At 69.6% G+C, this 57,671-nt stretch carries 48 protein-coding genes and 1 tRNA gene (1 of these 49 running past the window's edge); 23 read left to right on the top strand and 26 right to left on the bottom strand.

The features are described 5' to 3' along the window. Positions 1-186 precede the first annotated feature (186 nt). Positions 187-666 carry an Lrp/AsnC family transcriptional regulator gene (locus tag P1K89_RS28435; protein ID WP_284619922.1) on the bottom strand — a complete coding sequence of 160 codons (480 nt, stop codon included), beginning with the start codon at positions 664-666 and terminating at the stop codon, positions 187-189. A 187-nt stretch (positions 667-853) separates the two neighbouring features. Here P1K89_RS28435 and aptA point away from each other — a divergent pair, with 187 nt between their 5' ends. From aptA to P1K89_RS28500, 13 genes are all read left to right on the top strand, one after another. Continuing rightward, positions 854-2,173 (top strand): omega-aminotransferase AptA, encoded by a 1,320-nt coding sequence (gene aptA, locus P1K89_RS28440; RefSeq protein ID WP_284619923.1) that lies wholly within the window; start codon positions 854-856, stop codon positions 2,171-2,173. A 62-nt stretch (positions 2,174-2,235) separates the two neighbouring features. After that, positions 2,236-3,537, top strand: coding sequence for an NAD(P)/FAD-dependent oxidoreductase (locus P1K89_RS28445; RefSeq protein WP_284619924.1), 1,302 nt, complete (start codon positions 2,236-2,238; stop codon positions 3,535-3,537). Positions 3,538-3,558: 21 nt separating this feature from the next. Then, complete coding sequence (locus P1K89_RS28450) at positions 3,559-4,356, top strand: gamma-glutamyl-gamma-aminobutyrate hydrolase family protein (RefSeq protein ID WP_284619925.1); 798 nt, start codon at positions 3,559-3,561, stop codon at positions 4,354-4,356. An 88-nt stretch (positions 4,357-4,444) separates the two neighbouring features. Next, entirely contained in the window at positions 4,445-5,812 is a 1,368-nt protein-coding gene (locus P1K89_RS28455) for a glutamine synthetase family protein (protein ID WP_284619926.1), read from the top strand. Positions 5,813-5,831: 19 nt separating this feature from the next. Beyond that, complete coding sequence (locus P1K89_RS28460) at positions 5,832-7,244, top strand: aspartate aminotransferase family protein (RefSeq protein ID WP_284619927.1); 1,413 nt, start codon at positions 5,832-5,834, stop codon at positions 7,242-7,244. An 89-nt stretch (positions 7,245-7,333) separates the two neighbouring features. Next, positions 7,334-8,458, top strand: coding sequence for a polyamine ABC transporter substrate-binding protein (locus P1K89_RS28465; protein ID WP_284619928.1), 1,125 nt, complete (start codon positions 7,334-7,336; stop codon positions 8,456-8,458). Positions 8,459-8,540: 82 nt separating this feature from the next. After that, positions 8,541-9,680 carry an ABC transporter ATP-binding protein gene (locus P1K89_RS28470; RefSeq protein WP_439898044.1) on the top strand — a complete coding sequence of 380 codons (1,140 nt, stop codon included), beginning with the start codon at positions 8,541-8,543 and terminating at the stop codon, positions 9,678-9,680. After that, the gene (locus tag P1K89_RS28475) at positions 9,677-10,612 is read left to right on the top strand and encodes an ABC transporter permease (RefSeq protein WP_439898045.1); all 936 of its coding nucleotides are present in this window, start codon (positions 9,677-9,679) and stop codon (positions 10,610-10,612) included. The genes P1K89_RS28470 and P1K89_RS28475 overlap by 4 nt, the downstream gene beginning before the upstream one ends. After that, a complete protein-coding gene (locus tag P1K89_RS28480; protein WP_284619930.1) occupies positions 10,609-11,451 on the top strand; it encodes an ABC transporter permease subunit in 843 nt (280 codons plus the stop codon). Before P1K89_RS28475 ends, P1K89_RS28480 begins: the two co-directional genes overlap by 4 nt. Before the next feature lie 58 nt (positions 11,452-11,509). Further along, positions 11,510-12,925, top strand: coding sequence for a DUF3138 family protein (locus P1K89_RS28485; protein WP_284619931.1), 1,416 nt, complete (start codon positions 11,510-11,512; stop codon positions 12,923-12,925). A gap of 44 nt (positions 12,926-12,969) precedes the next feature. Then, positions 12,970-14,460: an aldehyde dehydrogenase gene (locus P1K89_RS28490; protein WP_284619932.1), complete on the top strand. Its 1,491-nt coding sequence runs from the start codon at positions 12,970-12,972 to the stop codon at positions 14,458-14,460. Positions 14,461-14,488: 28 nt separating this feature from the next. Further along, positions 14,489-15,841 carry a type III glutamate--ammonia ligase gene (glnT, locus tag P1K89_RS28495; RefSeq protein WP_284619933.1) on the top strand — a complete coding sequence of 451 codons (1,353 nt, stop codon included), beginning with the start codon at positions 14,489-14,491 and terminating at the stop codon, positions 15,839-15,841. A gap of 49 nt (positions 15,842-15,890) precedes the next feature. Further along, complete coding sequence (locus tag P1K89_RS28500; protein ID WP_439898051.1) at positions 15,891-16,763, top strand: DMT family transporter; 873 nt, start codon at positions 15,891-15,893, stop codon at positions 16,761-16,763. A 27-nt stretch (positions 16,764-16,790) separates the two neighbouring features. On the opposite strand, the gene mtnA is transcribed toward P1K89_RS28500, so the two are convergent. The 8 genes from mtnA to rfaE2 all read right to left on the bottom strand — a co-directional run bounded on the left by mtnA (position 16,791) and on the right by rfaE2 (position 24,438). Further along, positions 16,791-17,882 carry an S-methyl-5-thioribose-1-phosphate isomerase gene (gene mtnA / locus P1K89_RS28505; protein ID WP_284619935.1) on the bottom strand — a complete coding sequence of 364 codons (1,092 nt, stop codon included), beginning with the start codon at positions 17,880-17,882 and terminating at the stop codon, positions 16,791-16,793. Beyond that, a complete protein-coding gene (locus tag P1K89_RS28510) occupies positions 17,879-18,751 on the bottom strand; it encodes an S-methyl-5'-thioadenosine phosphorylase (protein ID WP_284619936.1) in 873 nt (290 codons plus the stop codon). Before P1K89_RS28510 ends, mtnA begins: the two co-directional genes overlap by 4 nt. A gap of 27 nt (positions 18,752-18,778) precedes the next feature. After that, positions 18,779-19,759, bottom strand: coding sequence for a tRNA dihydrouridine(20/20a) synthase DusA (gene dusA / locus P1K89_RS28515; protein ID WP_439898052.1), 981 nt, complete (start codon positions 19,757-19,759; stop codon positions 18,779-18,781). An 82-nt stretch (positions 19,760-19,841) separates the two neighbouring features. Next, positions 19,842-20,723 carry an alpha/beta fold hydrolase gene (locus P1K89_RS28520; RefSeq protein ID WP_284619938.1) on the bottom strand — a complete coding sequence of 294 codons (882 nt, stop codon included), beginning with the start codon at positions 20,721-20,723 and terminating at the stop codon, positions 19,842-19,844. Between the two features lie 22 nt (positions 20,724-20,745). Next, positions 20,746-21,576 (bottom strand): esterase/lipase family protein, encoded by an 831-nt coding sequence (locus tag P1K89_RS28525; RefSeq protein ID WP_284619939.1) that lies wholly within the window; start codon positions 21,574-21,576, stop codon positions 20,746-20,748. A gap of 51 nt (positions 21,577-21,627) precedes the next feature. Beyond that, complete coding sequence (locus P1K89_RS28530; protein ID WP_284619940.1) at positions 21,628-23,349, bottom strand: wax ester/triacylglycerol synthase family O-acyltransferase; 1,722 nt, start codon at positions 23,347-23,349, stop codon at positions 21,628-21,630. Between the two features lie 47 nt (positions 23,350-23,396). After that, entirely contained in the window at positions 23,397-23,969 is a 573-nt protein-coding gene (gene gmhB, locus P1K89_RS28535; RefSeq protein WP_284619941.1) for a D-glycero-beta-D-manno-heptose 1,7-bisphosphate 7-phosphatase, read from the bottom strand. After that, positions 23,962-24,438, bottom strand: a complete 477-nt coding sequence (gene rfaE2 / locus P1K89_RS28540; RefSeq protein ID WP_439898046.1) for a D-glycero-beta-D-manno-heptose 1-phosphate adenylyltransferase — start codon at positions 24,436-24,438, stop codon at positions 23,962-23,964. The genes gmhB and rfaE2 overlap by 8 nt, the downstream gene beginning before the upstream one ends. A 48-nt stretch (positions 24,439-24,486) precedes the next feature. Here rfaE2 and P1K89_RS28545 point away from each other — a divergent pair, with 48 nt between their 5' ends. Next, positions 24,487-25,053, top strand: a complete 567-nt coding sequence (locus P1K89_RS28545; protein WP_284619942.1) for a D-sedoheptulose 7-phosphate isomerase — start codon at positions 24,487-24,489, stop codon at positions 25,051-25,053. Between the two features lie 7 nt (positions 25,054-25,060). Here the strand turns inward: P1K89_RS28545 and rfaD are convergent, their stop codons facing one another. The 11 genes from rfaD to rimP form a co-directional block, all read right to left on the bottom strand. After that, entirely contained in the window at positions 25,061-26,059 is a 999-nt protein-coding gene (rfaD, locus tag P1K89_RS28550; RefSeq protein WP_284619943.1) for an ADP-glyceromanno-heptose 6-epimerase, read from the bottom strand. Further along, positions 26,056-26,988: a D-glycero-beta-D-manno-heptose-7-phosphate kinase gene (rfaE1, locus tag P1K89_RS28555; protein ID WP_284619944.1), complete on the bottom strand. Its 933-nt coding sequence runs from the start codon at positions 26,986-26,988 to the stop codon at positions 26,056-26,058. Before rfaE1 ends, rfaD begins: the two co-directional genes overlap by 4 nt. A 61-nt stretch (positions 26,989-27,049) precedes the next feature. Beyond that, entirely contained in the window at positions 27,050-27,445 is a 396-nt protein-coding gene (locus P1K89_RS28560; protein ID WP_284619945.1) for a VOC family protein, read from the bottom strand. Then, on the bottom strand, positions 27,442-28,536 hold the full coding sequence (locus P1K89_RS28565; protein ID WP_284619946.1) for a glycosyltransferase family 9 protein: 1,095 nt from the start codon (positions 28,534-28,536) through the stop codon (positions 27,442-27,444). Before P1K89_RS28565 ends, P1K89_RS28560 begins: the two co-directional genes overlap by 4 nt. A gap of 72 nt (positions 28,537-28,608) precedes the next feature. Next, positions 28,609-29,511 (bottom strand): DMT family transporter, encoded by a 903-nt coding sequence (locus P1K89_RS28570; protein WP_284619947.1) that lies wholly within the window; start codon positions 29,509-29,511, stop codon positions 28,609-28,611. A gap of 167 nt (positions 29,512-29,678) precedes the next feature. Further along, entirely contained in the window at positions 29,679-31,496 is a 1,818-nt protein-coding gene (gene typA / locus P1K89_RS28575; protein WP_284619948.1) for a translational GTPase TypA, read from the bottom strand. An 18-nt stretch (positions 31,497-31,514) separates the two neighbouring features. Further along, on the bottom strand, positions 31,515-32,471 hold the full coding sequence (gene truB / locus P1K89_RS28580; RefSeq protein WP_284619949.1) for a tRNA pseudouridine(55) synthase TruB: 957 nt from the start codon (positions 32,469-32,471) through the stop codon (positions 31,515-31,517). Between the two features lie 7 nt (positions 32,472-32,478). After that, positions 32,479-32,844: a 30S ribosome-binding factor RbfA gene (gene rbfA, locus P1K89_RS28585; protein ID WP_284619950.1), complete on the bottom strand. Its 366-nt coding sequence runs from the start codon at positions 32,842-32,844 to the stop codon at positions 32,479-32,481. Positions 32,845-32,935: 91 nt separating this feature from the next. After that, entirely contained in the window at positions 32,936-35,845 is a 2,910-nt protein-coding gene (infB, locus tag P1K89_RS28590; RefSeq protein ID WP_284619951.1) for a translation initiation factor IF-2, read from the bottom strand. A gap of 57 nt (positions 35,846-35,902) precedes the next feature. Next, entirely contained in the window at positions 35,903-37,393 is a 1,491-nt protein-coding gene (nusA, locus tag P1K89_RS28595) for a transcription termination factor NusA (RefSeq protein ID WP_284619952.1), read from the bottom strand. After that, positions 37,393-37,992 (bottom strand): ribosome maturation factor RimP, encoded by a 600-nt coding sequence (gene rimP, locus P1K89_RS28600; RefSeq protein ID WP_284619953.1) that lies wholly within the window; start codon positions 37,990-37,992, stop codon positions 37,393-37,395. Before rimP ends, nusA begins: the two co-directional genes overlap by 1 nt. Before the next feature lie 287 nt (positions 37,993-38,279). On the opposite strand from rimP, the gene fabI reads away from it, so the two are divergent. Further along, positions 38,280-39,065, top strand: a complete 786-nt coding sequence (gene fabI, locus P1K89_RS28605; RefSeq protein ID WP_284619954.1) for an enoyl-ACP reductase FabI — start codon at positions 38,280-38,282, stop codon at positions 39,063-39,065. Positions 39,066-39,132: 67 nt separating this feature from the next. Here fabI and P1K89_RS28610 read toward each other — a convergent pair whose 3' ends face one another. Next, positions 39,133-41,391 carry an arginine/lysine/ornithine decarboxylase gene (locus tag P1K89_RS28610; RefSeq protein WP_284619955.1) on the bottom strand — a complete coding sequence of 753 codons (2,259 nt, stop codon included), beginning with the start codon at positions 41,389-41,391 and terminating at the stop codon, positions 39,133-39,135. A gap of 144 nt (positions 41,392-41,535) precedes the next feature. Here P1K89_RS28610 and P1K89_RS28615 point away from each other — a divergent pair, with 144 nt between their 5' ends. The 5 genes from P1K89_RS28615 to P1K89_RS28635 all read left to right on the top strand — a co-directional run bounded on the left by P1K89_RS28615 (position 41,536) and on the right by P1K89_RS28635 (position 47,481). Next, a complete protein-coding gene (locus P1K89_RS28615) occupies positions 41,536-41,967 on the top strand; it encodes an NfeD family protein (RefSeq protein WP_284619956.1) in 432 nt (143 codons plus the stop codon). Positions 41,968-41,983: 16 nt separating this feature from the next. Further along, the gene (locus tag P1K89_RS28620) at positions 41,984-42,916 is read left to right on the top strand and encodes an SPFH domain-containing protein (protein WP_284619957.1); all 933 of its coding nucleotides are present in this window, start codon (positions 41,984-41,986) and stop codon (positions 42,914-42,916) included. Between the two features lie 31 nt (positions 42,917-42,947). Further along, positions 42,948-43,337 (top strand): DUF2237 family protein, encoded by a 390-nt coding sequence (locus tag P1K89_RS28625; protein ID WP_284619958.1) that lies wholly within the window; start codon positions 42,948-42,950, stop codon positions 43,335-43,337. A gap of 41 nt (positions 43,338-43,378) precedes the next feature. Next, positions 43,379-43,469 (top strand) — tRNA-Ser (locus tag P1K89_RS28630). 124 nt (positions 43,470-43,593) lie between these two features. After that, positions 43,594-47,481, top strand: a complete 3,888-nt coding sequence (locus P1K89_RS28635) for a S8 family serine peptidase (RefSeq protein ID WP_284619959.1) — start codon at positions 43,594-43,596, stop codon at positions 47,479-47,481. Positions 47,482-47,517: 36 nt separating this feature from the next. Here the strand turns inward: P1K89_RS28635 and glgA are convergent, their stop codons facing one another. Both glgA and glgC read right to left on the bottom strand, forming a co-directional pair. Next, positions 47,518-48,972: a glycogen synthase GlgA gene (glgA, locus tag P1K89_RS28640; RefSeq protein WP_284619960.1), complete on the bottom strand. Its 1,455-nt coding sequence runs from the start codon at positions 48,970-48,972 to the stop codon at positions 47,518-47,520. 16 nt (positions 48,973-48,988) lie between these two features. After that, the gene (glgC, locus tag P1K89_RS28645) at positions 48,989-50,260 is read right to left on the bottom strand and encodes a glucose-1-phosphate adenylyltransferase (protein ID WP_284619961.1); all 1,272 of its coding nucleotides are present in this window, start codon (positions 50,258-50,260) and stop codon (positions 48,989-48,991) included. A 122-nt stretch (positions 50,261-50,382) separates the two neighbouring features. Here glgC and P1K89_RS28650 point away from each other — a divergent pair, with 122 nt between their 5' ends. Beyond that, complete coding sequence (locus P1K89_RS28650) at positions 50,383-52,839, top strand: glycogen/starch/alpha-glucan phosphorylase (protein ID WP_284619962.1); 2,457 nt, start codon at positions 50,383-50,385, stop codon at positions 52,837-52,839. Between the two features lie 95 nt (positions 52,840-52,934). Here the strand turns inward: P1K89_RS28650 and P1K89_RS28655 are convergent, their stop codons facing one another. The 3 genes from P1K89_RS28655 to P1K89_RS28665 form a co-directional block, all read right to left on the bottom strand. Continuing rightward, positions 52,935-54,062: a branched-chain amino acid ABC transporter substrate-binding protein gene (locus P1K89_RS28655; RefSeq protein ID WP_284619963.1), complete on the bottom strand. Its 1,128-nt coding sequence runs from the start codon at positions 54,060-54,062 to the stop codon at positions 52,935-52,937. Positions 54,063-54,390: 328 nt separating this feature from the next. Next, entirely contained in the window at positions 54,391-54,837 is a 447-nt protein-coding gene (locus P1K89_RS28660; RefSeq protein WP_284619964.1) for a DNA polymerase III subunit chi, read from the bottom strand. Then, positions 54,834-56,297 (bottom strand): leucyl aminopeptidase, encoded by a 1,464-nt coding sequence (locus P1K89_RS28665; protein ID WP_284619965.1) that lies wholly within the window; start codon positions 56,295-56,297, stop codon positions 54,834-54,836. The genes P1K89_RS28660 and P1K89_RS28665 overlap by 4 nt, the downstream gene beginning before the upstream one ends. 100 nt (positions 56,298-56,397) lie before the next feature. Here P1K89_RS28665 and lptF point away from each other — a divergent pair, with 100 nt between their 5' ends. After that, the gene (lptF, locus tag P1K89_RS28670) at positions 56,398-57,495 is read left to right on the top strand and encodes an LPS export ABC transporter permease LptF (RefSeq protein WP_284619966.1); all 1,098 of its coding nucleotides are present in this window, start codon (positions 56,398-56,400) and stop codon (positions 57,493-57,495) included. Next, positions 57,492-57,671, top strand: partial view of an LPS export ABC transporter permease LptG gene (lptG, locus tag P1K89_RS28675; RefSeq protein WP_284619967.1) — the beginning only. Its footprint extends 930 nt past the window's final position; 180 of the gene's 1,110 nt are visible here — the first part of the coding sequence; the start codon lies at positions 57,492-57,494; the stop codon falls past the right edge of the window. Before lptF ends, lptG begins: the two co-directional genes overlap by 4 nt.

Genomic DNA, 57,671 nt, shown 5'->3' on the forward strand with positions numbered 1-57,671 from the left:
AGCGCAGCGAGCGAAGCTAAATGGACGGCGCGCCCCCGAGCCGCTCAAGCCCGGGAAGTCGGCCCCCCAGGGGCCGACCGCCGGACTCGCGCGATGCGGCCTGCCCGCCCGCGCCTTTGTCGCTCTGAACATCGCCAGTCCTTCGACCACCCACGCGAACGGCCGCAACGGGCCAGCAGCCGCCGATCACAACGGCAGCGCCGTCGTCTTCTTGACCGTGCGCAGCACCAGCATCGAGTTCGAGCGCTCGACCCCCGGCAGGCGCATCAGCACCTGCGTGTGGAAACGCTCCAGGTCCTCGGCGTCGCGGTAGCTGAAGCGGATCAGGTAGTCGTTGGAGCCGGCGACGTAGAAGCAGTCGAGGATCTCCGGCTCGTCGCGCACCGCCTGCTCGAAGGCCGCCAGCTTGGCGTCGTTCATCGTCTGCAGGTTGATGATCGTGAAGCAGGTGCCGTGCTGGCCGAGCGCCTTGGCATTCAGCAGCGCCACGTACTGCGCGATCACGCCTTCTTCTTCCAGCTGCTTGACGCGCCGCAGGCAGGCCGACGGCGACAGGTGGATGCGCTCGGCGAGCTCGACGTTGGACAGGCGGCCATCGGTCTGCAACTCGGTCAGGATCTGGCGGTCGATCGCATCCAGTTGCGGCTTCGGGCTCTCTTGTCGCATGAAATTCTTCTGAGGGCTGTAACGTTCGCATGATATTGCGTCCCCAAGGGTGGGCCCCCAGCGATTGCGCAAGCACATTGCGTGGCCGGAGGTCTAGAGTTGTCGGCTGTTGCCTGGGTTGCAGAACGACCCGGCAACCCGCCGAGACCCCCTCGCAGAAGCCACCCGCCTTCAGGAGCCCGCCGCCATGTCCACCTTGGATGCCCAGAGCCTCGATGCCTACTGGATGCCGTTCACCGCGAACCGCCAGTTCAAGAAGGCGCCGCGCCTGTTCACCAAGGCCTCGGGCATGCACTTCTGGACCGACGACGGCCGCCAGGTGCTCGACGGGATCGCCGGCCTGTGGTGCGTGAACGCCGGCCATGCGCGCCCGAAGATCGTGCAGGCGATCCAGCAGCAGGCCGCCGAGCTGGACTACGCACCGCCCTTCCAGATGGCCCACCCGAAGGCCTTCGAGCTGGCCGGCAAGGTCGCCAAGCTGACGCCCGCCGGCCTCGACAAGGTCTTCTTCACCAACTCCGGCAGTGAATCGGTCGACACCGCGCTGAAGATGGCGCTGGCCTACCACCGCGTGCGCGGCGACGGCGCCCGCACCCGGCTGATCGGCCGCGAGCGCGGCTACCACGGCGTCAACTTCGGCGGCATCTCGGTCGGCGGCATGGTCGGCAACCGCAAGATGTTCGGGATGATGCTCGGCGGCGTCGACCACATCCGCCACACGCACGATGCGGCCCGCAACAGCTTCAGCGTCGGCCAGCCGGAGCATGGCGCCGAGTTCGCGAACGATCTCGAGAACCTGGTCGCGCTGCACGACGCGTCGACCATCGCCGCAGTGATCGTCGAGCCGATCGCCGGCTCCACCGGCGTGCTCATTCCCCCGAAGGGCTACCTGCAGAAGCTGCGCGAGATCTGCGACAAGCACGGCATCCTGCTGATCTTCGACGAGGTCATCACCGGCTTCGGCCGCACCGGCAACCCGTTCGCGGCGCAGACCTTCGGCGTGACGCCGGACATCCTGGTGATGGCCAAGGGCCTGACCAACGGCTGCGCGCCGATGGGCGCGGTGGCCGTCAAGCGGCAGATCCACGACACCTTCATGACGGGTCCCGAGCACCTGATCGAGTTCTTCCACGGCTACACCTACTCGGCCCATCCGCTCGCCTGCGCCGCCGGCCTGGGCACGCTCGAGACCTACGAGGACGAAGGCCTGCTGACCCGCGCCCAGCAGCTGCAGGGCTACTTCGCCGAGCAGCTGCATTCGCTGAAGGGCCTGCCCAACGTCATCGACATCCGCAACTGCGGCCTCGTCGGCGGCATCGAGCTCTCGCCGCTGCCGGGCGAGCCGGCCAAGCGCGCGTTCAACATCTTCCTCGACTGTTACGAGAAGGGCGTGCTGATCCGCACCACCGGCGACACCATCGCGCTGTCGCCGCCGCTGATCATCGAACGCCAGCACATCGACCAGCTCATCGACACGATCCGCGGCGCGATCCAGCGCCACGCCTGAACGTCGACCTGCCCGACAACGCGAATTCCTGAGCCACCGAGGGCCTGCCTAGCGCATACCGTATGACCTTCCTGAGCGCTGATCGTGAACTGACGCGCCACTCGTACTACGCCGCCACGGCCGTACGGGCTGCGCGGTATGCGGCGCTCGAAGGTGATGCGCAATGCGACGTGGCCATCGTCGGCGGCGGCCTGGCCGGGCTGTCGGCGGCGATCGAGCTGGCCGGCCGCGGCTTCTCTGTGCGCGTGCTCGAAGCCCGCGAGGTCGGCTTCGGGGCCAGCGGCCGCAACGGCGGCCAGGCGATCCACGGCCTGGCGTGCGACATCGAGACCGTCGAAGGCCAGCTGGGCCGCGACGAAGCGAAGCGGGTCTTCGGCATGTCGATCGAGGCGCTGGACCTGATCCGCGAGCGCTGCACCCGCTTCGGCATCGACGCCGACTGGCGCGACGGTTACCTCGGCGTCGCCACTTCGCCGCGCAAGGCGCGCCAGCTCTTCGCCGGCGCGGAGTCGCTGGCGCGGCACTACGACTATCCGATGCGCACCATCGAGCGCGCCGAGCTGCCGCAGTGGATCGAGAGTCCGCGCTACCACGCAGCAGTGCACGATGCGCGCTCCGGGCACCTGCATCCGCTGAAGTACACGTTCGGCCTGGCCCGGGCCGCGGCGTCGCTCGGCGCGAGCCTGCACGAAGAAACGCCGGTCGAGGCGATCGAGCACGGCGCCGTCGCGCGCCTGCGCACGCCGCGCGGCACCGTGTCGGCGCGCCAGGTGCTGCTGGCCGGCAACGTCTACCTGCAAGGGCTTGTGCCGCAGCTCGAGTCGCGCATCATGCCGGTCGGCACCTACATCATCGCCAGCGAGCCGGTGGGCGAGGCGCTGGCCAAGCGGCTGCTGCCGTCGCAGTCGGCCGTCTGCGACACCGACTTCGTGCTCGACTACTACCGCTTCGCCGCCGACTCCAGCATGCTGTTCGGCGGCCGCGTCAGCTATTCGACGACGACGCCGATGAACCTGGCCGAGAGCATGCGCCAGCGCATGGTGCAGGCGCTGCCGGCACTGGCCGGCGTGAAGGTCACGCACGCCTGGGGCGGCTTCGTCGACATCTCGATGAACCGCGCCCCGGATTTCGGCCGCCTGCCGGGCTCGCCCAATGTCTACTACCTGCAGGGCTTCTCCGGCCACGGGCTGGCGCTGACCGGCCTGGCGGGCAAGCTGGTGGCCGAGGCCATCGGCGGCGACGCGGCGCGCTTCGACACCTTTGCCCGCATCCGCCATCGCCCCTTCCCCGGCGGCAAGCTGCTGCGCACGCCGGCGCTGATGCTGGGCATGGCCTGGTACCGCCTGCGCGACGCGCTGGCCTGACTCCTGCATGAGACCACCGACATGAACGCCCCGACCTCTCGACCCGCCGAGCGCAAGCCCGTCGTGCTGGTGCCGGCCTGCAACAAGCCGCTTGGCGAGCACGTGTTCCACGTCGCCGGCAAGAAGTACGTCGACGCGGTGCGCCTGGCCGGCGCGCAGCCGCTGATCGTGCCGACCGCGCAGCCCGAGGAACTCGACGCGCTGCTCGACCTCGCCGACGGCGTGCTGCTGACCGGCTCGGCGTCGAACGTGCATCCGAGCCACTTCGACGAGGCGGTGCACGACCCGTCGCTGCCGCTCGATGCGGACCGGGACGCGTGGACCTTGCCGCTGATCCCGAAGGTGCTGGCGCGCGGCATGCCGCTGTTCGCCATCTGCCGCGGCACGCAGGAGACCAATGTCGCGCTCGGCGGCTCGCTGCACCAGGCGGTGCACGAGGTCGATCCCTACGACGACCACCGCGCGCCGAGCGGCGAGCCCGTCGCCGTGCAGTACGGACCGGCGCACGACGTCGAGGTGGTGCCCGGCGGCGTGCTGGCCGACGTGCTCGACCGCAAGCGCTTCGCGGTGAACTCGGTGCATGGCCAGGCGGTGAACCGGCTCGCGCCGGGGCTGCGTGTCGAGGCGCGCGCGCCCGACGGCCTGGTCGAGGCCTTCTCGGTCGCCGAGGCCAAGGGCTTCAACCTCTGCGTGCAGTGGCACCCCGAGTGGCAGGCCGCGAGCAACCCGGTATCGATGCAGCTGCTGCAGGCCTTCGGCCAGGCCTGCCGCGCCTATCGCGACCGGCACCGCAGCGCCCATCGCAGCCCGATCCCCTAGCGTCGATCCGACGCGGAGCCCGCGGCCATCCGGACGGCTTCACGCCAACATCGGCCGCAAGACCCGAACCGACGACGAGAGTGTTCCCATGGTGAACCGAGACAACTTCAACTTCAGCGAGCTCGAACAGTGGCTCAACCAGCGCCGCGTGACCGAGATCGAATGCCTGGTGCCCGACCTCACCGGCGTGGCCCGCGGCAAGATCCTGCCGCGCGAGAAATTCACCGAAGACCGCGGCATGCGGCTGCCGGAAGCGGTGGTGGCGATGGGCGTGACCGGTGAATTCCCCGAGGAGGGGCCGTACTACGACGTCATCAGCCCGAACGACATGGACATGCACCTGCGCCCCGACCCGGCGACGGTGCGCATCGTGCCGTGGGCCGTCGACCCCACCGCGCAGGTGATCCACGACTGCTACGACAAGGACGGCCACCTCGTGCCCTTCGCGCCGCGCTCGGTGCTGCGGCGCGTCTGCGAGTTGTACGCGGCGCAGGGCTGGAAGCCGGTGGTCGCGCCCGAGCTCGAGTTCTACCTGGTCGCCCGCAACACCGACCCGGACATGCCGCTGAAACCGCCGGTGGGCCGCAGCGGCCGCGCCGAGACCTCGCGCCAGGCCTACTCGATCGACGCGGTCAACGAGTTCGACCCGCTGTTCGAGGACGTCTACGACTACTGCGAGAAGATGGGCCTGAACGTCGACACGCTGATCCACGAGGTCGGCGCGGGCCAGATGGAGATCAACTTCTTCCACGATCACCCGCTGGGGCTCGCGGACGAGGTGTTCCTCTTCAAGCGCACGGTGCGCGAGGCGGCGCTGCGCCACGACATGTTCGCGACCTTCATGGCCAAGCCGATCGCCGGCGAGCCGGGCAGCGCGATGCACGTGCACCAGAGCATCGTCAACACCGAGACCGGCCGCAACATCTTCAGCAACGCCGACGGCACGCCGAGCCAGGAGTTCTACTGGTTCATCGGCGGCCTGCAGAAGTACATCCCGGCGGCGATGGCGCTGTTCGCGCCCTACGTCAACAGCTACCGCCGGCTGGCGCGCTTCACCGCCGCGCCGATCAACATCCAGTGGGGCACCGACAACCGCACGGTGGGCATCCGCTCGCCGCTGGCCGCGCCCCAGGGCCGGCGCATCGAGAACCGCGTGATCGGCGCCGATGCCAACCCCTACGTCGCGCTGGCGGCCACGCTGGCCTGCGGCTACATCGGCATCCAGAAGCGCATCGAGCCGTCGCCCGAGTGCAAGGGCGATGCGTACCTGGGCGACTACCAGCTGCCGCGCAGCCTGGGCGAGGCGCTGGCGCTGCTGCGCGAGGAGAAGGATCTGCACGAGGTGCTGGGCTCGCAGTTCATCACCGTCTACACCGAGGTCAAGGAGATCGAGTACGCCGAGTTCATGAAGGTGATCTCCCCCTGGGAACGCGAACACCTGCTGCTGCACGTCTGAACACGAGGGAGCGAACCACATGACGATCACCAAGAACCGCAGCACCGCGGACTGGCAGGCCGCCGACGCGAAGCACTTCCTGCATCCCTTCACTGACTTCCAGTCGCTGGCGAAGAAGGGCTCGCGCATCATCACGAAGGCCGAGAACATCTACCTCACCGACAGCGACGGCCAGCGCATCCTCGATGCGATGTCCGGGCTGTGGTGCGTCAACGTCGGCTACGGCCAGCAGGCGCTGATCGACGCGGCGACGCGGCAGCTGAAGGAGCTGCCCTTCTACAACGCGTTCTTCCAGACCGCGACGCCGCCCGCAATCGAACTGGCCGAACTACTGGCCGAGGTCACGCCGCCGCAGTTCAGGCACGTCTTCTTCTCGGGCTCGGGCTCCGAGGGCAACGATACCGTCGTGCGCATGGTGCGCCGCTACTGGGACATCCTGGGCCAGCCGCAGCGCTCGGTCATCATCGGCCGGCGCAACGGCTACCACGGCTCGACGATGGCCGGCGCCTCGCTCGGCGGCATGAGCGCGATGCATGCGCAGGGCGGCCTGCCGATCCCCGGCATCGAGCACATCGAGCAGCCCTACTGGGCCGCGCTTGGCGGCGACATGAGCCGCGAGCAGTTCGGCCTCGCCGCCGCACGCTGGCTGGAGGAGAAGATCCTCGCGCTGGGTCCCGATCGGGTCGCCGCCTTCATCGGCGAGCCGGTGCAGGGCGCCGGCGGCGTGATCATCCCGCCGGCGAGCTACTGGCCCGAGGTGCAGCGCATCTGCGACAAGTACGGCGTGCTGGTGGTAAGCGACGAGGTCATCTGCGGCTTCGGCCGCACCGGCCGGTGGTTCGGCTGCGAGACCGTCGGCTCGAAGCCTGACCTGATGACCTTCGCCAAGGGCGTGACCAGCGGCTACATCCCGCTCGGCGGCGTGATGGTCGGCGACCGGGTCGCCGAGGTGCTGATCGAGCGTGGCGGCGAGTTCGAGCACGGCTACACCTACTCCGGCCACCCGGTGGCCTGCGCGGTGGCGCTGGCCAACATCCGGCTGATCCAGGAGCTGAAGCTGGTCGAGCGGGTGCACGACGACGTCGGCCCGTATCTTGCGAAGGCCTTCGAGAGCCTGAAGGACCACCCGTTGATCGGCGATGCCGAGACCTGCGGCCTGATGGGCGCCTTGCTGCTCGTCAAGGACAAGGGCGACGGCCGGCCGTTCAACCAGCCCGGCGGCATGCAGGCCTTCGACGAATCGGTGTCCATCGGCATGGTCTGCCGCGGCCACTGCTTCCGCGAGGGGCTGATCATGCGGGCCGTCGGCAACCGCATGATCATCGCGCCGCCGCTGGTGATCACCCGCGCGCAGATCGACGAGATGATGGCGCTGATCCGTCGCTGCCTCGACCTGACGCTGGCCGACGCGCGCCGCGAAGGCTGGATGTGATAACCCGGTGGGCCCGAGCGACCCACCGCCTTAGACTGCTAGATCGCCCGCTTCGATTGCCCACACGAACTACACCCGGAGGTTGATTCATGAAGTTGTCGTCACCGTTCCGTCGATCGATCACCGCCGCCCTGCTGGGCCTGGCCACCGCGCTGGGCACCACGGCGGTGCAGGCCCAGGAAGAGGAGAAGGTCCTCAACGTCTACAACTGGTCCGACTACATCGGCGAGGAGACGATCCGCAACTTCGAGAAGGAAACCGGGATCAAGGTCCGCTACGACAACTTCGACAACAACGAGATCGTCCACGCGAAGCTGGTGGCGGGCAAGAGCGGCTACGACATCGTCGTGCCCTCGTCGAACTGGGCCAAGCTGCAGATCGACGGCGGCCTGCTCGCGAAGATCGACAAGAGCAAGCTCCCGAACTACAAGAACCTCGACCCGGCGGTGCAGGCGCAGCTGGGCCGGCTGGACCCGGGCAACGAGCACATGGTCAACTGGCTGTGGGGCTTCACCACCGTCGGCATCAATGTCGAGAAGGTCAAGGCCGCGCTCGGCGCCACGCCGATGCCGGCCAATGCCTGGGACCTCGTCTTCAAGCCCGAGTACATCTCGAAGCTGAAGTCCTGCGGCGTGTCCTTCCTCGACTCCGCGTCCGAAGTGGTCCCGGCCGCGCTGCACTACCTGGGCAAGCCGCCCTTCAGCAAGACGCCCGGCGACTACCAGCTGGCCGCGCAGTTGCTGAAGTCGATCCGCCCGCACGTGACGCTGTTCAGCTCGTCGGGCTACATCAACGACATGGCCAACGGCTCGATCTGCGTCGCGCTCGGCTGGTCCGGCGACATCAACATCGCGCGCCAGCGCGCGATCGACGGCAAGACCGGCCAGACCATCCAGGCGCTGCTGCCGGCCAACGGCGGGCTGCTGTTCTTCGACGTGATGGTGATCCCGGTCGACGCCGCCCACCCGGGCAACGCGCACAAGTTCATCAACTACATCCTGCGCGGGGACGTGCACGCCAGCCTGACCAACAAGGTCTTCTACGCGAACCCCAACCTCGAATCGAAGAAGCACATCAAGCCCGAGGTCGCCAGCAACCCGACGGTGTTCCTGCCGGAGGCCGAGCTGAAGAAGATGATCCCCCCGGACGCGCTGAACAACGACCTGCGCCGGCTGATGACGCGCACCTACACCGGCTTCAAGACGGGGCTGTGAGCGCACTGCGCCGACGCGCCCTCAACAGTCGATAGCACCCGAAAGGGGCGGCCTTGCAGGCCGGCCCCGCGAGGAGGAGTCCATGCCCGCACATCCGAACGGGAGTGGGAACGGGAAGACCGCGGCCGCCGCGAACACCGACGCCGCGTACCTGCGCATCCAGGACGTGATGAAGGACTTCGGCGGCGTCAAGGCCGTCGACCACGTCAGCGTCGACATCGCGCGCGGCGAGATCTTCGCGCTGCTCGGCTCGTCCGGCTGCGGCAAGACGACGCTGCTGCGCATGCTGGCCGGCTTCGAGACGCCGAGCTCGGGCCGCATCGTGCTCGCCGGCCAGGACCTCGCCGGCCTGCCGCCCTACGAGCGCCCGATCAACATGATGTTCCAGTCCTACGCGCTGTTCCCGCACCTGACGGTATGGGACAACATCGCGTTCGGGCTGAGACGCGACCGCCTGCCGAAGGCGCAGATCGACGAGCGTGTCGACGCGATGCTGAAGCTGGTGCAGCTGGGCAAGTTCGCGAAGCGCAAGCCGCATCAGCTGTCCGGCGGCCAGCAGCAGCGCGTGGCGCTGGCGCGCAGCCTCGCGAAGCGGCCGCAGCTGCTGCTGCTGGACGAGCCGCTGGGCGCGCTCGACAAGAAGCTGCGCGAGGAGACGCAGATCGAGCTGGTCAACATCATCGAGCAGGTCGGCGTGACCTGCGTCATGGTCACGCACGACCAGGAAGAGGCGATGACCATGGCCTCGCGCATCGCGGTGATGAGCGAAGGCCGCTTCCTGCAGGTCGGTGCGCCGGCGGACATCTACGAGACGCCGTCGAACCGCTTCGTCGCCGACTTCATCGGCAACGTCAACCTGATGCCCGGCACCGTCGAGGTCGACGAGCCTGACCACGTAGTCATCGGCGCGGCCGACTGCAAGCACTACGTCGGCCACGGCATCACCGGCACGATCGGCATGCCGGTCACCGTCGCGCTGCGGCCGGAGAAGATCCACGTCTCGCGCCACAAGCCGGCCGACGAGTTCAACAGCGTGCTGGGCACGATCAAGGAGCTGTCCTACTTCGGCGCCTTCACGGTCTACCACCTGGAGCTGCCGAGCGGCCAGCGCCTGAAGGTCTCGCAGGCCAACGTCGCGCGCCACAAGGACGAGGAACTGACCTGGGGCGACAGCGTGTGGGCGCACTGGTCGCGCATGGCGCACGTGGTGCTGACGCAATGAGCGCGGCGATGAAGCCACGGCTCGGACGCTGGCTGCGCGGCCGCCACGCCGTCATCGGCGTGCCGTACGCGTGGCTGCTGCTGTTCTTCCTGTTCCCCTTCCTGATCCTCGTGAAGATCAGCGTCTCCGAAATGGAGACCGTTACCTTCAAGGACCTCGTCACCTACAAGGAGGGTCTGCTGCAGCTGACGCTGAAGCTGTCGAACTACGTCTTCATTACCGAGGACGCGCTCTACATCAAGACCTACATCGCGAGCCTGAAGTACGCGGCCGCGGCGACGGTGCTGTGCCTCGTCATCGGCTATCCGTTCGCCTACTTCATGGCCCGCGCGAAGCCCACGGTGCAGCCGGCGCTGGTGATGCTGGTGATGCTGCCGTTCTGGACCTCGTTCCTGCTGCGCGTCTACGCGTGGAAGGGCCTGCTGTCCGAGCACGGCTGGGTGTTCGAGGCCATCGTCGGCACCGGGCTGGACCAGCTGCTGTTCCGCGCCGGCATGATTCCCGCGCCCGGCAAGCTGATGTACACGCCCTTCTCGCTGGTGCTCGGCATGGCCTACACCTACATGCCGTTCATGGTGCTGCCGCTGTACGGCAACCTCGCGAAGCTGGACCTCCGGCTGCTGGAGGCGGCCTCCGACCTCGGCGCGACGCCGTGGACCGCCTTCTGGAAGATCACCGTGCCGCTGTCCAAGGCCGGCATCATCGCCGGCTCGATGCTGGTGTTCATCCCCTGCATCGGCGAGCTGGTGATCCCCGAGCTGCTCGGCGGCCCGGAGACGCTGATGATCGGCCGCGTGCTGTGGGACGAGTTCTTCTCGAACAACGACTGGCCGATGGCCGCGAGCGTCGCGGTGGTGATGATCCTGCTGATCATCGTGCCGCTGGCGGTCTTCAACAAGTACCAGGCCGAGGCGCAGGAGGCGCGGCGATGAAGCTGTCGTCCCTGAACCGTTCCTTCGCCAAGGCCTGGCTTGTCGGGGGCTACGCCTTCCTGTACCTGCCGATCGTCGCGCTGGTGCTGTACTCGTTCAACGACTCGCCGCTGCCGAACGTCTGGCGCGGCTTCACGCTGAAGTGGTACGCCGCGCTGGCGAACGACAACGAGATCCTGTCCGGTCTCTGGCTCAGCCTGCGCGTGGCCTTCTTCACCGCCTGCGGCTCGGTGGTGCTGGGCACGCTGGCCGCGGTCACGCTGGTGAAGTACCGGCGCTTCCGCGGCCGCACGGTGTTCTCCGGCATGGTCAATGCGCCGCTGGTGATGCCGGAGGTGGTGGTCGGGCTGTCGCTGCTGCTGATGCTGGTGTCGATGCAGCGCGCGATCGGCGTTCCCGAGCGCGGCATGCTGACGATCTGGCTCGGCCACCTGCTGCTCGGCATGGCCTACGCCACCGTCGTCGTGCAGGCGCGGCTGCAGGACCTGAACCCGCAGCTCGAGGAAGCCGCGATGGACCTCGGCGCGAAGCCGCTGCAGGTCTTCCTGCTGGTGACCCTTCCGATGATCGTGCAGTCGCTGGGCTCGGCGTGGCTGCTCACGTTCACGATCTCGCTCGACGACGTCGTGCTGTCGGCCTTCCTGTCCGGCCCGGGCTCGACGACGATGCCGCTGGTGATCTTCTCGCGCGCACGGCTGGGGCTGAACCCCAGCGTCAACGCGGTCGCCACCATCATCGTCGGCATCGTCGCGATCGGCGTGCTGGTCGCGAGCTACCTGATCGCCCGCGCCGAGCGACGGCGCCAGCAGGAACTGTCGGCCGCGGCCCGCGGCGGCTGAACGCCTGCGGACGAACAAGACACCGAACAACCTAACGAACAACCCGAGAGGAGTGCCCATGAAGAAGACGATCCCCCTGAGCGCCCTGACCGCACTCGCGCTCGCGCTTGCCGCGGCCTTTCCCGCGCAGGCGCAGAGCAACGCCGAGATCCTGAAGGAGCTGCAGGACCTGAAGGCCAAGGTGGCCGACCTGGAAGCGAAGCTGAAGGCCCAGGAAGCCAAGGCCGCCGCGCCGACGACACCCCAGTGGGGCATGACGCCCGAGCAGGCGCGCGAGCTGAACCGCGTCGCGGTGAAGACCGAAGCGGTCGAGGACGCCATCGAGGCCCAGGGCCTGAAGATGTTCAAGATCAACGGCTTCATGGACCCGACCTACGTCTACAACCAGCGCCAGCGGCGCGGCGGCTTCCAGTTCCTGAACGGGGTGGACAGCGACGGCTACAACTACGACAACTCCTACTTCGGCAGCGTCTTCCTCGACCTGCAGAAGGAGATGGAAGGCGGCACCAAGTGGCGGCTGACGCTGGTGCCCAAGCGCGGCACCGGCGACGTGATCGGCGAGAACTCGATCGTTCAGGAAGCCTCGGTGTCGATCCCGCTCGGCGACCTGCAGACGCGCGTCATCGCCGGCCAGGTGCCCGACTGGTCGGGCTACGAGTACCAGCAGGCCACGCTGAACAAGCTGATCTCGCACAACCTGCTCTACGACTTCACGCTGCCCACCACCTACACCGGCGTCGGCATGGAGTACATCCGCGGCAAGTGGTGGAGCCGCTGGATGATCGCCAACGTCAATACCAGCAAGCGCCAGTCCGGCGAGCGTGCGCCGGCCTTCGCCTACCGCGTCGACTACTCGCGCGGCGAGTTCCAGGGCTTCGGCTTCGCGGGCCTGCACGGCAAGGCCGCCAACTTCCGCGCGCAGGACGCGGCCAATCCGATCACCGGCGAGGCCTACGATGCGCGCGACACGCGCGTGAACCTGTTCGAGTTCGACGCCTACTTCATCCGCGGCGACTGGACCGTGCAGGGCCAGGCCAGCTTCGGCCAGCAGACGCGCGCGGCGATCACCGCCAACCCCGAGACGGGCGAACTGCGCGACAGCCAGTGGACCGGCGTCTCGGGCCTCGTCGCCTACAAGTTCATGCCGCGCTGGGAAGTCATCGGCCGCTTCGACCACATCCGCAACCGCAAGCATGGCGGCGGCCTGCTGGGCTACACCGCGGCCGACGACCGCAACGGCTTCGGGCCGGACGCCACGCTGGCCTGCGGCGACGCCTGGGTCGAAGGCTGCGACAAGGGCGCGAACCGCAGCGCGCTGTCGGTCGGCGTGTCGTGGCTGTACAACCTCAACACCACCTTCAAGGCCGAGGCCCGCTACGACCGCGCGAACCTGCCCGTCTTCCTCGACGTTCGGACCGGCGAATACCGCAAGAGCAATGCGGTGTTCGGCACCTCGGTGGTCGTGAGCTTCTGACGAGGCCACACTCGACCGGATCCGACAGTCCCCAGGAGACCCCCATGGCTGAAACCATCGACTGGCACGCCCGCGCGAAGGCGCTGCGCATCGACGGCCGCTGCGTGATCGACGGCGAGCGCCGCGCGGCGCTGTCCGGCGAGACCTTCGATTGCCTGTCGCCGATCGACGGCCGCTCGCTCGGCGCCGTCGCCCGCGGCCGCGAGGCCGACGTCGACGCCGCGGTGCGCGCCGCGCGCGCCGCCTTCGACGACGGCCGCTGGGCCGACAAGGCGCCGGCGCAGCGCAAACGCGTGCTGCAGAAGTTCGCCGACAAGATCCTCGCGGCCAAGGACGAGCTGGCGCTGCTCGAGACGCTGGACATGGGCAAGCCGATCCAGTACGCCCTCTCCGTCGACGTGCCGTCCACCGCCCGCTGCATCCAGTGGTACGCCGAGGCGGTCGACAAGGTCTACGACGAGATCGCGCCGACGCCCCGGAGCGGCCTGGCGCTGATCACGCGCGAGCCGATGGGCGTGATCGGCGCGATCGTGCCCTGGAACTACCCGATGATCATGGCCGCGTGGAAGCTCGGCCCCGCGCTGGCCGCCGGCAACTCGGTGGTGCTCAAGCCCAGCGAGAAGAGTCCCCTGACCGCGCTGCGGCTGGCCGAGCTGGCGGTCGAGGCCGGGCTGCCGCCGGGCGTCTTCAACGTCGTGCCGGGCTACGGCCAGGAAGCCGGCGAGGCGCTGGCCCTGCACATGCAGGTCGACGCGATCGGCTTCACCGGCTCCACGCGCACCGGCCGCCGCATGTACGAGTACGCCGGCCGCTCGAACCTGAAGCGTGTCTACAACGAGCTCGGCGGCAAGTCGGCCTTCGTCGTCTTCGACGATTTCGCCGACGTCGAGCGCGCGGCGAAGACCGTCGCCGGCAGCATGTTCTTCAACCAGGGCGAGAGCTGCAATGCGCCGTCGCGGGTGTTCGTGCACGAGCGCATCGCTGAAGCGTTCGTCGCCATCGTCGCCGCCGAAGCGCCGGCCTACGCGCCGGCCGATCCGCTCGATGCGAAGACGGTGATGGGCGCGCTGGTGGACGACACCCAGCTGAAGACGGTGATGGGCTACATCGACGCCGGCGCCAGCGAAGGCGCGCGGATTGCCGCGGGCGGCAAGCGCGCGCTTTCCGAAACCGGCGGCTACTACGTCGAGCCGACCGTGTTCGACGGCGTTGCCAATACGATGAAGATCGCGCGCGAGGAGATCTTCGGGCCGGTGATGAGCGTGATCCGCTTCAGCGACGAGGCCGAAGCGGTGAAGATGGCCAACGATTCCAGCTACGGCTTGCAGGCCAGCGTCTGGAGCGACAACATCAACCGGGCGCACCGCGTCGCTCGGCGCCTGCGCGCCGGCACGGTGCACGTCAACCAGTACGACGAGGACGACATCACCGTGCCCTTCGGCGGCTACAAGCAGAGCGGCAACGGGCGCGACAAGAGCCTGCATGCGTTCGACAAGTACACGGAGCTGAAGACCACCTGGATCCGCATCGATTGACCACGAACCGACCTGACGGGAGCGTTGCATGAAGGACCTGCGCGAGAGATTGCAAGCCAAGGGCGTGCACACGCTGCTGGCGCAGTTCACCGATATCTTCGGCGTCGCCAAGGGCAAGCTGGTGCCGCTGGCGCACCTGGACGACCTGCTGACGGACGGCGCCGGCTTCAGCGGCCCGTCGATCGCCGGCACCGGGCTGCCGCGCACCGGCCCGCGCGGCGAGTACTGGGCGCGCGGCTACGCCAGCACCGCGGTCGCGATGCCGTGGATGCCGGGCCATGCGCGCATCGTCTGCGACGGCTGGGTGGCCGGCGAGCCCTTCGATGCCTGCCCGCGCCAGGTGCTCAAGCGTGCCATCGAGCGCCTGGACGACCGCGGCTGGCACCTGCGCACCGGCATCGAGCCGGAGTTCTTCCTGCTCAAGCACGAGGACGGCCGGTGGCAACCCGCCGACGACCGCGACCACCTCGACAAGCCCAGCTACGACCTGAAGTCGCTGCCGCGCCAGCGCGATTTCCTGCAGGCACTGCACCAGTCGCTCACCGCCTGCCAGCTCGACATGCTGCAGATCGACCACGAGGACGCGCACGGCCAGTACGAGGTGAACTTCGGCTTCGACGACGCGCTGACCAGCGCCGACAACCTGATGCTCTTCAAGATCGCCGCGCACGCGATGGCCGAGGAGCGCGGCATGGTCTTCTCGATGATGCCCAAGCCTTTCGCGAACCAGCCGGGCAGCGGCATGCACTTCCATGTGTCGCTCTGGAAGGGCCTGGGCGTCGACGGCAGCAACCTGTTCATGCCGCACACGCCCGACGGTGCGGCCGACCCCGCGGCCGGGCTGTCGCCGCTGGGGCGGCACTTCGTCGCCGGCGTGCTGGCGCATGCGCCCGCCCTGGCCGCGCTGGCGGCACCGACGGTCAACAGCTACAAGCGCCTGGTCGTCGGCGAGTCGCTGTCCGGCACCAGCTGGGCGCCGGCGCACATCGCGCATGGCGCGAACAACCGCACGGCGCTGGTGCGCACGCTGTCCGGCCGCTTCGAATGGCGGCTGCCCGATGCGTCGGCGAACCCGTACCTGGCCAGCACCGGGCTGATCGCCGCCGGCCTCGACGGCATCGACCGCAAGCTCGAGCTGCCGCCGGCCCAGGATGACGACCTGTTCGAGCTCGGCCTCGCCGAGATTCGGCGGCGGGGCATCGCCACGCTGCCGCAGAGCCTGGATGAAGCGCTCGATGCGCTGCAAGCCGACGAGGTGCTGACCACCGCGCTGGGCGAGACGCTGACGACGCAGTTCCTGGCACTCAAGCGCGCGGAATCGCTGGCCTACCAGCGCCACGTCAGCGACTGGGAACTGCAGCGCTACGCGGCGGCGTTCTGATCATTTGAGCCGCGCGCCGCTGCTGGCCTATGCGAGCCTGGCGGCCAGCATGGCGCTGGTCGGCAGCTACGTCGGCTTGTCGCGGGTGCTGGTCGCCGTCTTCCCGGTGTTCCTGCTGGCCTGGCTGCGCTTCGGCATCGCGGCGATCGCGATGCCGCACTGGCTGCAGCGCGGCCCGGCCGAGCCGGCGCTGTCGCCGCACGACCGGCGCCTGCTCTTCCTGGAAAGTTTCCTCGGCAACTTCCTGTTCTCGATCTGCATGCTCTACGGCGTGCTGCTGACCTCGGCGGTCGCTGCCGGCGTCGTGATGGCCGGCCTGCCGGCGGCGGTTGCGCTGCTGTCGCGGGTGTTCCTCGGCGAACGCCTGACGCCGCGGCTCGTTGCCGCGATCGGCTGTGCGGCGGCCGGCATCGCCTTGCTGGCGCTCGCCCGGACGCCTGGCGGCGGCGACCATGCGGCTGCGGCGCCGACCGCCCTGCCCGCCTGGCTCGGTCCGCCGCTGCTGGTGGCCGCACTGCTGTGCGAAGCGAGCTACGTGGTGATCGGCAAGCGCCTCACCGGCCAGGTGTCGGCGCGCCGAATCAGCGCGCTGATCAACCTGTGGGGCTTCGCGCTGGTGACGCCGCTGGGCCTGTGGCAGGCGCTGGACTTCGATTTCCGCGCCGTCCCCACCGGCACCTGGTCGCTGCTGGTGTTCTATGCGCTGGCCGCCAGCGTGGTCAGCGTGTGGCTGTGGATGAAAGGCCTGGCGCAGGTGCCGGCGCAACGCGCCGGCGTGTTCGCGGTGCTGCTGCCGGTGGCCGCGGCGCTGGTCGGCGTGGTCTGGCTCGGTGAACCGTTCGGCAGCGCGCACCTGGCCGCGTTCGGGCTGGCGCTGGCCGGATTGCTGCTGGCGGTGTGGCCGACGGGTCGTCGAGCCTGAAACACACGCTCGCTTCGCGCGCTAGGGCTAGGCAGCGCCGCTGATCGATCGCAGCGCGCCGGCTTCGGCCCGGCATCGGCCGCGTTCGGTGATCAGCCCGCTCACCAGCCGCGCCGGCGTCACGTCGAACGCCGGGTTGGCCGCCGGACAGCCCGCGGGCGCCAACTGCACCTCGACCAGCTCGCCCTTCCCGTCCAGGCCGGCCACGTGCGTCAGCTCGCGCGCGTCGCGTTCTTCGATCGGGATGCCGGCCACGCCGTCGGCGAGCGCGGCGTCGAAGGTCGACAGCGGCATCGCGACATGGAAGGGCACTCCGTTGTCGTGCGCCGCCAGCGCCTTCAGGTAGGTGCCGATCTTGTTGCACACGTCGCCGTTGGCCGCGACACGGTCGGCGCCGACGATCACCAGATCGACCTGGCCGCGCTGCATCAGGTGCCCGCCGGCGTTGTCGGCCACCAGCGTGAACGGCACGCCCTGCTGGCCGAGCTCCCAGGCCGTCAGGCTGGCCCCCTGGTTGCGCGGCCGCGTCTCGTCGACCCACACATGCACCGCCAGGCCGGCGGCCTGCGCCTTGTAGACCGGCGCCAGCGCCGTTCCCCAGTCGACCGTCGCCAGCCAGCCGGCGTTGCAGTGCGTCAGCACCTGCAGCGGTGCGCCTGCCGGCTTCTTCGCGGCGATCTCGCGCAGCAGCGCCAAGCCATGTTCGCCGATCGCCTCGTTGGCCGCGACGTCCTCGTCGGCGATCGCGCCGGCTTCGGCCCAGGCGGCATCGCAGCGCGCCTCCACCGGGACGGTTGCCAGGCGATCGATCATCCGCTGCGTCGCCCAGGCCAGGTTCACCGCGGTCGGCCGGGCACCGTCGAGGAAGGCCTTGGCCGCCTGCAGCGCGGCGTCCGTGGCCTCGTGGCGGCACTGCAGCGCCAGGCCATAGGCGGCTGTCGCGCCGATCAGCGGCGCGCCGCGCACGGCCATCGCGCGGATCGCCTGGTGCACCTCGGCGATGTCGGTCAGCCGCAGTTCCTGCCAGTGGTGCGGCAGGCTGCGCTGGTCGATGACGTAGACCGCATCGGCCTCGGCGGCCGGCCAGATCGTGCGGCGGGCTTGGCCGGCGACGATCATCCGAGCAGCCTCCCGGCGATGAACTTCAAGCGCTCGACCACCGCCGGATCGCGTGCGGCCGGCGCGGTGATCAGCGCATGGTCCAGCGAACGCCGGCACGCGCAGGCCGCGGCGCCGGCATCGTGGCACGCCGCTTCGGCGACGCGCGCGACGAGCGAGCGCCCCTTGTCGGCGTTCGACAGCAGCACGCGGATGATGGCGTCGACGGTCACCGCGTCATGCTGCGGGTGCCAGCAATCGAAGTCGGTGACCATGGCCACCGAGGCGTAACAGAGTTCGGCCTCGCGGGCGAGCGCCGCCTCGGGCCAGTTGGTCATGCCGATCACGTCTGCATTCCACGAACGGTACAGGCGCGACTCGGCCAGCGTGCTGAACTGCGGCCCTTCCATCGCCAGGTAGGTGCCGCCGCGAGTGGCGGCGATGTCCAGTGTTCCCAACGCCTGTTGCAGATGGTCGCCAAGCCGGCCGCACACCGGATGCGCCATCGACACGTGCGCGACGAGGCCGCTGCCGAAGAAGCTCTTCGCGCGGGCGGTCGTGCGGTCGATGAACTGGTCGACCAGAACGAAGTGGCCCGGCGGCAGGTCCGCGCGCAGGCTGCCCACCGCACTGAGCGACAGCACGTCGGTGACACCCAGGTGCTTCAGGGCGGCGATGTTGGCGCGGTAGTTGACCTCCGACGGCGGGATGCGGTGCCCGCGCCCATGGCGCGGCAGGAAGGCGAGCTTCGCCGGCCCCCGGGGGGTCGGCAAGGTGCCGGTGAAGAGCTGGTCCGATGGCGCACCCCAGGGCGTATCGACGCTCACCCATGCGGTGTCCTGCAGGCCGGCGAGTTCGTAGATGCCGCTGCCGCCGATGATGCCGAGCATGCACGCTCCTTTCGAGTCGAAGATCGTTCAGGCCGGCTGGACTTCGCGGCGTTCACCGAGCCGTGCCGCCCGAGCCAGGCGCAGCACCTCGGCCACCGGCCGCTCCTTCAGGCGATGGTCGCTCAGCACCTGGCGCCAGCGGCGCGCGCCGGGACGGCCGTTCCACAGGCCGAGCACGTGGCGCATCACGTGCGGCCACGGCACGCCACGTTCGGCACGCTGACGTTCCATGTACGCGGCCATGCGGTCTTCGAGATCCTCGCGCCAGGCGTCGTCGGCCTCGGGCGCCACGCCCGGCGCGCCGAGGAAGTGCACGTCCCAGCCGGCCATCAGCGCCGGGTTGTGGTACGCCTCGCGGCCCAGCATCACGCCGTCGATCAGCCGCAGCTCGCGCGCGACCACCGCGTTGTCATCGACGCCGCCGTTGAGCACGATCGTGAACTGCGGGAACTCGCGCTTCAGGCGGTGCACGATCTCGTAGCGCAGCGGCGGGATCTCGCGGTTCTCCTTGGGCGACAGCCCCTGCAGCCAGGCGTTGCGCGCATGCACGATGAACACCGTGCAACCGCCCTCGGCGACCGTGCCGACGAAGTCGCGCACGAACTCGTAGGACTCCTCGCGGTCGATGCCGATGCGGTGCTTCACCGTCACCGGCAGGCCCGGCACCGCGTCGCGCATCGCCTTCACGCAATCGCGCACCAGCTCGCCTTCTGCCATCAGGCAGGCCCCGAAGGCGCCGCGCTGCACCCGTTCGCTCGGGCAGCCGCAGTTCAGGTTCACCTCGTCGTAGCCCCAGCGCTCGGCCAGCTTCGCGCTGGCCGCCAGGTCCGCCGGCTCGCTGCCGCCGAGCTGCAGCGCCAGCGGATGCTCCTCGGCATTGAAGTCCAGGTGCCGCGGCACGTCGCCATGCAGCAGCGCGCCGGTGGTGACCATCTCGGTGTACAGGCGCGTGCGCTGCGTGATCAGGCGGTGGAAGAAGCGGCAATGCCGGTCCGTCCAGTCCATCATCGGCGCGACGGACAGGCGCCAGGGGCTGACATCGGCTTGCGGTTCGGGGCTCGGGTTCACCCCCGAATTATCCCAGCCCGCCTCACGCCCTCGCCGCGTTCATCGCCATGCCCGCCGCCAGCCGCGGCAGCAGCGGTGCCGGCAGGTCGTGGCCCATGCCGGGGATCAGGTCGCGGCTGGCGCCGGCGATCTTGCGCAGCAGATCGTGCGCCGCGCCGACGGGGATCAGCGGGTCGGCCTCGCCGTGGATCACGTGCGTCGGCGCCTGGATCTGCTTCAGCATCGCCGAGCGGTCGCCGTCGGCGGCGATGGCCACCATCTGGCGCACCACGCCGGCCGGGTGGTACGAACGCCGCACGCTGCGTTCCAGGCGCTGGCGCAGCGCGACCGGGTCGGGCCGGTAGCCGGGGCTGCCGATGACCTGGAACAGGCGCTCGTAGTGCGCGACCGTTGCCGCCAGGCCGCTGCCGTCGGGACGCGACATCATCGCCTGGCGCACCGCCCAGCTCGGCTGCGGCAGGCCACGCGCGCCGGAACTGGTCATCAGCAGCGTCAAGCTGGACACGCGCTGCGGGTGCCTGGCCGCCAGGTGCTGCGCGATCATGCCGCCCATCGAGGCGCCGCAGACATGCGCCCGCGCGATGCCCAGCGCATCGAGCACGCCGAGCGCGTCCTCGGCCATCGCCTGCACGGTGTAGGGCGCGTGCACCTTCAGGTGCAGCGTGTGGCGCAGCGCGGCGCCCATGAGGTTCGGCACGCCCAGGTGATCGAGGTGCGAGCTGAGCCCGATGTCGCGGTTGTCGAAGCGGATCACGCGGAAGCCGCGGCCGACCAGGTCGGTCACCAGCTCGTCGGGCCAGGCGATCAGCTGCATGCCCAGGCCCATGATCAGCAGCAGCGCTTCTCCGTTCGGCGGACCCTGGTCGTCGACCTCGAACTCCAGGCCGTTGGCGAATACACGCATCGCGGGACGCTCCCTTTACACGCTAGAAGCGGCTGGCCGCCTGCATCGGCGACTGGTGCGTGGTCTTGTAGAACCAGCGGCGTGCGCCGCGCAGGTCGAAACGCTCCCAGCGCGCGGGGTCCTGCGCCAGCCGGTCGGCGATGGCGTACAGCGCCAGCGGGTTCATGCCCATGCCGATGTGGCTGGCGTGCACCTCGATGTTCTCGGTGTGCGGCTCGTCGGGATTGATGCTGCACTGCCAGGCGACGACGCCGTCGGTCTTGCTGTAGATCGACGTGGTCGGCACCGACGGCGGCACCCGCAGCTGCGAGATCAGCTCGTCGTTGTGCTCGACGCTCTGGCCGCTGACCATCTCGTAGAAGCGCCAGGCGTTGGTGGCGCGCGGGTGACCGGCGAAGGGCGAGCCCAGCGTGATGACGCAGCGTGCGCGCTCAGGGAACTCCTTGGCCAGCTCGCGCGCATAGACGCCGCCCAGGCTCCAGCCGAGCAGGCTGACGCGGCACTGGTGGCGTTCGGCCACATGGCGCAGCTGTTCGCGCAGGGCCTCGAGCACGCCGTTGCGCGGGCCGAAGTTGAAGCCCTGCTTCCACGGGTACGGCACGTAGCCGCGGTCCTCGAGAAAGGTGCGCAGCGGCGCGGTGGTGATGTCGGTGGCGCCGAGCCCGGGGAAGACCAGCACCGGGTGGCCGTCGCCGCGCGGCAGCTGGCGCAGCCAGGGTGCGGCGGCGATCATCGCGGCCCATTCCCAGGGCGCGCGGGCTTCGAGCATCAGCAGCAGCGCACCGGGCGGCTGCAGCAGGTCCACGCCGGGCGGCGGCGGGCCGGCGGGCTTGCGTCGGCGATTCAGGGCCATGCGGATCGTCTAGTTCTCGCCGGGTTCCCAACCACCCGGATTCGTACGATCTTATCGGGGCCGCCTGGCCTTCGATGGAGCGCTTGCCCTAGGTGGCCGTGTCACACGAGCGACAGTGTCCAGCGCCGCGCGGGTGGCCGTTTTCGTCGCCGTGCGGGCGGCCGTCTGCATCGCCTGGCCGACCACGGTGCCGACAACCCCACGCGCCGCGCCCGGCAGCGCCTTCGACACCGTGTTCACCGCGTCGCTGACGACCCCGGCGAGACGCTTTCGCGCCTGGCCCAGCACCGCGCGGCCGGTCTCGGTGACGCCGGGCGGCGGGGCCGGTGCCTTCGGCGCCAGCGCGCGCAGGTCGTCGAAGGCGACCTCCATCGCATTGCCCAGCTGGCGCACGTCGGGCATCGCCTGCGCGTCGGCCATCACGCCGAAGTCCATGCGGTCCTCGTAGCTGTGCACCGTGATGTTCAGCGCGATGCCGTGCACGACGATCGACGTCGGGAAGTTCGACAGCATGCGCGCGCCGGCCATGTACAGCGGCACCGGCGGCCCCGGCACGTTGCTGATCGTGACGTTGGCCACCTGCGGGATCTTCTCGGCCAGGCGCGCCTTGCCGTACAGCGCGGTGGCGGCCTCGATCAGCCACGGCGCGCCGATCGACGGGAAGTCGGTCGGCAGGATGCTCTTCAGGCTGCCCATCGTCGTCTTCATCGCCGCGGTCGCGGACTTCACGTGCGCCAGGCGCTTGCGCAGGTCCGAGATGTGCGTGCCCAGGCTGATCAGGCTCATCGAGGCCTGGTTGTCCGGGGTGGTGTCGCCCTTCTCGCGCAGCGAGATCGGCACCGCGGCGATCAGCGACTTGCGCGGCAGCGTGCCGCGTTGCTGGAAATAACGCCGCAAGGCAGTGGCACAGATCAGCAGCACCATGTCGTTGAGCGTCGCGTCGTTGGCGCGGCCGATGGCCTTCAGCTCGGCCAGCGGCACCGTCACCGCGGCGAAGGCCCGGCCGGCGGTGACCGACTGGTTCAGCACGGTGCGCGGCGCCAGCGTCACGTTGGCCACCTTGGCGCCCTTCTTGCGGCCGCCGAGCAGCTGACTCTGCTGCAGCACGACGCCGGCGGCGCTGGCCAGCGTGCCGACGGTGTCAGGCAGCGCCTTGACGATGCTGGCGACCTGCATCGCCTCGTTCGCCAGCACGCCGCGCAGCATCTTGGGCACGCCGAGGCGGAACACCTTCTCGCGCTTGCTGGGCTTGATGTCGAGGTCGCGACCGGTCGGCACCAGGTCGAGGATCACCTGCCCCAGCGCGACCGCGGCCTGGCCGTCGACCGCCGCATGGTGCAGCTGCGAGTAGAGGCCGACGCGCTTGCGGCCGTCGGCCGACGGGCCCAGCCCTTCGAGCACCCAGAACTTCCACAGCGGCCGCTTGCGGTCGAGCAGCCGCGGATGCAGCTCGCCGACCGCCGCCTCCAGCGCCGCGCGGCCGTCGCCCTGCTTCGCGCTCTTGGGCAGCTTGTATTCGACGATGTGCTCGTTCAGGTCCGGCTCGGCGTCGACCCAGACCGGGTTCGCCAGGTTCAGCGGCGCCCACCACAGCCGCCGCCGCAGCGCCGGCGCCAGCGGCAGCCGCTCGGCCATGTGGCGGCGCAGCGCCGTGACGAACTTGCCCTTGAAGCCCGGTGGCAGCTCGAAGACGTTGAGCGCGCCGACATGCATCGGCATCTCGGGCGTTTCCAGGAACAGGAAGGAGGCGTCGAGGCCGGACAGGCGTTTCATGGCCTGATGCTAGAGGGGCGCCGACGCGGCCACGGCGCGGGGGAACCCTAGGCGTGTTGCAGGATCGCCGCGGCTGCACGGGCCAGGTCGTCGTGCACCCCGTCGGCGAGCGCGACGTCCCGGTCCGTCGGCGGGTGGCCGCTGCGCACCAGCAGGCAGCGCCCGACACCGGCCGCGCGCCCGGCTTCGAGGTCCGAGCCCTTGTCGCCGACCACCACCGATGCGGGCAGGTCGAGGTGCAGCGCGGCCGCCGCCCGCAGCAGCATGCCGGGTGCCGGCTTGCGGCAGTCGCAGAGCCGGCGGTACTCGGCGATCGCCGCGTCCGGCAGGTGCGGGCAGCGCAGCACCGCGTCGAGCACCACGCCATGGTCCTGCAGCGCGTCGCGCATGTGGGCGGTCAGCCGCTCGTAGTCCGCCTCGCCGTAGTAGCCGCGCGCGATGCCGCTCTGGTTGGTCACGACCACCAGCTTCCAGCCGGCCGCCTGCAACTGCCGCAGGGCCTGTGGCACGCCGGGCAGGAACTCGAAGTCCTCGACGCGGTAGAGGTAGTCGCGCTCGACGTTGATCACGCCGTCGCGGTCCAGGAAGACGGCGCGCGCGCCGGGCGACGAATCAGCCACGGCGGATGCGCTCGACCAGCCGCGTCGTCGAGTAGCCGTCGACGAACGGAAGCGCCAGCGATCGGCCGCCCCAGCGGCGCATCAGCGCGGTCTCGGGCAGCGCCTCGATGTGATAGTCGCCGCCCTTGACGTAGACGTCGGGGCGGATCGCCTCGAGCAGCTCGCAGGGCGTCGGCTCGTCGAACCAGGTGACGAAGTCGACGCAGCGCAGCGCGGCGATCACCGCCGCGCGGTCGTGTTCATCGTTCAGCGGCCGGTCCGGTCCCTTGCCGAGGCCACGCGCCGAGACGTCGCTGTTGACCGCGACGATCAGCGCGGCGCCCAGTTCCCGCGCGGCGGCCAGGTACTGCACGTGCCCGCGGTGCAGCACGTCGAACACGCCGTTGGTGAAGACCAGCGGACGCGGCCAGTCGGTGCGCGCACGCGCGCGGGCGCTGGGAATCAGTCGGAGGGAGTCGTCGGCCGGCACAATGCTGGCCCATCGCGGCGGATCAGTCCGTTGCCGCACGAGGGCGAATTGAGTCTAACCTTCAGCGATCACCTGGCGGCGCACCGTGCGTTGTTCGACCGGCTCGACACGCTCGGCCCGGCCCTGCAGCGCGCGGCGGCCATCTGTGCGGACAGCCTGTCGCGCGGCGGCAAGCTGCTGTTCTGCGGCAATGGCGGCTCGGCGGCCGACAGCCAGCACCTGGCCAGCGAGTTCGTCGGCCGCTTCGTCGCCGAGCGCCGCCCGCTGCCGGCGATCGCGCTGAGCACCGACAGCTCGGCGCTGACAGCGATCGGCAACGACTACGGCTTCGACCAGGTCTTCGAGCGCCCGCTGCGCGCCCACGGCCGGCCGGGCGACGTGGTGGTCGGCATCTCGACCTCCGGCCGCTCGCCGAACGTCCGGCGCGCGATGCAGGCGGCGCGCGAGCTCGGCCTGGCGACGGTCGGCTTCCTGGGCCATGACGGCGGCACGATCGCCGCGCTGTGCGACGTACCGCTGGTGGTGCCGGACGAGGTGACCGCGCGCATCCAGGAAGCGCACATCTTCCTCGGCCACGTGCTGTGCGCGGAGGTCGAGGCGCTGCTGAAGCTGTAGCGGTGGATCAGGCGGCCGGCTGCGCGGCGAGCCAGTCGGCATAACGCCGGACGCCCGTGGCCACGTCGGCGAAGACGTGATCGCAGCCGGCCGCACGCAGGGCCGTGAGGTCGGCCTGCGTGAAGCACTGGTACTTGCCGACCAGCGCGGCGGGGAAGTCGATGTACTCGACCAGCCCTTCGGCGACCAGCTGCGGCAACGGCAGCGCCGGTGCACCGGCGCGGACCCGCTCGGCATTCACCACCGCGGCCGCCACGTCGTTGAAGGGCTGCGCGCGGCCGCTGCCGACGTTGAAGATCCCGCTGGCTTGCGGGTGCGCGAGGAACCACAGGTTCACCACCACCACGTCGTCGACGAAGACGAAGTCGCGCGCGTGTTCGCCCGGCCCGTAGCCGCCATAGGCATCGAACAGCCTGACGCGACCGTCGGCGCGGAACTGGTGGGCATGGTGGAAGGCCACCGAGGCCATGCGGCCCTTGTGCTGTTCGTGCGGGCCGTAGACGTTGAAGTAGCGCAGGCCGACCACCTGGGCCGAGGCCTGCGCGAGCAGACGCCGCACCACCTGGTCGGCCAGCAGCTTGGAGTAGCCGTAGACGTTCAGCGGCCGCTCGCAGGCCGGGTCCTCGCGGAAGACCTCGCTGCCGCCGTAGACCGCGGCCGACGACGCGTAGATCAGCCGCGTGCCCTGGCGCTGGCAGGCATCGAGCAGGTCCTTGGTGCAGCGGTAGTTCAGCGCCATCATCAGGCGGCCGTCGTGCTCCATCGTGTCGGAGCAGGCGCCTTCGTGGAACACCGCGTCGACGCGTCCGAAGTCGCCGCGCGCGAAGCGGGCGTAGAACTCGTCGCGGTCGAAGTAGTCTGCAAAACGAGCGTCCCGCAGGTTGCGGAACTTCGAGCCGTCGCGCAGGTCGTCGACCGCGATGATGTGATCGATGCCGGCGTCGTTGAGCCCCAGCATCAGGCGGCTGCCGATCATGCCGGCCGCCCCGGTGACGATCACTTTCATTCGAACAGCTCCTCGTAGCGCACTGCCGCAGTGCCGAAGCGGCTGACGACGATGCCGGCGGCCCGGTTGGCGATCGGCACCGCGTCGCGCAGCGGCAGGCCGGCGGCCAGCATCGCGGCCAGCGTCGCGATCACCGTGTCGCCGGCGCCGGTGACGTCGAAGACCTGTCGCGCGTGCGCCGGCACGTGCAGCGTCCCGGCGGCGTCGAAGAGCGACATGCCCTCCTCCGCGCGCGTCACCAGCAGCGCCTGCAGGGCCAGTTCGGCACGCAGGCGCTGCGCGGCCGCCGCCAGCGCCGCTTCGTCGCGCCACGGGCCCATCGCCTGGGCGAGCTCGGCGCGATTCGGCGTGATCACCGTGGCGCCGGCATAACGCGTGTAGTCGTGGCCCTTCGGGTCGACCAGCACCGGCTTGCCGGCCGCGCGGGCCAGCTCGATCATGCGGCCGATGTGTGCGAGGCCGCCCTTGCCGTAGTCGGAGAACAGCACCGCATCGTGCTGCGGCAGCACCTGTTCGAAGTTGCCGAGCAGTTGCGCCAGCACCTCGTGCGCGGGGCGGCTCTCGAAGTCGACGCGCAGCAGCTGCTGCGAGCGGCCGACGACCCTGAGCTTGACGATGGTGCGCAGCGAGGCATCGCGGCCGAGAAGGCTGGGGATGCCGTCGCGTTCGAGCATGCGCCGCAGCGACTGCGCCGGCTCGTCGTCGCCGATCACCGTCATCAGCGTGACCCGGGCGCCGAGCTGCTTGACGTTCAGCGCGACGTTGGCCGCGCCGCCCAGGCGTTCTTCCTCGCGCTCGACCAGCACCACCGGCACCGGCGCCTCGGGCGAGATGCGATCGACGGCGCCGAACCAGTAGCGGTCGAGCATCGCATCGCCGACGACCAGCACGCGGGCTTGTTCGAGGCGGGAACGGTCGGGACGGATCATCGGCGGCGGTTCATCGGCAGCGTGACGGGCGATGGCGGGCCCGGGCCCGCATTGTCATGCGCTAGGCGCGCGGCTGCAGCAGGTCCCAGCGGTTGCCGTGCAGGTCCTCGAACACCGCCACGGTGCCGTAGGGTTCGGCGCGTGGCGCCTCGACGAAGCGCACGCCGTGCGCGACCATGTGCGCGTGGTCGGCGGCGAAATCATCGCTGTGCAGGAACAGCCCGACCCGGCCGCCCCACTGGCGCCCGACAGCCGCCTGCTGTTCCGTCGTGGCGGCCCGCGCCAGCAGCAGCGCGGCGCCGGGACCGGCCACGGTGCCACGCGGACGCACGACCACCCAGCGCTTGGCCGGGCCCATCGGCGTGTCCTCGACGAGCTCGAAGCGCAGCGCGGTGGTGAAGAAGCGGATCGCCTCGTCGTAGTCGGCGACCAGCAGCGCGACGGTGGCCAGCGTCATGCCGTCGCCTCCTCGGCGCGCCGCACCCGTCGCCAGGCGGCCAGCACCTGGGCGGGCGACAGGTCCATCACCTTCGCGGCCGGGGTCGGCTCGCGCGGACCCAGCGTGATCACCCGGCCGCTGGCCGATCGAGGCTTCCAGCGGCCCCAGCCGGCCTGGCCGTAGAGCACGACGAGCGGGCAGTCCATCGCGCCGGCCACGTGGGCGGGACCGGTATCGACCGAGATCATGCCGTCCGCCCGCGCGGCCAAGGCGGCCAGGCGCTGCAGCGTCGGCTGGCGCGCGGCGATGTTGACCACCAGGCCGTGCGACGCCGGCACGGCCGCGGCATCGACGATCTCCTGCGCCAGACCTGCTTCGCGGGCCGATCCGCAGACCAGCACCGCGGCGCCCGGCAGCTCGTCGAGCACGCCGCGGATCACCGCCGCCCAGCGTTCGGCCGGCCAGTGCTTGTCATGCGCCTCGGTGCCGAGGCGGCCGCGCTTGTGCGTCTTCTTGTGCCCGGGCTGCACCAGCACGAGCGGCCGGCCGTCGAGCCCCTGCGCGTTCAGCCAGCGTGCGGCGTCCTCGTGCCATGACGCGGGCACCACGAGCCGCGGCCGTGCCGGCACGCCGGCCTCGCGGGCCGGGCCCGGCACAGCGGGCGCATCCCGCTGCGCGATCTGCAGCCACCAGTCGGCCCAGTGGATGCCGTCGCCGGGCCAGTACTGCCAGGCGCGCACGAGGCGGCCTTCGGGGATGCCGGCGCGCGCGAGGATGCGTTCACCGTAGATGTCGGGGTCGCAGAGGTACACCGGCCCGCGGTGCGCGCGCAGCCAGCGCAGCGCGCTCCAGCGCGAGGGCGTCAGCCAGTGCGGCGAGCGGCGGCTGGCGACGAGTCGCAGCTCCGACACCGCCGGGTCGTGGCCCAGCAGCACCGGCGTCCATTCGCCGGACGACAGCAGGTGCACCGGCCGCCCATACCGCGCGGCCAGCGCGTTCAGCAGCACCGTCAGCAGCACGACGTCGCCGACGGCGGCGAAGCGCACGACCACCGGGGCATCGGGGTCCCGGGTCTGCGGGTCGTGGAGATCGGCGAGCGGCTCGGGCATGCCGCGCGAGCGTACCAGCCCGCGCGGCGCGGGGCGGGCTTCAGCGGGCGCCGGGACGGCCCGCGGTCCGGATCAGGCGGCGGCGAGCCGGCGCTGGCGCAGGCCGAGCGCTTCGTTCGCCAGCAGCGCACCGATCACCAGCGCGCCACCGAGCAGCGTGGTCGGCCCCGGGGCTTCGCCGGCACCGACCCAGGCCAGCAGCACGCCGAAGATCACCTCCAGCAGCGCCAGCAGCGAGATCTCCGCCGCCGGCAGCACGCGGGCGAGGCGCACCGACAGCAGGCACGGGATCGCCAGCTGCACGACGCCGAGCAGGCCGAGCAGCGACAGGTCGTGCGTGGTTGCCGACAGCGGCCAGGCCAGCGGCAAGGTCACCGCGGCCGACAGCAGCGCGCCGATCAGCACCGCCGGCAACATGTCCGGCTCGTCGAAGCCCGGATCGGTCTTGTGGCGCTGGTGGATGTACTGCAGCAGTGTCCAGTTCGTCGCGCCGGCCAGCGGCACGCCCAGCGCGACCAGGATGCCGGTCAGCGACGAACCGCCTTCGAGCGCCTGGCGGCCGAACATCCAGGCGATGCCCAGGCCGGCGACGCCGATCGCGGCCCAGGTGCGTGTGGGCAGCCGGTGCTGCAGGAACAGGCGTGCGAACAGCGCGGTCACCAGCGGCGCGATCGACATCGTCACCAGCACCGTCGCGACGGTCGTCAGCGTGATCGCCACCATGAAGTTGGTGTACATCACCGCCCAGCACAGTCCGGAGGCCCACAGCGGCCAGCGCGCGCGGGCGATGCCGCGCCACAGCGCGGGCCCCTGCATCACCGACAGCGCGATCACCAGCGCCAGCGCATTGAAGAGGCTGCGCCAGAACGTGACCTCGAAGCTGCGCGCCGAGTCGAGGTGGCGCGTGACCACGCCGGCGATGCTCCACATCAGCGTCACCAGCACCATCAGGCCCACCGCGCGCGAATGACTCATGGGATCTTCAGCTCAGTGCACGAAAACCGACCATCCTAGGTGCTGGCGAGCGCCGGCACGCGTGAGATCGCCGCATCGGTCTGATGCGCAGTGCGCATGGCCGGGCGCGCAGCGGCCGTCGCGGAGCGTTCACCGTGAAACGGGAGCGTGCGCGACGCGGGGCTGCTTCAAGCAGCCTCGCGCTGGGCCCGCTTGCGCTCGTGCTCCTTGAGGAACCGCTTGCGAATCCGAATGCTCTTCGGCGTGATCTCGACCAGTTCGTCGTCGGCGATGAACTCGACCGCGTACTCCAGCGTCAGCTCGATCGGCGGCGTGATCTTGATCGCGTCTTCCTTGCCGCTGACGCGGAAGTTGGTCAGCTGCTTGGTGCGCGTGGCGTTGACGACGAGGTCGTTGTCCCGGCTGTGGATGCCGATGATCAGGCCCTCGTACACCGGGTCGCCCGGGCGCACGAACATGCGGCCCCGGTCGTCGAGCTTGCCGAGCGCGTAGGTGAAGATCTCGCCGTCGTCCATGCTGATCAGCACGCCGTTCTTGCGGCCTTCGATCTCTCCCTTGTAGGCCTCGTAGCCGTCGAAGATGTTGCTGATCAGGCCCGTGCCGCGCGTCAGGTTCATGAACTCGTTCGAGAAACCGATCAGGCCGCGTGCCGGGATGCGGTACTCCAGGCGCACGCGACCGTTGCCGTCGGTCTCCATGTTGACCAGCTCGCCCTTGCGCTCGCCCAACGCCTGCATCACGCCGCCCTGGTGCTGGTCCTCGATGTCGGCGGTGACCAGCTCGATCGGCTCGTGGCGCTCGCCGTTCACCTCATGGAACACCACGCGCGGCTTGCTGACGGCCAGCTCGTAGCCCTCGCGGCGCATGTTCTCGAGCAGGATGGTCAGGTGCAGCTCGCCGCGGCCGGAGACCTCGAAGATGCCGTCTTCGTCGGTTTCCTTCACGCGCAGCGCGACGTTGCTCTGCAGCTCGCGCTGCAGGCGGTCCCAGATCTGGCGGCTGGTGACGAACTTGCCCTCGCGGCCGGCCAGCGGCGAGGTGTTGACGCAGAAGTTCATCGTCAGCGTCGGCTCGTCGACCTGCAGCATCGGCAGCGGCTGCGGGTTGTCCAGGCTGGTGATCGTCACGCCGATGCCGATGTCCTCGATGCCGTTGATCAGCACGATGTCGCCGGGGCCGGCGCTCTCGGTCTGGCGGCGCTCCAGGCCTTCGAAGGTCAGCACCTGGTTGATGCGCGCCTTGCGCGGCGTGCTGTCGGGGCCTTCGCAGACGGCGACGTCGGTCAGCGGCTTCAGCGTGCCCTGGTTGATGCGGCCGATGCCGATGCGGCCGACGTAGCTGGAATAGTCCAGCGAGCAGATCTGCAGCTGCAGCGGCGCGTTCTCGTCGCCCTCGTGCGGGGGCACGTGCTCGAGCACGGCGTCGAACAGCGGCGCGAGGTCGGTGCCGACCTCGCCGGCGTTCAGCGTCGCCCAGCCGTTCAGGCCCGAGGCGTAGATCACCGGGAAGTCCAGCTGCTCCTCGGTGGCGCCCAGCTTGTCGAAGAGGTCGAAGGTGGCGTTGATCACGTAGTCGCAGCGCGCGCCGGGGCGGTCGACCTTGTTGACCACGACGATGGGCTTCAGGCCCAGCGCCAGCGCCTTCTTCGTCACGAAGCGGGTCTGCGGCATCGGCCCTTCGACCGCGTCGACCAGCAGCAGCACGCTGTCGACCATCGACAGCACGCGCTCGACCTCGCCGCCGAAGTCGGCGTGGCCCGGGGTGTCCACGATGTTGACGTGCGTGCCCTTCCACGTCACCGCGCAGTTCTTCGCGAGGATGGTGATGCCGCGCTCGCGCTCGAGGTCGTTCGAGTCCATGACCCGTTCGGCGATCTGCTGGTTGTCGCGGAAGGTGCCGCTCTGGCGCAGCAGCTGGTCGACCAGCGTGGTCTTGCCATGGTCGACGTGCGCGATGATGGCGATGTTGCGGATCTGTGGGCTCATGGTCGTCTCTTTGGGAATTCAGGCCGCGGCGGGCTGCGGGGCATGCTGCAGCAGCGCCTGCACTTCGGGCGGGCTGAGCAGGCGATCGGCGATCAGCTCGCCGGCGGTGATGTGGGCGCTGCCGAGAAAGGCGCCGGGTTCGGGGCCGTAGACGCGCACTTCCGGCGCGTCCGCGTGCTTCACGCGCCGGCGCAGGCCGGACAGGAAGCGGCCGGCCTCGTCGGCGTCGAGCACCAGGCTCGGCCAGTCGGCCAGCAGCGCGTCGGGCGGCAGCAGTCGCTCGATGCGTTGGTCCTCGGTCATCGCTTCGAGCTGCTCGATCGTCACGGCGTCGGCGAGCGCCAAGCCGCCGGTGCCGGTGCGCCGCAGCGCCGCCAGGTGCGCGCCGCAGCCCAGCGCCTCGCCGATGTCCTCGGCGAGCGTGCGGATGTAGGTGCCCTTGCTGCAGCGCACGTCGATCACCAGCGTGCGATCGTGCCACGCGACGATGTCGAGCGAGTGAATCGTGATCCGGCGCGGCGTGCGCTCGATCTCGACGCCCGCACGCGCGTACTCGTACAGCGCCTTGCCGTCCTTCTTGACCGCCGAGTGCATCGGCGGCAGCTGGTCGATGGTGCCGATGAAGCGCGCGCACGCGGCGTCGACGCCCGAGCGGTCGACGTTCACCGGCCGGGTCTCGAACACCTCGCCTTCGAGGTCGCCGGTCGAGCGGCGCTCGCCGAGCGTGATGGTCGCGCGGTAGGCCTTGTCGGCATCGAGGCTGACCTGCGAGAACTTGGTCGCGGCGCCGAAGCACAGCGGCAGCAGCCCCGTGGCCAGCGGGTCCAGCGTGCCGGTATGGCCGCCCTTTTCCGCGCGCAGCAGCCACTTCGCCTTCTGCAAGGCGTCGTTGCTCGTCCAGCCCAGCGGCTTGTCGAGCAGCAGCACACCGTGCAGGGCACGGCGTACCTGGCGCTGGCGCGTCGGGCGAGTCATCGCGGCCTCAGTCTTCCTTCGCGCGTGTCGCGTTGGCCTTGTTGATCAAGGCCGACAGCTCGGCCGCATGCTCGGTCGTGCGATCGAACTGGAAGTGCAAGGTCGGCACGGTATGGATCTGCAGGCGCTTGAAGAGGCCGTTGCGCAGGTAGCCGGCGGCCTCGTTCAGGCCGTCCTGGCACTCGTCGGGGCTGCCGACCAGCACCGAGAAGTAGACCTTGGCATGCGCGTAGTCCGCCGACACGTCGACGCTGTTGAGCGTGACCATGCCGATGCGCGGATCCTTCAGCTCGCGGATCAGCTCGGCCAGATCACGCTGGATCTGGTCGGCGACGCGGAAGCTGCGGTTGGGAATCGATTTCTTGTGGCGCATGTCGGTGCTCCATGGTCCGTTGCGGCCCCCTCAAACACAAACCCCGCCTTCTTTTGGGAAGGCGGGGTCCGCGTATGGAGCGGCAGCCGCCTTAGAGGGTTCGGGCGACTTCCTTGACCTCGAAGATCTCGAGCTGGTCGCCTTCCTTGATGTCGTTGAAGTTCTTGAGCTTGATACCGCACTCGAAGCCTTCGTTGACCTCCCGCACGTCGTCCTTCATGCGCTTGACCGACTCGATGTCGCCCGTGTAGACGACCACGTTGTCGCGCAGCAGTCGGAAGCGCGCGTTGCGGCGCACGACGCCGTTGGTGACCATGCAGCCGGCGACCGTGCCGATCTTCGACGCGACGAAGACGGTGCGGATCTCGGCCGAGCCGATGACCTCTTCGCGCTGCTCCGGCGCCAGCATGCCGGACATCGCCGCCTTCACCTCGTCGACCGCGTCGTAGATGATGTTGTAGTAGCGCAGGTCGACGTCGTTGCCCTCGGCGAGCTTGCGCGCACCGGCGTCGGCACGCACGTTGAAGCCGATGATGACGGCCTTCGACGCGATCGCCAGGTTGACGTCGCTCTCGCTGATGCCGCCGACCGCCGCGTGCACGATCTGCACCTTGACCTCGTCGGTCGACAGCTTGACCAGCGACTGCGCCAGCGCTTCCTGCGAACCCTGCACGTCGGCCTTGATGATCAGCGCCAGCGTCTGTGCCTGGCCCTCGCCCATGTTGTCGAACATGTTCTCGAGCTTGGCGGCCTGGCGCTTGTTCAGCGTGACCTCGCGGTACTTGCCCTGGCGGAAGGTCGCGACCTCGCGGGCGCGGCGCTCGTCGGTCAGCACCATGAACTCGTCACCGGCCTGCGGGACCTCGGTCAGGCCCTGGATCTCGACCGGGATCGACGGACCGGCTTCCTGGATCGTCTTGCCGTCTTCGTCGAGCATCGCGCGCACGCGGCCGTAGCTCGAGCCCGCCAGCACGACGTCGCCGCGCTTGAGCGTGCCCGACTGCACCAGCACCGTGGCGACCGGACCGCGGCCCTTGTCGAGCTTGGCTTCGATCACCAGGCCCTTGGCCGGGGCATCGACCGGTGCGGTCAACTCCAGCACTTCGGCCTGCAGCAGCACCTGCTCGAGCAGGTCGTCGACGCCCTGGCCGGTCTTGGCCGACACCGCCACGAACGGCGAATCGCCACCGAAGTCTTCCGGCACCACCTGCTCGGCGACCAGCTCGCCCTTCAGGCGCTCGACGTTGGCTTCCGGCTTGTCGATCTTGTTCATCGCCACGACGATCGGCACCTTGGCCGACTTCGCGTGGTGGATGGCTTCCTTGGTCTGCGGCATCACGCCGTCGTCCGCCGCGACCACCAGGATCACGATGTCGGTGGCGTTGGCGCCGCGGGCACGCATCGCGGTGAACGCGGCGTGGCCCGGGGTGTCGAGGAAGGTGATCGTGCCGCGCGGCGTCTCGACGTGGTAGGCGCCGATGTGCTGCGTGATGCCGCCCGCTTCGCCGGCCGCGACGCGGGTGCGGCGGATGTAGTCGAGCAGCGAGGTCTTGCCATGGTCGACGTGACCCATGATGGTGACCACCGGCGCACGCGGCTGCAGCTCTGCTTCGGTCGTGGCGTGCTCTTCGACGAGAAAGGCTTCCGGATCGTCCAGCTTCGCAGCCAGCGCCTTGTGGCCCATTTCCTCGACGACGATCATCGCCGTCTCCTGGTCCAGCTGCTGGTTGATCGTCACCATCTGGCCCAGCTTCATCAGCTGCTTGATGACCTCGCTGGCCTTGACGCTCATCTTGTGCGCCAGGTCGGCGACGCTGATGGTCTCGGGGATGTGAACCTCCTGGATGACGGGTTCGCTCGGCGCGTTGTAGCTCGGCGCGTCGTCGCCGCGGTCGCCGCGACGGCCACCGCGAGGTGCACGCCAGCCGGCACGCCCGGCGCTGGAATCGGTGCGGCCCTTCAGCGCAGCGCGCTTCTTCGCCGCGTCGTCAGCCCAGCTCGACGACAGCTTCTCGGACTTGACCGACTTCTTGTCGCCCGGCTTCGCACCGGCGCCAGCCGGCGCGGCAGCGCCCGGAGCGGCCTTGGGCTTGTGGATCGTGCCGGTGATGCCTTCCTTCGCGGCGGCCGGCTTGGCTTCTTCCGGCTTCTTCGCGGTCAGCACCTTCTTCGGCGCGTTCATCATCGCGCGGATCGCGGCGGCCTCGGCCTCGGCAGCCTTGCGACGCTTCTCCAGATCGACCAGGCGCTGCTTCTCCACGGCCTCGTCGGTCCCGGCCTTGACGACCCGCAGGCCCGGCTTCGGGGCATCGGGCGGCGGCGCCGCAGGCTTCGCGGCGGCCGGCGCGGGCGCGGCCACCGGGGCGGCGGCCTTCTCGGCGGCCGGCGCCTTGTCGGCGGCGGGCGCCTTGTCGGACGACGGCGTCGTCGCGGCCTTCTCGATCGCCGCGGCGGCAGCCGCCTCGGCAGCCTTCGCCGCGGCTTCGGCCGCTTCGCGCGCCGCGGCTTCGGCGGCGGCCCTGGCCGCGGCTTCGGCGGCCTCGCGGGCCTGGCGTTCTGCTTCCTCGCGACGCGCCTGTTCGGCGGCGAGCTCCTCGGCCTGGCGGCGCAGCGCCTCGGCTTGCGCGCGCGCTTCTTCCTCGCGGCGCTGCAGCTCGGCCTCGTCGGCCTGCGGCGTGGCGGGGGCTTCGGCCGGCAGGTCGTCGCGCTTGACGAAGACGCGCTTCTTGCGCACCTCGACCTGGATCGTGCGGGCCTTGCCGGAGGCGTCGGCCTGCTTGATCTCGCTGGTCGACTTGCGCGTCAGCGTGATCTTCTTGCGATCGCCGCCGGCGGTGCCGTGGGCGGTGCGCAAGTAGTCGAGCAGGCGCTCCTTGTCGGCTTCGGTGAGCGCGTCGTCGGGCGACTTCTTCGCGACACCGGCAGACTGCAGCTGCTCGAGCAGCGTCCCGGCAGGACGGTTCAGCTCGGCTGCGAACTGGGCGACGGTGGTCACGGCCATTGGCGGGTTCCTTGCTTGGACTTCGGTGCGGTCATCAGGGGTGATTCAGAGGGCGCATCACGCCGTGAACCAGTGCTCCCGTGCCTTCATGATCAGGGCCTTGGCGGCCGTCTCGTCGAGCGCGGTCATCTCCACCAGCTCGTCGACGGCCAGGTCGGCCAGGTCGTCGCGGGTGTGCACGCCGCCATCGGCCAGCTTGCCGATGAGCTCGGGCGTCAGGCCCCGGCCGTCGAACTGCAGGTCGCGCAGGTCCTGCGAGACCTCCTCGACCGACTCCTCGTGCGCGATCTCCATCGTCAGCAGCGCATCCTTGGCGCGCGTGCGCAGCTCGGTGATGGTGTCCTCGTCGAAGGATTCCATCTCCAGCATCTCCTGCAGCGGCACGTAGGCCACTTCCTCGAGGCTGGTGAAGCCTTCGGAAATCAGGATATCGGCGACTTCCTCGTCGACGTCGAGCTTCTCGACGAAGAGCTTGCGGATCGAGTCGCTCTCCTGCGCCTGCTTGGCGTGCGACTCCTCGGCCGTCATGATGTTGATGCGCCAGCCGGTGAGCTCGGACGCCAGGCGGACGTTCTGGCCGCCGCGGCCGATGGCGATCGCGAGGTTTTCCTCGTCGACGACCACGTCCATCGCGTGCTTCTCCTCGTCGACGACGATGGACTGCACGTTGGCCGGCGCCAGCGCACCGATGACGAACTGCGCCGGGTCGTCCGACCACAGCACGATGTCGACACGTTCGCCGGCGAGCTCGTTGGTCACCGCGTTGACACGCGAACCGCGCACGCCGACGCAGGTGCCGATGGGATCGACGCGCTTGTCGTGCGAGACGACGGCGATCTTCGCGCGCGAGCCGGCGTCGCGGGCACAGCTCTTGATCTCGAGCAGGCCCTGCTCCATCTCGGGCACTTCCTGCGCGAAGAGCTCCTTCATGAAGTCGGGCGACGAGCGCGACAGCATGATCTGCGGGCCGCGCGCGGTCGGGTCGATGCCGGCGATATAGGCCCGCACCCGGTCGCCCGTGCGCAGGTTCTCCTTCGGGATCATCTCGTTGCGCTTCAGGCGGCCTTCGACGCGGCCCGACTCGACGATGAGGTCACCCTTGTCCAGGCGCTTGACCGTGCCGACGAAGATCTTGTCGCCGCGCGACAGGAAGTCGTTCAGCAGCGTCTCGCGTTCGGCGTCGCGGATCTTCTGCAGGATCACCTGCTTGGCAGCCATCGCGCCGATGCGACCGATCGGCACCGACTCGATCGGCTCCTCGATGTGGTCGTCGACCTCGATGTCGGAAATCTGCTCCTTGGCCTCGAACAGCAGGATCTCGGAATCGGGCAGCTGCAGGCCGGCCTCGTCCGGCACGACGTGCCAGCGGCGGAAAGTCTCGTACTCGCCGGTTTCCCGGTCGACCGACACGCGAATGTCCACCTCGCCGCCGTGCAGCTTCTTCGTCGCCTGAGCGAGCGCCGCTTCGACCGCGCCGAACACGACATCGCGGTCCACGCTCTTTTCGCGAGAGATGGCATCGACCAGCATCAACATTTCGCGGTTCATCAGTCCTGACCTCCGTCGTTCTCCTGGGGCACGGTGTCCTCGGTGCGGCGACGACCCTTGAAGTCGATCACCGGCACGAGACGCGCCTCACGCACTTCGTCGAGTGCAAATTCGAAAGCTTGTTCGGTGGGTTGCGCCGGCGCTGAGGCCCCGGCGGCGGCTTTGGCCGCGGCCTTCGCAGCCGTCTTCGACAGCGGTGCCGGCGGCGGCAGCACCAGGCGCCAGCCGGCGTCGTCGCGGCGCTCGAGCGTGCCGCGCCACTTCTTGCGGTTCTGGAAGGGCTGGCGCAGCGTCACCTCGACCTCGCTGCCGGCGAAGCGCTCGTAGTCGGCCTCGTTGCGAAGCGGCCGGTCCAGGCCCGGCGAGGACACCTCGAGGCGCGCGTAGTCGACCGCGTCGACCTCCAGCACCAGCTGCAGCTGGCGCGTGACCAGCTCGCAGTCGTCGACCGTCAGCACGTCGCCCGGCCCGGTATCGTAGGCACGGCCCGGCAGCCGGTCGATCGTCACGCGCAGCAAGCCACCCGCCGACCGTTCGACGTCGACGACTTCGTAACCCATGCCGCTGACGGTCCGCTCGACCGTGGCCTGCCAATTCATCGTGTTCGGATCTGCCCTGTTCGGGTTTGCTGCCGCTGAGATAACGAGATGCACCAAAAAAACCGCGCTGACCACTGTGCTGATACAACGCACGAAACGCGGTCGAGCAAAAAAAATGGGCTGGATGAATCCGCCCATTCAGCTCAACAGCGAAAGCGCTAATTGTAGCCCGCAAGAGATGTGCCGACAAGCCTGAGGGTCTGCCGGACGCACTGCGTGCGAGAATTTCGGGCTCCCCGCGGCGCTGCACGCCCGCGACCCCAGAACCACGACACAGGACATCCTCCATGGGCTTTCTCGCCGGCAAGCGCTTGCTGATCACCGGGGTCCTCAACAACCGCTCGATCGCCTACGGCATCGCCCGTGCCTGCCACCGCGAGGGCGCCGAGCTGGCCTTCAGCTACCAGGGCGAGCGCTTCAAGGATCGGATCACGGAGTTCGCCGCCGAGTTCGGCTCCAAGCTCGTCTTCGAGTGCGACGTGGCCGACGACGCGCAGATCGAGCGCCTGTTCGCCCAGCTCGGCGAGGCCTGGGACAGCTTCGACGGCTTCGTGCACGCCATCGCCTTCGCGCCGCGCGAGGCCATCGCCGGCGACTTCCTCGAGGGCCTCTCCCGCGAGAACTTCCGCATCGCGCACGAGATCTCGGCCTACAGCTTCCCGGCGATGGCCAAGGCCGCGCTGCCCAGGCTGCGCAGCGGTGCGGCGCTGGTGACGCTGAGCTACCTGGGCGCCGCGCGCTATGTGCCGAACTACAACACCATGGGCCTGGCCAAGGCCTCGCTCGAATCGAGCGTGCGCTTCCTGGCGCAGAGCCTCGGGGCCAGGGGCGTGCGCGTCAACGCGATCTCGGCCGGCCCGATAAAGACGCTGGCGGCCTCGGGCATCAAGGACTTCGGCAAGCTGCTGACCGAGTTCGCCCGCACGACCCCGATCCGCCGCACGATCACGATCGACGACGTCGGCAACGCCGCCGCGTTCCTGCTGTCGGACCTGGCCGGCGGCATCAGCGCGGAGACCCTGTACGTCGACGGCGGCTTCAGCCACGTCGCCGTAGGCGACGACCAGGGGTGATGCCGTAGGCGACGACCAGGGCTGAAGCCGTAGGCGACGACCAGGGCCGGCCGCCGCAGACGACGGCTCAGTCGCGCACGCAATCGACCGCGTAGCGGCGCCCGCCGGCGCCGTCGTCGACCTCGACGAGGCCGTGAACGTCGGTGTCGAAGCCCGGGAAGCGGGCGTTGAACTCGCGCGTGAAGCGCAGGTACTGGACGATCTTGCGGTTGAAGCGCTCGCCCGGGATCAGCAGCGGGATGCCCGGCGGGTACGGCGTCAGCAGCGAGGTCGTGATGCGGCCTTCCAACTGGTCGATGTCCACCCGCTCGGTGTCGCGGTGCGCGATGCGCGCGTAGGCCTCGCTCGGCTTCATCGCCGGCTGCAGGTCCGACAGGTACATGTCGGTCGTCAGCCGCGCGATATCGCCCTTCGCGTAGGTCTCGTGGATCGCCTGGCAGAGGTCGCGCAGGCCCATGCGCTCGTACTTCGGCTGCGCGGCGCAGAACTCCGGCAGGATGCGCCACAGCGGCGCGTTGCGGTCGTAGTCGTCCTTGAACTGCTGCAGCGCGGTCAGCAGCGTGTTCCAGCGGCCCTTGGTGATGCCGATGGTGAACAGGATGAAGAACGAGTACAGGCCGGTCTTCTCCACGACCACGCCATGCTCGGCCAGGAACTTGGTGACGATCGACGCCGGGATGCCGGTCTTGGCGAACTTGCCGGACATGTCCATGCCCGGGGTGATGATCGTGCTCTTGATCGGGTCGAGCATGTTGAAGCCCGACGCCAGGTTGCCGAAGCCGTGCCACTTCTCGTTGGCCTTGAGGATCCAGCCATCGGCACGGCCGATGCCCTCGTCGACCAGCTTGTCCGGCCCCCAGACCTTGAACCACCAGTCCTTGCCGTAGTCCTTGTCGACCTTGCGCATCGCGCGACGGAAGTCCATCGCCTCGACGATGCTTTCCTCGACCAGCGCGGTGCCGCCGGGCGGCTCCATCATCGCCGCGGCGACATCGCAACTGGCGATGATCGAGTACTGCGGCGAGGTCGAGGTGTGCATCAGGTACGCCTCGTTGAACAGGTGGAAGTCGAGCTTCCTGGTCTGCGAGTCCTGCACCAGCACCTGCGAAGCCTGGCTGATGCCGGCGAGCAGCTTGTGCGTGCTCTGCGTCGCGTAGACCATCGCTTCCTTCGGCCGCGGCCGGCCCTTGCCCATCGCGTGGTAGGCGCCGTAGAACTTGTGGAAGGCCGCGTGCGGCAGCCAGGCCTCGTCGAAGTGCAGCGTGTCGATGTAGCCGTCCAGCTTGGCCTTGATCGTCTCGGTGTTGTAGAGCACGCCGTCGTAGGTGCTCTGCGTCAGCGTCAGGATGCGCGGCTTGACCTTCTTCGGGTCGACCCCGGCCAGCAGCGGGTTGGCGGCGATCTTGCGCCGGATCGTCTCCGGCGAGAACTCGCTTTCCGGGATCGGGCCGATGATGCCGTAGTGGTTGCGCGTCGGCGTCAGGAACACCGGCACCGCGCCGGTCATGATGATCGAGTGCAGGATCGACTTGTGGCAGTTGCGGTCCACCACCACCACGTCGCCCGGGGCCACCGTGTGGTGCCAGACCATCTTGTTGCTCGTCGACGTGCCGTTGGTGACGAAGAAGCAGTGGTCGGCGTTGAAGATGCGCGCCGCGTTCTTCTCGCTCGCCGCGACCGGGCCGGTGTGGTCGAGCAGCTGGCCGAGCTCCTCGACCGCGTTGCAGACGTCGGCACGCAGCATGTTCTCGCCGAAGAACTGGTGGAACATCTGGCCCACCGGGCTCTTCAGGAACGCCACGCCGCCGGAGTGCCCCGGGCAGTGCCACGAGTACGAGCCGTCCTGCGCGTAGTCCATCAGCGCCTTGAAGAACGGCGGCGCCAGTCCGTCGAGGTAGCTCTTGGCCTCGCGGATGATGTGCCGGGCGACGAACTCTGGCGTGTCCTCGAACATGTGGATGAAGCCGTGCAGCTCGCGCAGCACGTCGTTCGGCAGGTGCTGGCTGGTGCGCGTCTCGCCGTAGATGTAGATGGGGATGTCCGCGTTCTTGAAGCGGATCTCCTGGATGAACTTGCGCAGGCTCAGCACCGCCGGGTCGAGGTCCGGACCGGGCGTGAACTCGTTGTCGTCGATCGACAGGATGAAGGCGGAGGCGCGGCTCTGCTGCTGCGCGAACTGCGACAGGTCACCGTAGCTGGTGACGCCGATGACCTCCATGCCCTCCTTCTCCATCGCCTGCGCGAGCGCGCGGATGCCCAGGCCGGAGGTGTTCTCGGAACGGTAGTCCTCGTCGATGATGACGATCGGAAAGCGGAAGCGAAGCATCGACGCGGCTCCTTTGGAGCGGAGGGGAAATCCAGGGAGCGCGAAGTGTAGGACCGATTGCCATCGCGTCGATGACAGCCGCCGCAGCGGCCGCGGCGCTGGCTACACTGGACCGGACCGCGGCGCGGGCTCGGGAGTGCACGCATGGACTGGACAGCTTCGACATGGTGGTGGCTCGGCACGGCGGCGCTGGTTGCCGCGGAGCTCGCCACCGGCACCTTCTACCTGCTGATGCTCGCCATCGGCACGGCCGCCGCCGCGCTGGCGGCGCATGCGGGCCTGGGGCACATCGGCCAGTACACGATCGGTGCCCTGATCGGCATCGGCGCGGTCGCCCTCTGGCACCAGCGGCGCGGCCGGCCGATCACCGACACCACGGCGAATCCGGACGTCAACCTCGACATCGGCAGCCGCGTGCGTGTCGAGGCCTGGACCGGGGACGGTACCGCCCGCGTGCACTACCGCGGCGCCGCCTGGGACGCTCGCTTCGCCGGACAGGGCACGCCGCAGCCCGGCGAACACGTGATCCGCGCAGTCCTCGGCAACCAGCTGCAGCTCGACCGTCCCGCCGCCTGACCTGAAGGAACCCCTCGTGGAAATCATCGCCCTCGTCTTCCTCGTGATCGCGGCGATCTTCGTGATCCGCTCGGTCAAGGTCGTGCCGCAGCAGAACGCCTGGGTCGTCGAGCGCCTGGGCAAGTACCACGCCACCCTGACGCCGGGGCTGAACTTCCTCGTGCCCTTCGTCGACCGCCTCGCCTACCGCCATTCGCTGAAGGAGATCCCGCTCGACGTGCCGAGCCAGGTCTGCATCACGAAGGACAACACGCAGCTGACGGTGGACGGCATCCTGTACTTCCAGGTCACCGATCCGATGCGCGCGAGTTACGGCTCGTCGAACTACATCGTCGCCATCACGCAGCTGGCGCAGACCACGCTGCGCAGCGTGATCGGCCGCATGGAGCTCGACCGCACCTTCGAGGAGCGCGACCAGATCAACGCCGGCGTGGTCGCCTCGCTCGACGAGGCGGCGCTGAACTGGGGCGTGAAGGTGCTGCGCTACGAGATCAAGGACCTGACGCCGCCGGCCGAGATCCTGCGGTCGATGCAGGCGCAGATCACCGCCGAGCGCGAGAAGCGCGCGTTGATCGCCGCCAGCGAAGGCCGGCGCCAGGAGCAGATCAACATCGCCACCGGCGAGCGCGAGGCGGCCATCGCCCGCTCCGAAGGCGAGAAGCAGGCCGAGATCAACAAGGCGCAAGGCGAGGCCGCGGCGATCACGGCGGTGGCCGACGCCACGGCCGACGCGATCCGCAAGATCGCCGCATCGATCCAGGAGCCGGGCGGCGCCGATGCCGTGCAGCTGAAGGTGGCCGAGCGCGCCATCGAGGCCTACGGCCACCTGGCGAAGGTCAACAACACGATGATCGTGCCGGGCAACATGACCGAGGTGGCCGGCCTGATCGCCACGGCGATGGCGGTGATGCGGCGCGACGGTGTGCCGGCACCGGCGCAGCGCGCCTGACCCGGCCGATGCGCCGCCCCGGAGCCCTGCGATGAGCATCGACCGCCGCGCCGAGGCCCGCAACGTGCTCGGCAGCGCACTGCAGCCCTGCTCCTACGACCCGCTGACCGGCTGGTACCGCGACGGCTGCTGCCACAGCGACGAGCACGACACCGGCAGCCACCTCGTCTGCGTGCGCGTGACCGTCGGCTTCCTGAACTTCCAGATGGAGCGCGGCAACGACCTGATCACCCCGCGGCCGGAACTGCGCTTTCGCGGCCTGAAGCCGGGCGACCGCTGGTGCGTCTGCGCGCTGCGCTGGCGCGAGGCGTGGCTCGAAGGCTGCGCGCCGCCGGTGGTGCTGGAGGCGACGCACGAGCGGGCGACGGAGCTGGTGCCGCTTGAGTGGCTGCGCGCCTCGACGCCCGATCCGGTCGGCTAGAATCGTCGGCTTCGTTGCCCGGGAGGGCAACCCGTCCCTGCGGAGGGATGGATGAGTGGTTTAAGTCGCACGCCTGGAAAGCGTGTGTGGGTTAACAGCCCACCGCGGGTTCGAATCCCGCTCCCTCCGCCACCCCCGAAGTCGACGGTGTGTCGCCGGGTGCGCATGACGGCCATCAAGCTGCATCCCCGCTAGACTGCCGTGGTTCGGCCGGTGCGCCACGACGCGCCGCCGACTCGCACGAGGGAGGCTTCCAATGATTCGCAAAGAAGACGGCCGCAGCGCGGTCGAGGTTTCGTCGCGTCCATCGACGCACGGGTTCAACCGGGGCTTCGGCCCGCACGGGGTGGTCGACGGCACGTCGGACGACGACTACCTCGAAGGCACCGAGGGCGACGACACGCTGACCGCCCGCGGCGGCGACGACGCGCTCCAGGGCTATGGCGGGAACGATCGCCTCGACGGCGGCACCGGCATCGACGACGTGTACTACGACGACGCCACCGCGGCGGTGGCCGTCGACCTGGCGATCGGCACGGCCACGGGCGGCAGCGGCAACGACCAGCTGGTGTCGATCGAGAACGTCTGGGGCTCGATCTACGACGATCGCATCAGCGGCGACAACGGCGACAACGATCTCCACGGCGGCCCCGGCAACGACCGGCTCTCCGGCGGCAGTGGCGACGACACGCTGGACGGCGGCGAAGGCGACGACGAGCTCGACGGCGGTCTCGGGGACGACAACGCGGACTACACGTTCGCGCTGTCCGGCGTCGTGGTCGACCTCGCGCGCGGCACTGCCACCGGTGACGGCCACGACACGCTGTCGGGCATCGAGAATGTCTACGGCTCTTTCTTCGACGACACGCTGACCGGCGACGCGGCCGACAACTTCTTCGGTGCGTTCCTCGGCGACGACACGGTGGACGGCGGCGGCGGCGACGACATCGCGGCCTTCCTGACGACGCTGGATCAGCTCGACGTGCGCTACGACGCGGCGACCGGCTGGCTCACGGTCACGTCCGACTTCGAAGGTACGGACCGCCTGCGCGACGTCGAGTACCTGTACTTCGGCGACGAACTGTTCGAGTTCTCGCAGTTCTCGACGCCGTCGGCGCCGACGCCGCTGCACTTCAGCCCGTCCGACGGCGCGATCGCGATCAGCGTCAGCAGCGACTTCGTCATCACCTTCAACGAACCCATCCAGCGCGGCAACGGCACGATCCTGCTGCGCGACGGCACCGGCGCGGTCGTGGCGCGCTTCGACGCCGCGACGAGCGGCGAATTGAGCGTCGATGGCAATCACCTGCGCATCGACCCGGCGCAGGCGCTGAAGCGGGATACCGCGTATGCGCTCGAGATCGGGGCCGGCGCGGTGCGCGATCTCGAGGACCAGCCGAACGCGGCCTACACGCGATACAACTTCCGCACCGGCTCCGACCTCGAGGTATCGATGCGCGAGCGCTTCGTCGCGAACGAAGGCGACGGGGTGCTGCATGTCGAGGTGACGTTGAGCGAAGCCTCGACGCAACCGGTCGTCCTCCAGCTCGAGGTGCTGGGGGACACCGCCTTGCCGGGCGCGGACGCCACCGGCGGACGCCACAGCATCAGCTTCGCGCCGGGCCAGACGAGCGTGATCGTCGACATCGCCATCACCGACGATGCACTGTTCGAGCCGCAGGAGTCGCTGATGCTGCTGCTCTCCGGCGCCGCCGGCGCGGTCGTCGGCAGCGCCTACGCCGAAGCCGCGATCGTCGACAACGACACGCCCTTGGGCGCCGCGCTGCCCACCGATCCGCTGCTGGCGCGCCAGTGGCACCTCTACCCGGACAGCGGCGTGAACGTCTTCCCGCTGTGGCCGGAGTTCGACGGCCGCGGCGTGCGCGTCGGCGTGTTCGACGACGGCATCGACAACACGCACGGCGACCTCGCGGCCAACGTCGATGCAAGCCGTGGCCGCACGGCGCTGGACCTCAGCGCCGGTGGCGCGCCGGTCAGCGCCTGGGACGGCCATGGCACCGCGGTCGCCGGCGTCATCGGCGCGGCCCGCAACGGCAGCGGGTCGGTCGGCGTCGCACCAGGCGCCACGCTGGTATCGGTGTACACCGGCTACACCGAAGAAGGCACGCTGGAGATCGAGAACGCCTTTGCCTATGCGCTGGGACTCGACGTGCTGAACAACAGCTGGGGCTTCGCGCCGCAGTACTACCTCGACGAGCCCTGGGCCTTCGCCGACAACTTCGACGACCCGGCCTTCGCCGCCAGCGGCGCCGCCCTGCGCAAGCTCGCCGAGCAGGGCCGCGGCGGGCTCGGCACGATCGTCGTGCAGTCGGCCGGCAACAGCTTCGAGTACGGCGACGACACCAACCTGCACAGCTTCCAGAACAGCCGCTACATCGTCACGGTCGCGGCCACCGATTACCAGGGCGCCGCCACCGGCTACACCTCGCCCGGCGCGTCGATCCTGGTGGCCGCCCCGGGTGGCGCCGGAGACGGCGGCGCAGGCGACATCCTGACCACCGATCGCAGCGGCCGCGCCGGCTACGACCTGGGCGACCATGTGCAGATCGCCGGCACCTCGTTCTCGGCGCCGGTGGTCTCCGGCATCGCCGCGCTGATGCTGCAGGCCAACCCGCATCTGGGATACCGCGACGTGCACGAGATCCTCGCGCTCAGCGCAAGGCTGTCCGACGATGCCCACAACGACTGGCGCTACAACGGCGGCACCGGCTGGAACGGCGGCGGCCTGCACTACGACGCGCAGGACCACGACCTCGGCTTCGGCCTCGTCGACGCGCACGCGGCCGTGCGCCTGGCCGAGACCTGGCGCCCGACGCCGGCGACCGCGGGCAACGCGGTGGAAGTGCACGCGTCCCGGGCGACGCCGGCGCCGATCCCCGATGGCGCCTCGTCGGTCACGCAGGCCGTGGACGTTGCGCAGGCCATCGTCGTCGAGCGCATCGAGGTCCACGTCGACATCGCGCACGGCTACGTCGGCGACCTGTCGCTGCAGCTGGTGTCACCGTCCGGCACCGAAAGCTGGATCCTGTCGCGGCCGGCGCAGAACGACCAGTCGCCCTTCGGCGCCCACCAGTCGGACATCCACTTCACCTTCTCCAGCGTGCTGAGCCTGGGCGAGTCGTCGCTCGGCCGCTGGAGCCTGACCGTCTTCGACGAAGCCGCGCAGGACACCGGCACGCTGCAGTCCTGGTCGTTGACGCTGATCGGCCATGCCGACGCCGCCGACGACCTGCTGGTCTACACGGACGAGTTCGGCGAGTCCGCCGCCGCGCAACCCGCGCGCGCGGTGCTTTCCGATGCCGGCGGCATCGATACGCTGAATGCCGCTGCGATCAGCAGCGACAGCCGCATCGATCTCGTCGCCGGCGCCGGCAGCTGGCTCGACGGCCACGCATTGACCATCGCGACCGGCACCGACATCGAGCATGCGGTGGCCGGCGACGGCGACGATGCGCTGCTGGGCAATGCGCTGCCCAATACGCTGCGCGGCATGCGCGGCGACGACGAGCTGATGGGCCGCGGCGGCGACGACCGGCTCGACGGCGGCGCAGGCACCGACCTCGCCCGCTACACAGGCCTGCGCGGGGCCTACACGCTGACGCACGAAGCGAGCGGCCCATGGCGCATCGCGCATGGCGGAAGCGGCAGCGGCGCGGACGGCAGCGACGAGCTGGTCGACATCGAACGCATCGCGTTCGGCGATGTCTCGCTGGCGCTGGACACCGCCCGCGACGCCCATGCCGGCGAGACCGCGCAGATCCTGCGCGCGCTGTTCGGCGACGCGGGCCTGGCCAACCGCGTTTATGCCGGCATCGGACTGAAGCTGTTCGACGACGGCGTCGGGTACGAGGCGCTGGTCGCCGCGGCCCTGGCCACCGACACCTTCGCGCAGCTCGCCGGCTCGCGCTCGAACGCCGACTTCGTGCGGCTGGTGTTCCACAACGTCGTCGGCCGCGACGCCACGGCAGCGGAACTGGCGGGCTTCGTCGGCCTGCTCGACGCCGGCAGCTTCAGCCAGGCCGAGCTGGCGGTGATCGCCTGCCGGCACGAGCTGAACACGGACAGCATCGCGCTGACGGGGCTGGCCGACACCGGGCTGGCTTACCTGCCCTTCGGTGGCTGATCAGCGGGTGACCTGCGGCGAACAGGTGGCAGGCGCTCAGCCGGCCGCCAGCCGCGGCGTCTCCGCCCGCGAGCGCACCGCGGCCGCGTACAACACGAGGTAGTCGCTGGCCGCATGCGCCCAGGACAGGTCCTGGGCCATGCCGCGGCGCATCATCGCGGTCCAGGTGGCGGGCTGCGCGCGGGCTTCGATCGCGCGCCGCACCGCGCCTTCGAACGCCGCCACGCTGGCCGCATCGAAACAGAAGCCGGTCTCGCCGTCGGCCACCGTGTCGGCCAGCCCGCCGACGCGGCGCACGATCGGCAGCGTGCCGTAGCGTAGCCCGTACATCTGCGTCAGCCCGCAGGGCTCGAAGCGCGAGGGCACCGCGATGGCATCGGCGCCGGCGATCATCTGGTGGGCCCTCGCCTCGTCGTAGCCGATGTGCACGCGCACGCGGCCCGGATGCATCTGCTCGGCCATGCGGAAGGCGGCCTCGAGCGCCGGTTCGCCGGTGCCCTGCACCGCGAACTGCACGCCCGCCGGCACCAGCGCCGGCAGCGCGCCGAGCACCAGGTCCAGGCCCTTCTGCGACGTCAGGCGGCTGACCACGGTGACCAGCAGCGCATGCTCGTCGACCTCCAGTCCGAGCTGCTGCTGCAGCGCGCGCCGGCAGCGCTGCTTGCCGTCCAGCCGCTGCGCGTCGTAGCGCTCGGCCAGCGCGGCATCGGTCGCCGGATTCCATACCTGCGGGTCGATGCCGTTGAGGATGCCGCTGACCTCGCTGCCGCGGCCGCGGATCACGCCGTCGAGGCCGAAGCCGAACTCGTGCGTCGAGATCTCGTGCGCATAGGTCGGGCTGACGGTGGTCACGCGGTCGGCGAACTTCAGCCCGGCCTTCATGAACGACAGCTGGCCGTGGAACTCCAGCCCGGCCGGCGACATGAAGCGCGACGAGAGCCCGAGCATCGCCCAGTCGTGGTGCGGGAACAGGCCCTGGAAGGCCATGTTGTGCACCGTGTAGACGCTGGCCGCCGGGGTCGGCAGATGGTCGGCGATGTAGGCGCAGCTCATCGCGGCATGCCAATCGTGGGCATGCACGACCTCCGGCACCCAGTCGATGTCCGCATCACCGGCGGCCAGGTGGGCGGCCACCCAGCCGAGCAGCGCGAAGCGGCGCAGGTTGTCCGGCCACGGGCTGCCGTCGGGCGCCTGGTAGGGCCCGCCGGCGCGCCGGTACAGGTGCGGCGCGTCGATCACGTAGACCGGCAGGTGGCTGCCGGGCATGCGCGCCAGCAGCAGCTTCACCCGCAGCGCGCCGAACGCACTGCCGATGTCGAGCACCATCTTCGCGGACTGCACCGCGTCGAGGATCGGCGGCAGGCCCGGCAGCAGCAGCCGCACGTCGGCGCCTGCGGCGGCGAGCGCCGGCGGCAGCGCCGCAGCCACGTCGGCCAGCCCACCCGTCTTGACCAGCGGATAGACCTCCGCGGCAACATGCAGCACCCGCATCAGTTCACCGGCCCCATCAGTTGTTCACCATCGCGTCGAGCATGCCGCGCGTCACCAGCGTGATGCCGTGTTCGCTGCGGTAGAAGTGCCGGGCATCGGCCTCGGCGTCATGGCCGACGACCAGGCCATCGGGGATCGCGCAGCCGCGGTCGACGATCACCCGGTTCAGCTTCGCACCCCGGCCGACCACCGCGCCCGGCAGCAGCACCGACCAGTCGACCTCGGCATGCGAATGCACGCGCACGTTGGAGAACATCAGGCTGCGGTACGCATGGCCGGAGACGATGCAGCCGCCGGCCACCAGCGACTCGATCGCCATGCCGCGCCGCGCCTCTTCGTTGTGCACGAACTTCGCCGGCGGCAGCTGCGGCTGGTAGGTCCAGATCGGCCAGCGCGTGTCGTACAGGTCGAGCGCCGGCACCGTCGCGGTGAGGTCGAGGTTGGCGTCCCAGTACGCGTCGATCGTGCCGACGTCGCGCCAGTACGGTTCGCCGCCGGCCCTCGCGCCGACGGCACTCAACTCGAACGGGTGCGCCACCGCACAACCGTTCCTCACCGCGGTGGGAATGATGTCCTTGCCGAAGTCGTGGCTGGATGCCACATCGGCCATGTCGCGCTCGAGCTCCTTGTAGAGATAACGCGCATTGAACACGTAGATGCCCATGCTCGCGAGCGCGCGGTCCGGCTTGTCGGGCATCGTCGGCGGATCGTCGGGTTTCTCGACGAAGTCGATGATGCGGCGCTTCGCGTCGATGGCCATCACGCCGAACTGGCAGGCTTCCTCGCGTGGCACCTCGATGCAGGCCACCGTGCATTCGCGGCCCTGCGCCACGTGATCGGCCAGCAGCAGCGCGTAGTTCATCTTGTAGATGTGGTCGCCGGCGAGCACGACGATGTAGTCGGCGCCGTAGGCGGCCAGGATGTCCTGGTTCTGGTAGACCGCGTCGGCGGTGCCGCGGTACCAGTGCTCCTCGTCGATGCGCTGCTGCGCCGGCAGCAGGTCGACGAACTCGTTCATCTCGCTCTTCAGGAACGCCCAGCCGCGCTGCAGGTGGCGCAGCAGGCTGTGGCTCTTGTACTGGGTGATGACGCCGATGCGGCGGATGCCCGAGTTGAGGCAGTTCGACAGCGGAAAGTCGACCAACCGGAACTTGCCGCCGAAGTACACCGCGGGCTTGGCGCGCCGGTCGGTCAGCGCCTTCAGGCGGCTGCCGCGGCCGCCGGCCAGCACCAGCGCGACGGCGCGTTTCGGCAGGTCGAGGCTGGAGGCGAGTTCGCGGGTCGGCATCGCAGGTCTCCTCGTGTCTGAACGCTCCGGGACGGCCGAGGCCGGCCGTCCCGTTTCCTTGACAGATGGTGCCACGACGGCCGGCCGTGAATAATGGATTTCGCGAACCACGAGGAAAGACCATGGTCACGAAGCTCGCGCAAGTCACCGGCCTGCCCGACCCGCCCTTGAACGAGCGCCTCGACCGCCACCTGCTCGACACCGTCGGCGTGGTGCCGGCGCAGGCGTCCACCGGGGCGCTGGCGCAGGCGCTCTCGCAGGTGGCACGCGCGGAGCTGTCGCGGCGCTGGGTCGCCGGCCAGCAGGCCGATGCCGCCGCGAAGGCGCGCCGCGTCTACTACCTGTCGATGGAGTTCCTGATCGGCCGCAGCCTCGGCAACGCACTGGCGGCGCTGGGTTTCGAAGGGCCGGCGGCCGATGCGGTGGCAACGCATGCGAAGCGGCTGGAGGAATTGCAGGCCGCCGAGCCCGATGCCGCGCTCGGCAACGGCGGCCTCGGGCGGCTGGCGGCCTGCTTCCTCGATTCGATGGCCACGCTCGGACTGCCCTCGTTCGGCTACGGCATCCGCTACGAGTTCGGCATGTTCGCGCAGGAGATCCACGGCGGCCGCCAGGTCGAGTACCCCGACCCCTGGCTGGCGGACGGCACGCCCTGGGAGTTCCCGCGGCCCGAGGTCGCGCACCGCGTGCGCTTCGGCGGCTGGGTCGAACGCGCGCCCACGGCCGACTCGCCCGATGCCCCGCCGATCTGGCGCCACGCCGGCGAAGTGATGGCCAAGGCTTATGACCACGTGATTCCCGGCCATGCCAGCGAGCGCGTCGCGACCCTGCGGCTGTGGAAGGCCGCGGCGCCGGCCCACATCGACCTGCATGCCTTCAACGCCGGCGACTACCAGCGCGCGGCGGAGTTCAAGAACGCCTACGAGAACATCTCGTGGGTGCTGTACCCGAACGACAGCACGCCGGCCGGCCGCGAGCTGCGGCTGCGCCAGGAATACTTCTTCACCTCGGCCTCGCTGCAGGACATCGTCGCGCGCCACCTGGCCGAGCACGGCAGGCTCGACCGTCTGGCCGAGCATGTGGCGATCCATCTGAACGACACCCATCCGGCGATCGGCGTCGCCGAGCTGATGCGCCTGTTGGTCGACGAACAGGGCTTCAGCTGGGCACCGGCCTGGGCCATGACGCGGCGCATCTTCAGCTACACCAACCACACGCTGATGCCCGAGGCGCTGGAGACCTGGGAGGTGGGCCTGATGCAGCACGTGCTGCCGCGGCACCTGGAGATCATCTTCCGCATCAACCACGAGTTCCTGCTCGAGGCCGGTGCGCTTCGCCCGGGCGACGCCGATTTCCTGCGCCGCGTCTCGCTGATCGACGAACACGGCGAACGCCGGGTGCGCATGGCGCATCTCGCGGTCGTCGGCAGCCACCAGGTCAACGGCGTCTCGGCGCTGCACAGCGACCTGCTGGTACGCACCATCTTCGCGGACTTCGCCGCGCTGTGGCCGGACCGCTTCAGCAACGTCACCAACGGCGTGACGCCGCGGCGCTGGCTCGGGCAGGCCAACCCTTCGCTGGCCAAGGTGCTCGACGCCCGCCTGGGCGACGCCTGGCGGCGCGACCTGGGCGAGCTGGCGCGGCTGCGGCCACTGGCCGGCGACCCGGGCCTGCAGGCCGAGGTGATGGCCGCCAAGCGCCGCAACAAGGAACGGCTGGCGGCCTTCATCGACCGCGAGACCGGCATCGACGTCGACCCGGCCTCGCTGTTCGACGTGCAGGTCAAGCGCATCCACGAGTACAAGCGGCAGCTGCTCAACCTGCTGCACGCGGTGACGCGCTACCGCGCGATCCTGGCCCAACCGCAGGCCGCGTGGCAGCCGCGCACGGTGATCTTCGCCGGCAAGGCGGCGTCGAGCTACCACCGCGCGAAGCAGATCATCCGGCTGATCCACGACGTCGGCGCGGTGGTCAATGCCGACGAGCGCCTCGGCGGCCGGCTGAAGGTGGTGTTCGTGCCGAACTACGGCGTCGCCGCGGCCGAGGTCATCATGCCCGGCGCCGACCTGTCCGAGCAGGTCTCCACCGCCGGCACCGAGGCCTCGGGCACCGGCAACATGAAGCTCTCGCTGAACGGCGCCCTGACCATCGGCACCGACGACGGCGCGAACATCGAGATCCGCCAGGCCGTGGGCGATGCCAACATCTTCATCTTCGGCAAACGCACGCACGAGGTCGCGGCGATCCGCGCCGCCGGCTATCAGCCGCTGCGGCTGTACGAAAGCAATCCGCAGCTGAAGGCGGTGCTCGACTCCATCGCCGCCGGCACCTTCTCGCCCGACGAGCCGACGCGCTACCGCGACCTCGTCGACTCGCTGCTGTGGGGCGGCGACCACTACCTGCTGCTGGCCGACTACGAGGACTACGTCGCGACGCAGTCGCGCGTCGATGCGCTGTACCGCGACCCGGCGGCGTGGGCCAGGACCGCCATCCTCAACATCGCCGGCATGGGGCCGTTCTCGGCCGACCGCACGATCGGCGAGTATGCCGAGCGCATCTGGGGGCTGCCGGTGCGCTGAGCGCTAACGCCGCAAAGGTGCGCCCATCGACAGGGCGCGAGGGAAAGAAAAGGGGCGCCGAAGCGCCCCTTTGTCGTGCAGGTCCGAAGAACCGATCAGTTCAACGGAACCTTCTTGCCGTCCTTGTAGCTGTACAGCGTCATGGCCGGGTTCTTCAGCTCGCCGTCGGCCTCGAAGGCGATCTTGGTGGTCACGCCCTGCAGGTTGGCCTGGCCGATGAACGGCGTGTAGACCTTGGGGTCGATCGACTTGGCACGCTGCATCGCGTCGACGAGCACGTGAACCGCGTCGTAGGTGTACGGCGAGTAGACCTGGAACTGGTTCGGGTACTTCTTGTCGTAGCGGTCCTTCCAGGCCTTGCCGCCGGGCATCTTGTCCAGCGACGCGCCGCCTTCGGCGCAGACCACGTTGCCCAGCGTCTTCGCGCCGCCGGACAGCTCGGCGAGCTTCGCCGTGCAGATGCCGTCGCCGCCGAAGAACTTGACGTTCGACAGACCCAGTTGCTCCATCTGGCGCAGCATCGGGCCGGCCTGCGGGTCCATGCCGCCGTAGAAGATGCCGTCCGGTGCCTTGGCCTTGATGGCGGTCAGGATGGCCATGAAGTCGGTGGCCTTGTCGGTCGTGAACTGCTCGTCGACGATCGTGATGCCCTTCTGCGACGCGGTCTTCTTGAAGACCTCGGCAACGCCCTGGCCGTAGGCGGTGCGGTCATCGATGATCGCGATCTTCTTCAGCTTCAGGTTGTTGGCCGCGTGCAGCGCCAGGCCGGCGCCCAGCGCGTTGTCGTTGGCCAGCAGGCGGAAGGTGGTCTTGTAGCCCTGCTGCGTCAGCTTCGGGTTGGTGGCCGACGGCGTGACGTGGGGGATGCCGCACTGGTTGTACACGGTCGACGCGGGGATCGTCGTGCCCGAGTTCAGGTGGCCGACGACGCCGGCGACCTTCGCGTCGCACAGCTTCTGGGCAGCCGCAGTGCCCTGCTTCGGATCGGCCGCATCGTCTTCGGCGACCAGTTCCAGCTTGTACTTCTTGCCGCCGATCGTCACGCCCTTGGCGTTCAGATCTTCAACGGCCATGCGGGCGCCGTTCTCGTTGTCCTTGCCATAGTGCGCCTGGGCACCGGAGACCGGGCCGACGTGGCCGATCTTCAGCACTTCCTGCGCCATCGAGGCGCCGGCCAGCAGGGAGACGGACGCAGCGACGAGGAGCTTCAGTTTGAATTGCATGCAAATACCTCCGGATGGATGTTGAGACTCGAAAGGGTCCGCTTCAGGGGGTGTTTTCTCAACGGGCGCAACGTTACTCCAATTGTCTAGACACCCCACATCGGGAATCCTCGGGGAAGCCTGCGCCGTCGCAAGCCCCGTGCCGAAGAACCCTCCGCCTGCATGCGCGATCACTGGCGATCCGTCGCCGCGGCTGACGAGCACAACGCGCGGCAGGCGCGCGCGGACGACGCCGGTGATCGCGGCTACGGGTAAGCACTTGTGGCGCACCCGCTGCGCAGGCGGCGGCCCGGCGCGATCCCGCTGCGCAGGCAGCGGCGCGCGGCGATCACGCCGCTGCGGCTTCGTGCTTCTTCGGCTGGCAGCCGGCGGCGAGGTACTCACGCCAGCGCCGACGGCCGGCCAACACATCGTCCTCGTCGGTGCCGACGAGCTCGATCACGCGCGCGAAGCGCTCGAAGACCGTCGGCAGCGCGGGCCCCAGGTTCACCAGCACCAGCCGCTCCGGCGCGGGCCAGTCGTCGATGCGATCGGCCAGCCAGATCGGCGTGCGCGCCTCCAGCAGCGCATCGCGCGGCTCTGCGCCGCGCCGGCGCGCATGCGGCAGGAACTCGTCCTGCTCGAAGGTCCACAACTGCACGTCGAGCCGGTTCAGCGCCTCGGGCGCACCGGTGACGATCACCCGCGCGCCCGAGCGCCAGGCCTTGCGCAGCAGGCGGCAGGCATAGGCCGGCTTGTCCGCCAGCCCGGTGTGGAACGCGACGTCGGGCGTCACTTCACCTGCGAGAGCACGAAGTGCGTCAGCAGCCCGACCGGGCGGCCGGTCGCGCCCTTCGCGGCACCGGACTTCCACGCCGTGCCGGCGATGTCCAGGTGCGCCCAGCGCAGCTTCTTCGTGAAGCGCTTCAAGAACATCGCCGCGGTGATCGCGCCGCCGGCGCGGCCGCCGATGTTGCCCATGTCGGCGAAGTTGCTCTTCAGCCCTTCGTCGTAGTCCTCGTCGGTGGGCATGCGCCAGCACGGGTCGAGTGCCGCGTCGCCGGCAGCCTGCAACTCGGCGGCCAGCGCGTCGTCCGGCGTGAACAGGCCCGAGCGGTGGTTGCCCAGCGCGATCACGCAGGCGCCGGTCAGCGTGGCGATGTCGACGACCACCGCCGGCTTGAAGCGCTCGGCATAGGTCAGCGCATCGCACAGGATCAGCCGGCCTTCGGCATCGGTGTTGAGGATCTCGATGGTCTGGCCCGACATGCTGGTGACCACGTCGCCCGGCTTCACCGCGCGGCCGCTGGGCATGTTCTCGGTGGCCGCGACGATGCCGATCACGTTGAGCTTCGGCTTGAGCTGCGCGACGGCGCGCATCGTGCCGATCACGCTGGCCGCGCCACCCATGTCGAACTTCATCTCGTCCATCTCGGCACCGGGCTTCAGCGAGATGCCGCCGGTGTCGAAGGTGATGCCCTTGCCCACCAGCACCACCGGCGCGGCCGACTTGGCGGCGCCCTGGTAGTGCATGACGACGAAGCGCGGGGGCTCGTCCGAGCCCTGCGCGACCGCGAGGAACGAGCCCATGCCCAGCGCCTCGATCTGCTTGCGGTCCAGCACCTCGACGCGCAGGCCGTTGGCCTTGCCCATCTTGCGCGCTTCGTTCGCCAGGATCGTCGGCGTGCAGTGGTTGCCCGGGCGGTTGGCGAGCTCGCGGGCCAGCGTCACGCCTTCGACGATCGCCGCGGCGCGCTCGAAGCCGGCGTTCAGCGCATTCGCCTCCGGCTTCGATGCGGCCAGCAGCGTCAGCTTGTCGAGCTTCGGCGCGGCCGGCGCGCTCGGCTTGGTCGTGCGGTAGAGGTACACCGCATCACCGGCGGCGGTGGCCACGCTCTCGGCGTGCGCACCTTGCAGCTCGCCGAAGCCGGCCAGCTGGACCGCGACATGCTTGACGCCCAAGCCCTTCAATGCGCCGAAGCCGGCGGCGGCGGCCGTCTTCAGCGCCTTCGCGCTGGCGCTGGCCGCATGGGCCACCACGACACGCGGCGCCTTCACGCCGTCGACCGCCCGCAGGTACGCGAGCTTGCCGGCCTTGAACGCGAAGTCGTCGAGCGTGACGGCCTCGTCGATCACCTTCGCGATCGGGTCATCCAGCCCCGCGGGCAGCTTGTCGCCGGCCGTCACGATCAGCAGTGCGTCTGCGTTGAATCGGCTTGTGGCCCCGGGCGCAGTCACTTGGGTACGGAAGTCCATAATTCGTCAGGTTGTTGATTGAAGCCCCCAGGCGGCTACGCCGCCGCCCCCCAAGGGGGTCAAGTCAAGTGGCAGAGCCACATTGACTAGAGAGCCGACGATGTTATTCGATTCAACTGTGCGCCGAGAGCTGGCGCGGAGCTTCGGCGCGACGCTGGTCGTCGTGCTGACGATCGTGATCACGATGATGCTGATCCGCACCGTGGGCCAGGCCGCGGGCGGCGTGGTCGCGCCCGAGGACGTGGTGCTGGTGCTCGGCTACTCCGCGCTGGGCCACCTGCCGACGATGATCACGCTGTCGCTGTTCATCGCCGTCGTGCTGTCGCTGGGCCGCATGTACCGCGACAGCGAGATGGCGATCTGGTTCTCGTCAGGCGTCGGCCTCGCGCGCTTCGCTCGCCCGGTGCTGCGCATGGCCTGGCCGGTGCTGCTGGTGATCGGCGTGCTGCTGCTCTTCGTCTGGCCGTGGGGCAACCGCAGCAGCACCGAACTGCGCCAGCGCTACGAGCAGCGCTCGGACCTGTCGCGCGTCGCGCCGGGCGTGTTCCAGACCTCGCGCGACGGCAACCGGGTCTTCTTCGTTGACCGCGCCAGCCATGAAGGCAGCGACGGCCACAACGTCTTCATCCTGATGCGCAAGGCGCAGCTCGAATCGGTGACGGCCGCGCGCACCGGCCGGCTCGAGGTGGTCGATGGCGACCGCATGCTGATCCTCGAGAACGGCCAGCGCAACGAGATCGACACCGCCGCGCGCACGCGCACGCTGGCCGCCTTCGACAGCTACCGCGTGCTGGCCGACGAGAAGGCAGTGCGCGAGGCGAGCCAGAAGCCGCCGCGCACGCTGGCCACGATCGAGCTGATCCGCGACCCGCAGCCACGCCACCAGGGCGAGCTGGCGTGGCGCTTCGGCCTGCTGTTCGCCGCGGCGAACCTGCTGCTGCTGGGCATCGGCCTGGCGGCGACGAATCCGCGCCGCGCCAGCAACTGGAACCTGCTGTTCTCGCTGCTGGCCTTCGTCGTCTACTTCAACCTGATCAACCTGTCGCAGGCGTGGATCGCCGGCGGGCGCTTCGCCTTCGCGCCGGTGATGCTGTGGCTGCACGGCGGCGGCTTCGCGCTCGCGCTGGCGCTGATCTGGTGGCGCGACAACGCGACACACTTGCGCTCGGGCGGCCCCGCCAAGGCGGTGCCCGCATGAGGACGGTCCGCCGCCTGCTGTACCGCGACATCGTGTGGTCCGTCGCCTTCGTCGCGATCGCCTTCCTGTCGCTGTTCTTCTTCATCGACGTCGTCGACGAGCTCGACAACGTCGGCCGCGACGGTTACACGCTGGGCCACGCGATGCTGCGTTCGCTGTTCGAGCTGCCGGGCCAC

This window comes from Aquabacterium humicola (assembly GCF_030167915.1).
In the GTDB taxonomy this organism is placed as follows: domain Bacteria; phylum Pseudomonadota; class Gammaproteobacteria; order Burkholderiales; family Burkholderiaceae_C; genus Pseudaquabacterium; species Pseudaquabacterium humicola.

Excerpts from the sequence above, each read along its gene's own strand:
- P1K89_RS28470 (WP_439898044.1), top strand. The coding sequence starts at position 8,541 with ATGCCCGCACATCCGAACGGGAGTGGGAACGGGAAGACCGCGGCCGCC.
- P1K89_RS28500 (WP_439898051.1), top strand. The coding sequence starts at position 15,891 with ATGGCGCTGGTCGGCAGCTACGTCGGCTTGTCGCGGGTGCTGGTCGCC.
- rimP (WP_284619953.1), bottom strand. The coding sequence starts at position 37,992 with ATGAATTGGCAGGCCACGGTCGAGCGGACCGTCAGCGGCATGGGTTAC.
- P1K89_RS28445 (WP_284619924.1), top strand. The coding sequence starts at position 2,236 with ATGACCTTCCTGAGCGCTGATCGTGAACTGACGCGCCACTCGTACTAC.
- P1K89_RS28525 (WP_284619939.1), bottom strand. The coding sequence starts at position 21,576 with ATGGCCCTGAATCGCCGACGCAAGCCCGCCGGCCCGCCGCCGCCCGGC.
- truB (WP_284619949.1), bottom strand. The coding sequence starts at position 32,471 with ATGACTCGCCCGACGCGCCAGCGCCAGGTACGCCGTGCCCTGCACGGT.
- glgA (WP_284619960.1), bottom strand. The coding sequence starts at position 48,972 with ATGCGGGTGCTGCATGTTGCCGCGGAGGTCTATCCGCTGGTCAAGACG.
- typA (WP_284619948.1), bottom strand. The coding sequence starts at position 31,496 with ATGAGCCCACAGATCCGCAACATCGCCATCATCGCGCACGTCGACCAT.
- P1K89_RS28615 (WP_284619956.1), top strand. The coding sequence starts at position 41,536 with ATGGACTGGACAGCTTCGACATGGTGGTGGCTCGGCACGGCGGCGCTG.
- P1K89_RS28665 (WP_284619965.1), bottom strand. The coding sequence starts at position 56,297 with ATGGACTTCCGTACCCAAGTGACTGCGCCCGGGGCCACAAGCCGATTC.
- P1K89_RS28510 (WP_284619936.1), bottom strand. The coding sequence starts at position 18,751 with ATGCTCGGCATCATCGGCGGCAGCGGCATCTACGAACTCGCCGGCCTG.
- dusA (WP_439898052.1), bottom strand. The coding sequence starts at position 19,759 with ATGATGGACTGGACGGACCGGCATTGCCGCTTCTTCCACCGCCTGATC.
- rfaE1 (WP_284619944.1), bottom strand. The coding sequence starts at position 26,988 with ATGATCCGTCCCGACCGTTCCCGCCTCGAACAAGCCCGCGTGCTGGTC.
- P1K89_RS28460 (WP_284619927.1), top strand. The coding sequence starts at position 5,832 with ATGACGATCACCAAGAACCGCAGCACCGCGGACTGGCAGGCCGCCGAC.
- P1K89_RS28530 (WP_284619940.1), bottom strand. The coding sequence starts at position 23,349 with ATGAAACGCCTGTCCGGCCTCGACGCCTCCTTCCTGTTCCTGGAAACG.
- P1K89_RS28435 (WP_284619922.1), bottom strand. The coding sequence starts at position 666 with ATGCGACAAGAGAGCCCGAAGCCGCAACTGGATGCGATCGACCGCCAG.
- P1K89_RS28520 (WP_284619938.1), bottom strand. The coding sequence starts at position 20,723 with ATGCGTGTATTCGCCAACGGCCTGGAGTTCGAGGTCGACGACCAGGGT.
- P1K89_RS28610 (WP_284619955.1), bottom strand. The coding sequence starts at position 41,391 with ATGCTTCGCTTCCGCTTTCCGATCGTCATCATCGACGAGGACTACCGT.
- rbfA (WP_284619950.1), bottom strand. The coding sequence starts at position 32,844 with ATGCGCCACAAGAAATCGATTCCCAACCGCAGCTTCCGCGTCGCCGAC.
- nusA (WP_284619952.1), bottom strand. The coding sequence starts at position 37,393 with ATGAACCGCGAAATGTTGATGCTGGTCGATGCCATCTCTCGCGAAAAG.
- P1K89_RS28565 (WP_284619946.1), bottom strand. The coding sequence starts at position 28,536 with ATGCCCGAGCCGCTCGCCGATCTCCACGACCCGCAGACCCGGGACCCC.
- P1K89_RS28490 (WP_284619932.1), top strand. The coding sequence starts at position 12,970 with ATGGCTGAAACCATCGACTGGCACGCCCGCGCGAAGGCGCTGCGCATC.
- P1K89_RS28480 (WP_284619930.1), top strand. The coding sequence starts at position 10,609 with ATGAAGCTGTCGTCCCTGAACCGTTCCTTCGCCAAGGCCTGGCTTGTC.
- P1K89_RS28475 (WP_439898045.1), top strand. The coding sequence starts at position 9,677 with ATGAGCGCGGCGATGAAGCCACGGCTCGGACGCTGGCTGCGCGGCCGC.
- lptF (WP_284619966.1), top strand. The coding sequence starts at position 56,398 with ATGTTATTCGATTCAACTGTGCGCCGAGAGCTGGCGCGGAGCTTCGGC.
- P1K89_RS28625 (WP_284619958.1), top strand. The coding sequence starts at position 42,948 with ATGAGCATCGACCGCCGCGCCGAGGCCCGCAACGTGCTCGGCAGCGCA.
- P1K89_RS28455 (WP_284619926.1), top strand. The coding sequence starts at position 4,445 with ATGGTGAACCGAGACAACTTCAACTTCAGCGAGCTCGAACAGTGGCTC.
- infB (WP_284619951.1), bottom strand. The coding sequence starts at position 35,845 with ATGGCCGTGACCACCGTCGCCCAGTTCGCAGCCGAGCTGAACCGTCCT.
- P1K89_RS28560 (WP_284619945.1), bottom strand. The coding sequence starts at position 27,445 with ATGACGCTGGCCACCGTCGCGCTGCTGGTCGCCGACTACGACGAGGCG.
- glnT (WP_284619933.1), top strand. The coding sequence starts at position 14,489 with ATGAAGGACCTGCGCGAGAGATTGCAAGCCAAGGGCGTGCACACGCTG.
- aptA (WP_284619923.1), top strand. The coding sequence starts at position 854 with ATGTCCACCTTGGATGCCCAGAGCCTCGATGCCTACTGGATGCCGTTC.
- P1K89_RS28655 (WP_284619963.1), bottom strand. The coding sequence starts at position 54,062 with ATGCAATTCAAACTGAAGCTCCTCGTCGCTGCGTCCGTCTCCCTGCTG.
- P1K89_RS28450 (WP_284619925.1), top strand. The coding sequence starts at position 3,559 with ATGAACGCCCCGACCTCTCGACCCGCCGAGCGCAAGCCCGTCGTGCTG.
- P1K89_RS28570 (WP_284619947.1), bottom strand. The coding sequence starts at position 29,511 with ATGAGTCATTCGCGCGCGGTGGGCCTGATGGTGCTGGTGACGCTGATG.
- rfaD (WP_284619943.1), bottom strand. The coding sequence starts at position 26,059 with ATGAAAGTGATCGTCACCGGGGCGGCCGGCATGATCGGCAGCCGCCTG.
- P1K89_RS28650 (WP_284619962.1), top strand. The coding sequence starts at position 50,383 with ATGGTCACGAAGCTCGCGCAAGTCACCGGCCTGCCCGACCCGCCCTTG.
- mtnA (WP_284619935.1), bottom strand. The coding sequence starts at position 17,882 with ATGATCGTCGCCGGCCAAGCCCGCCGCACGATCTGGCCGGCCGCCGAG.
- P1K89_RS28485 (WP_284619931.1), top strand. The coding sequence starts at position 11,510 with ATGAAGAAGACGATCCCCCTGAGCGCCCTGACCGCACTCGCGCTCGCG.
- P1K89_RS28465 (WP_284619928.1), top strand. The coding sequence starts at position 7,334 with ATGAAGTTGTCGTCACCGTTCCGTCGATCGATCACCGCCGCCCTGCTG.
- P1K89_RS28635 (WP_284619959.1), top strand. The coding sequence starts at position 43,594 with ATGATTCGCAAAGAAGACGGCCGCAGCGCGGTCGAGGTTTCGTCGCGT.
- glgC (WP_284619961.1), bottom strand. The coding sequence starts at position 50,260 with ATGCCGACCCGCGAACTCGCCTCCAGCCTCGACCTGCCGAAACGCGCC.
- fabI (WP_284619954.1), top strand. The coding sequence starts at position 38,280 with ATGGGCTTTCTCGCCGGCAAGCGCTTGCTGATCACCGGGGTCCTCAAC.